We start from the raw sequence: 57,671 nt of genomic DNA on the forward strand, positions 1-57,671 counted from the left end.
TCCCTCACAGGCCTAGACGATTCGATCAAGGATCCTCCCGCCGAGGTTCAACAGTCGATTCGGACCCGTGTTTATGCCCGCGTCGCCCGTCGATTAACGACAATGGGACAAACGGAACTCGCAAAAACGTGGGCCGGAAATGCGGAAGCGGAGGTTGCCAAGCTTGCGTCTGCCGCTCCTCGTTCCGCACCGGAAGTGAAGGAACTCTACGACTACAACACCCAACTTCCCTGGGCGAAGCCTTTGGAACTGGCCGCCACCGCAACCGCAGAAACGGCCGCTGCCCATCGACAGTTAGGGGAAGCGGACAAAGCGACTTCGCTTTTGCAAAAAACGGAGACGCTCATTGCTGCCATCACGCCGCCCGTCAATGCGATGAAAAACCTCGTTGAGAATGCTTCGCGAAATTCGGGGGCCATCCAGAACACGCTGGCGCAAGAACTGAACCTGACAACCAGCGACCAACGACGACTTGCGGAGAAACAGTATCTGCGAAATGCCTATGACCTGCGGACAGCTGCTGAAAAGTATGACGAGTTCCAACAGGCATTGCTGGCAAAAGCGAACGGTCAACCGGCACCGAGCGTCGCGGCATTTCATCAGCAAATCGAAGCGGCTCGAACAGAAGGTTCACCGGACAAGATGGCTCAGTTGATCAATTCACCTCCACGTGACATTGATTCCGTAGACGCAGCGGTTGCTGCGATGCAGGCTGTCGGGAAACTCATGGAAGAAGGCAAACTCACAGAAGCTTTGACCTTTACTCGGCAACTCGAGCAATTCGATCCCGCTGAGGATGTGGCAGAGGTCATCGGCGGTGCTGCGGTACTCGTCATGGATGCGGAGGTGGCTCTCAAGGAAATGGAAGAAAGCAAAATCGCTCCCACTCGCCGCGTGGCAGCTTATCGAGGTTTCGTGACCGCCCTCGACGTGAAGTTCCCGGAGATGCATGCGTCCGATGCGGAATCAAACGACGCAATCAAATCGGAGGAATGACCACGTCTGATCCGTTATGGAATTAAGGGAGTTTTGTGCAGTTGTCCCGGTATTTCTTGAACGAAAGCCGGGACTGCATACCCCGGCAACCGTCGCCGGAGTTCCGCGATCAACTCAAACCCCACGGCATCGGGGACCGCGAAATGAGCCGTGCCCGTCACATGGTCCGTCTGGTGCAAGTAATACGGAATGACGCCCAGATTCGTCAGACGTTCGGAAAGCTCCGTCAATGAATCGGCATCGTCGTTAACACCGCGTAACAACACCGATTGATTCAAAACCGTAATGCCAGAGCGAACAAGTCTTCGCAACGTCTCCGCGCAGTCGCCCTGAATTTCTTGGGGATGGTTCGCATGGACGACAAGAATCGGCGTCAGTCGCAAATTTTTGAGCCAGGCGACCAGGTTATTCGTGACGCGACTCGGCAGAACGATTGGTAATCGCGTGTGAATTCGCAGTCGTTGCAGGTGCGAGATCATGTTGAGACGGTCGCCAAGTTCCATCAGTTTACGGTCAGAGAGCATTAGTGGATCGCCACCGCTTAGCAAAATCTCTCGCAAGCTCGTATCTGCCTCAATTGCCGCAATCGCAGGGTTCCAGGCCGTAAGTCCTTGCGGTTCCTCATTATAAGGGTAGTGTCGACGAAAACAGTAGCGGCAATGGACTGCACAATGCCCGGTGACAATCATTAACGCCCGACCGGCATATTTCTGTAACAAACCGTCGGCGATATGGGACCCGGCTTCCTCCAGTGGGTCCTGGACATAGCCATCGGTTGCAACAAACTCGAGGTCCAAGGGAAGAACCTGTCGCAGGAGCGGATCGGTCGGGTTTCCCAGTGACATCCGTCGAAGGAAACTTTCCGGCACCCGTAGCGGGAATAACTTGGCCGCTCGTTGAGCAGGTTCGAGCAACTCCGGTGGCAGTTGTAGACGTTTGATCAAATCGGCAGGGTCCCGCACAGCTTGGGCCAATTCCTGCTGCCAGCCGATCGGGGTTGTGGGTGTTGTGGAAATCATCGGACGACAATCATTCGGAAAGCATTCCTCTCGGGCAGAGGATTTGCTATTCTTCACGGCGATATTGTTCGCCGCAAGTGGATTACATTCGCGGAAACGACCCAACGGAGCGTTGATGCAACCTCCGGGACGATAGAAACACAAGTCTACGCGGCTTGGCCATTTTTGGCCTCCGCATCATTACAACCAGACCGTCGACGCACAAGACGCGTCACGGCATATCGCATGGACCGGTCGAGACACCACAATGCCACAAATCAATACCGGGGACTTTCGTAAAGGAATCAAGGTCATCGTCGATGGCGATCCCTACGAGATGTTAGAGTGTAACTTCGTCAAGCCGGGCAAAGGCCAAGCGCTCTACAAGACGCGATTGCGAAACTTGCTCAAAGGCACGATCCTCGACCGCACTTACAAAAGTGGTGACAGCCTTGAAGGGGCCGACGTCCGCAAAAACGATGCACAATACTTGTATCGCGATGCCAACGGTTACATTTTTATGGATCAAGATTCCTTCGAGCAATACACGTTGCCCGAGGAGAACGTCGCCGAGAAAGTTCAATTTCTCAAAGAAGGTGACATCTGCGGTTTGATGTACTGGAACGACGTGCCAATCGACATGACACCGCCGCAACACGTGATTTTGGAAGTCACCTATACGGAACCGGCTGCACGTGGGAACACTGCGACGAACGTGTCCAAACCGGCGACCGTCGAGACCGGTGCCGAAGTGCAAGTTCCAGCGTTTATCGATACCGGAGAGAAAATCAAAATCGATGCCTCAACGGGCACATATATCGAACGCGTGCGGGAGTAACCCCCGAACGCACACGTCGAATTCGTCTAGGAGGGAACCCGATGACGATTTGGAATTTCGTGTTATATGGAGTTGCCACCGGATTGGCCTTGCGTTCCTTGCTGTCGCTGATGGCACATCATCGGCAGCATTATAAGTATCAATTGATTCTCCAAGCCCGTGAGGAACTGGCCCAGCAGCGGTCAGCTCCCATGGACGAAAATCAATCGGCTGCCTGATCGATTTTCGATTTCGGCTTGTTTCAAAACCGAGCGATGTGCCGCGTTCGCAAACTGAATTTGTGGCGAAGCGATGTCTGAAGAAACTACCCCGCAGCACAATTCCAAGTTGTTCATCGAGACCGTTGGTTGTCAGATGAATATGCTCGACAGCGAACTGGTTGTCGGTGCGTTGCGTCAGCGGGGGTATGAACTGACCAACGATATTCGCTCCGCCGATACGGTTCTATTCAACACGTGCAGCGTTCGAGAACACGCCGAGCACAAAATTTATAGTGCCCTCGGGCGACTCAAGTTCAGTAAACGTCGCCGGCCCGATTTGGTCATTGGTGTCATGGGCTGCATGGCTCAGAAGGATCAAGAACTGATCTTTCAAAAAGCTCCGCATGTAGACATCGTCGTTGGCACTGGCCAGCTTGCCGAAATCCCCAGTCTGATCGAGGCCGCTCGTGCCGATCGCGATCAAACCCTCGCTGTCAGTCTTGGTCGTCGGGAAGGAAACCGCGAAACGGTCGCTAGCAGTTTTGAAAGTTACGATCCGCTCCGCGAACCGGAGATGCGACCCAGTCCGTACCAAGCGTTCGTGCGGATTATGATCGGCTGCGATAAGTTCTGTACCTATTGCGTTGTGCCGATGACGCGTGGCCCGGAGCAATCCCGTTCGCCTCGTGAAATTGCTCGTGAAGTCGAGATCTTAGCCGAGCAAGGTGTGAAAGAGGTCACGCTGTTGGGCCAAACGGTCAACAGTTACAAGCACACTGAGGATGGCAAACTGAATCGACTATCGGACCTCCTCGAACGCATCCATGACACATCGGGGATCGAGCGGATCAAGTTCGTCACCAACTACCCGAAGGACATGACGACGGATTTGTTGGAAGCCATCCGGGACTTGCCGAAGTGCAGCCACTATTTGCACGTTCCATTGCAGTCGGGATGTGATGACGTCCTGAAAACGATGAAACGCGGTTACACCGTCGCCGACTACAGCGAAATGATGGACCGTATTCATGAGATCGTTCCCGGCTGTTCGGTGTCGAGCGATTTCATCGTCGGACACCCTGGTGAGTCCGAAGAATCCTTCGAGAAAAGTCTGGATTCGATCCGCAAATGGCGGTTCAAGAACAGCTTCATTTTCAAGTACAGCCCGCGTCCGGGAACCAAGGCTCACACGCTGTATGAGGACGATATTCCCGAGGATGTCAAACGTCGCCGTAATAACGTGATGCTCGACTTGCAAAACGCAATCAGCGAGGAAGACAACGCCGAGTTTATTGGTCGCGAAGTGGAAATCCTGGTCGAAGGACTCAGCAAGGCGGCGGTGAAAGCTGGTGACGAAAACTCATCCGACCCGCGTGCGCAACTCGTCGGCCGCACGCGTTGCGATCGGATCGTTGTCTTCGAAGGCAACCGCCGACTGGCGGGCAGCATGGCTCGCGTCGGCATCGACGACTGCACCGCAACGACGCTCATCGGCCACGTGGTGACACGCGAATATCAACACAACCCCATCCAGGGTCTACCGATCTTGCAATGATCGACCCGCCAGGAGACCGCAGCGAATGCTTCGCATCTCAACCGTGGCTTTGGTACATCTGTGCTTGGTGACCGCTTCTGAAGCGGAGTCGGCGGATGCGAAATTCGCATCTCTCCCGTCGATGGGAACCGTCGTCGAAAAACCTGCGGATGATGAAAAAACGGTGCCCGAGCGGTATCAGATCCGAAAGAACGAGTTTGAGTACGAGACGAAATTCGCACGCGAAAGTGGGCCGGTGCGAATTTCGAAGGTACGGTTTCCGTCGCCGATCAAAACGGATGTGGAAGTCAACAACACCGTACATGGCGACTATTTTCAGCCCGCAGGTGAAGGGCCGTTTCCGGGTGTGGTAATGCTCCACATTCTCGGCGGCGATTTTCCGCTCTCGCAAAGTATCTCGAACGGACTTGCTCGTCGCGGGATTGCGGTGCTCTTTATCCGCATGCCGTATTACGGGGAACGTCGTGATCCCAAAGTCGGTCGTCGCATGATTTCGCCGGACATCGATCAAACCGTCGAAGCGATGCGGCAAGCGATTTTCGATATCCGACGTGCGGGTGCCTGGTTGCGAAGCCGACCGGAAGTGGATGCGGATCGACTTGGCATCACCGGAATTAGTTTAGGCGGGATCATGACAAGTCTCGCCGCCGAAGCGGAACCGCGGTTTCGGAACGTCGCGATTTACCTCGCCGGTGGCGGATTACCAGCCGCCATTTGGGACCACCCCGATCCCAAACTTCGACAACTGCGAGAGAACTGGGAAGCCAAAGGGTTGGACCGCGAGGCGTTCCTAAAACAAGCCGCCCCCACCGACCCATTGACGTATGCCGATCGACTGCAAGACCGACGTGTGCTGATGGTTGCCGCCAAGCACGACGAAGTCATCCCGCCCGAATGTGCCGTCCTATTGCACAAAGCAATCGGCAAACAAGCGGAACTCGTATGGCTAGAATCCGGCCATATTTCGGCAGCGTTGTTCCTCTACAGTGAATTGGAACGCCTCGTCAATTTCTTCAGCAGCGACACGACACGCGAAACGACAACACCGAGCGAATAACTATGAGCAATGTCCGAGATTTTGGTGCGGCTGGAGATGGACAAGCCGACGATACCGAGGCCATTCAGCACGCCCTACAAGCCGGCGACGGCGTGCTTGAGTTTCCCCCCGGCATCTATGTCATCAGCCGTACGATTGAAGTCGCCTTGTCGAAGCAAGGGGCCCTCGGGATTGTCGGAGTCGGCGGTACTGCGAAGGTGCGGATGACGGGTGCCGGTCCCGCATTTCGGATTGTGGGCACTCACGGCGGCACGGGGGATCCGAAAAGCGTCAAGCCGGAAATTACACTGTCGCAAAGAACGCCGACTGTCAGCGGGCTCGAAATCGAAGGTGCCCACGAGGAAGCCGATGGCATCGAACTCATCGGCACATTTCAACCGGTCATCGACGGCGTTTTGATTCAAGGCGTGCGGCATGGAATTCGTTTGTATCGCCGAAATCGCAACGTGCGAATCTCGGGGTGCAACATCTATCACAATACCGGCGTGGGGATTTACCTCGACCAGTTGAACCTTCATCAGATCAACATCGTCGGCAACCACATCAGCTACAATCGGCTGGGCGGGATTCGCATCGAAAATTCCGAGATCCGTAACCTGCAAATTACGGGCAACGACATCGAATACAACAACCACCGCGTATTCGAGTCGACACCGGAACCGACGGCGGAGATTTTCGTCGATACCACCGCGGAGGGAGCCAGTGTCGCGGAAGTGACGATCTGTTCGAACACGATCCAGGCCACTGACTCACCCGGCGGTTGCAACATTCGGATTCTGGGCAATCCTGCTCAGAAACACCGACCCGGAATTTGGGCGATTAGCGGGAACATTATTGGCAGCCAAGAAAACAACGTGCATATCACCGGCGGACACGGTATCTCGTTGAGTGGCAACGTGATCTATTCTGCTACGAATCGGAATCTTCTGGTCGAGCAATCAAAACAGATTCAATCGACCGGTAACACGTTTCGTCGTCATACTCCGGCTTATGGAATGGGCGTGCGGTTTGTGGATTCGACCGATTGCGTGCTCAGTGGCTGTAATTTCCGGGACGAGAGCGAAGCTGGTCAGGTCAGTGGTGCATCGCCGTTGGAACTGGTTCGTTGTCAGCGAGTCGATGTCGTCGGCTGCCAAATTCTGGACGGCGTGCCAGTGGGGATCGACGCGGAAGGCTGTCAGCAAGTCAGCATTCTCAGTAGTACCATCTCCGACACCCGTTCAGAAAGTATCGCGGCACATGCGGTGCGGTTTCGTGGCGAAGGCCGTGGCAACCGCATTTCAGGGTGCCGAGTTCATGCTCAGAACGAGGATGCAATCGTCTCGGAGGAACAGGCAGGCTTGACGACCGGCGATAATTGGAATGACGAGTAGTTTTTCCGCCTTGTTCCGAGTTCCCGATGGACACGTTCCTGACGCAACACCGTCGCCAGAATGCCAGTGGTTTCGCCATTCGGTTCTTTCGTGCGATTTTGGTTGTCTATACAACCGTTTTCGCACTGTTTTGGGGACTGACGAAACTCTTTCCGCTCGATTCCGGCCCCGTCTTAGGGCCTGGTCAACGACTCCATTTGCCGATCGCATTCTGGATTAGCACGATTCTATTGTTTTGGACGAGCGTGCTGTTGCTCCAGGCACAGGGGTTAGTGCGGGTCGAAAAACAACGGCCGTTTCGGCGGCGAATGGTCCTCGCGGTGGTCGTGGGGGCGTTGTTTGTCAGTGTGCAAAGCTATGCCCTATGGTGGTTGCTTGAGCAACAAGAACGCACGGCGACGGCCGCTTCCACCGGCTCGGCAGCGTTCACGTTTGTGTTGGCTTTCCTCCATGCAATGCACGTCTCGATCGCCCTGCTGTTCCTGATCCTCGTCACGCTCAAAAGCTTTGCAGACCGTTATGACCATGAATACTATTGGGGCGTGACGGTTTGCGGAGCATTCTGGCACGTACTCGGCTTCGTCTGGATGGCCATTCTGATGGTGTTCCTCATCGCTCTGTGATCAGTCTGGAACTGTGTCACCGTTCGGCGCGAACCAGCCCCGGAGTGACGTCAAGATCCAGCGGTGCCACGCGACCGGCTTCAAAAAGTTCCCAGGCGATTGCTCCCATCGCAGCGTTGTCGGTGCAGAGATTTAGCGGAGCGAAGTAGACGTCACAGTCGAGCCGTTTCCCTAATTGCATGGATTTTTCACGCAACTCTCGATTAGCCGCGACACCACCGCCGATGCACAGGTTGCGATGACCGGTTTGATGCAACGCCAGTTCACACTTCGCAACCAAGACATCCACGACAGCCGCCTGAAACGAGGCCGCCATGTCGGCAACTCGGTTCGGCGTCAACGGAGGCGGGGCCGGTTGTCGGGACCCGGGCACGCCGGTCACTTGGTAGCGCACGGCTGTTTTGATGCCGCTGAAACTGAATTCCAGCCGATCATTGTGAATAAACGTGCGAGGAAAATCGAACGCGGTCGCGTCTCCTGTGGCGGCTGCAGTCTCGATAGACGGACCACCGGGATAAGACAGTCCAAGTTGGATCGCCACTTTGTCGAACGCCTCGCCGGCTGCATCATCAATCGTCGAGCCGAGTAGATGGAATTCGAGAGCCGACCGACAATCGTAAAGGTTCGTGTGTCCGCCGCTCACGACAAGGCCGACCGCCGGAAACACTTCGCGTTCCGCTGCCATTCTGCAAGCATACAAATGGGCTTCGATATGGTTGACTGCAATCAGCGGGATACGCAGAACTGTCGCGAGTGTCTTTGCAGCCGTCAATCCGACCAACAGCGATCCGACCAGTCCTGGTTCTGTCGTGACCGCGATGGCATCTAGGTCGGTTAACTGAATCCCAGCCGTTTTGAGGGCTTCATCGATGACCGGCAAGATTCGCTGAACGTGGGCACGTGAGGCGATTTCCGGAACCACTCCGCCGTAACGCTCGTGCAGTTCCGCCTGAGAGGCAACGATACTGGAAAGCACTTGGCGATCCCGCGAGATGACCGCTGCCGCTGTTTCATCACAGGATGTCTCTAATGCGAGCAAATATTCCATTCCGAAACCGCACCCCTTATTCGTCTTCAGTCGTCATCGGCAGCAATGCATATTGCCCGCCCATTTTAGACAGTCCGAACTGTAGCATCGAGAGTCGGTGGGCGTTATGTTCGTGACAGGACAAAATCTGTCCTCAATTGTCGCTCGAAATGCCACACTGAACTCTCGAGGAGATCAACATCATGCTGCGTTTGAGGAGTATTGTCGGTGTCGTTATGGGAATGGGATTACTCAGTATGACTGCATCCGCGAACGAATTTCCTACGTTGGGAGACAACGAGCGGATTGTGTTCCTCGGCGACTCCATCACCCAGGCCGGTGCCGGTCCGAATGGGTATGTGACGTTGGTACGGAAAGCCATCGAAGAACGCCGCCCAAATGCCAAGATCGAAGTCCTTGGCGCCGGAATTAGCGGGAATCGTGTTCCAGACCTGCAAAAACGCCTGAAGCGTGACGTGCTCGACCGAAAACCGACTGTGGTAGTCATTTACATTGGTATCAACGACGTCTGGCATTCGATCCGCGATCGCGGGACGAGCAAGGACGATTTTCGGGCTGGTCTGGAAGACATCATCACGCAGATTCAAGATGCCGGCGCAAAGGTGATTCTCAGTTCACCAAGTGTGATTGGCGAACGCGTGAAAGCGGATAATCCGCTCAAGCTTGATGGCATGCTCGATGAGTATCGCAAGATCGGTCAAGAAGTTGCAAAGCAGAAGGACGTCGCATATCTGGACTTGCGTGGGGCTTTCCACGAGAAACTCAAGGAAATCAACGCGGAGGATGCGGAGAAAAACGTGCTGACGACCGATGGTGTGCACCTGAATGCCGCCGGTAACCAGTTCGTCGCCGAGGTGATGTTGGATGCGTTGGGGATGAATTCCTCGGCGAAGTCGGGCAAGTTACTTCGGCATTTCGTCTTGTTCCAGTTCAAAGACGAGTCCAGCGAAGAAGATATTCAAGAAGTTGTCGATGCGTTCGCTGCCTTGCCGAAGAAGATTACCACCATCAAAGACTTCGAGATGGGCACCGATATCAGCCCCGAAGGCAAAGCCGCCGGCTTCACGCATGGGTTCTTGGTCACATTTGGCAGCGAAGCCGATCGCGACGCATATTTGCCGCATCCGGCTCACCAGGAATTCGTCAAAGTCTTGCGTCCGCATCTCAAAGAGGTGCTTGTTTTTGATTATTGGGCTGAAAAGTAGGCATTTTCGCAATCAGTCCGGTTTGCGTGATGTCTATGTATCCGTTATAGTTCGGTATTCCGGGCACGGTTTGCGCTGTGCCCCTTTCTTGAAATTCATGAATTGAACATCGTTGAAAGGAGCCTGTGAGTGGTTAAGTTGCGTCTGCGTGAGAATGAGTCGGTTCAAGACGCCGTGAAGCGATTCCGAAAACTGGTCGAGCACGCCGGTGTCAAGAAGGAAATGCGTCGGCGCGAGTACTACGAAAAGCCGAGCGATCAGAAACGCCGCGCTCGCCGTCGAGCCGAACGCCGCGCTCGCATCAACCGCTTGCAAGGGATTTCCTAATCGGAAATTTCGACGATTGATCGAAAATCAAAGCCCGAAGATGCATGACATCTTCGGGCTTTTCTAGTGTTTGCAGCGTTTGTTTGACTGGCTGTGTCTTCGTGGAAGTCAGCAGGCCAATTCGTATCCACGACCGACCGAGAACACCGTAGGGCGAACTTGTGTCGCGGTCGCTCCTGCAAAGCAGGATTTCACAGGAGCGGAAACGGTGAAACGTGGGCGATGTTAGTCGTCATCGCTATCATCGTCATCGTCGTCGTCATCATCGAGCGAATCATCGCTGTCGTCGTCGTCATCGAATGAGTCATCGTCGTCGTCCAACTCATTTTGAGTGGTGTCTTCGTCGACGTTCGTTTCTTCGTCTTCGATCTCCGCAGCCTCTTCTTTCGCAGCAGCGATGGCAGCGTCGGTCAACGCTTCTTTCACCGGCTGCAAGAAGTAAAGTTTCTTGGTGGCTTTCGCCCGCAATTGCTCTAACTTCTCTTCAGCGGCTTCCTTCTGATCGTAAGGGAACCGAGCTTCTTCCTTCATGCTGCCGTTAAACACGCACCACACCACACGTCGACGCGCGGGAGTTTTATCTTTTGTTCGACGAGTCGTCGTGGACTTCGCTCGCTTGGTTTTCGCCTTGGTCTTCCGCGTCGCGCGTTTCCGCTCTGGCGCATCCCCTTCGATTCGTTCGGCCGCTTCGGCAATCCGGCGTTGTTCGAGACGTCTCTTACTCATGAAATTGCGGGTCCTGGGTAATCGGCACCGTTGTTATGGTCGTCTGACGATTCTTCGAACTGACGACATCGAATGGAATCCGACGACAAAGCTCACAACGGGAATTTGCGTCAAGCCGCATAACATAGCAATTCCAATTCCGGTTGGCTAGCATCCCCGCGGATTTCTAGTCAGCGGGACATCAACTCTGGACGATTTCACGAACGTGGCGTACCCTTTTGTTGCTCGCGAAGCCGATGTCGCCATGTGAAATCCAATAGGAGTTGATATGAAGATTGCAGGAGTGCAGACCGATGTCTTGTTCGGGGATGTGGCAGGCAATTTGGAACGCGTGGCTGCGAAAACCCGGCAAGCGAGAAAGCATGGCGCGGAACTGGTCATTTTTCCGGAATGCTCTCTGACCGGATATTGCTACGAGACATTGGAAGAAGCACTCGAAGTTGCTCAGCCAGTTCCTGGGCCGGCCACGGAAACGCTGCAATCGCTTTGTCGTGAACTTGGGTGTTCGCTGGTGGTCGGTTTGATCGAACGCGGTGAACAGCAAGTGTGGAACACCGCTGTTTTGATCGGCTCCGATGGCTCGATCGTGTCATACCGCAAAACGCACCTACCGTTCATCGGTGTGGACAAAGTCGCTAGTTATGGCGACGAACTTGTGAAGATTGGGGCTGTCGGAGACTTTCAAGTCGGCCTGAATATCTGTTACGACGCCACTTTGCCGGAACCGCCACGATGTCTGGCGTTGGCCGGGGCGGATCTCATCGCGTTGCCGACGAATTGGCCGAAGGGGGCGGAGTGTCTACCGGCTCACGTGGCGAACATTCGTGCGATGGAGAACGGCGTGTACTTTGCCGCGGTCAACCGCGTCGGTGTGGAACGCGGCTGCCCGTTTATCGGTGGCAGCCGGATATGCAATCCATTCGGGAAAACACTGGCAGCTGCAGATGAACGCGAAGAAACGATCCTGTATGCCGATCTCGATTTGGAGTTAGCGCGACGGAAGACAGCGTCTCGCGAACCGGGTGTGATATCCCTACATCGTCAAGCCGACCGTCGGCCGAAATTGTACGATGCACTGACGAAACCACATGGGATGATCCCACCGGGACGCGTTGTCAGCGATTGATGACGACCATCAGTTTGATGGCAAGTCGTTAAGGAACTGATGGACGGCGTTGGCATAGATTCGACCGGCCGAAAACAGAATGTCGTTGTGTCCGACGCCTTTTAGAGTCAGAAAACGTTTCTTCATGCCCGCATTCGATTCGCTCGGGGCGGCTGCGAAAAGTTTCTGGCCGAGGCGATAGGAGACGATCCGATCTGCAGTGCCGTGAATCATGAGAATCGGGCAAGTCACCTGCGGGATGTATTCGGTTGACGGAAAGCGATCACGCAACAGCGCTCGCACCGGCAGCCAGGGAAACCGTTCCGCTCCCGCATCAGCAATCGAGGAAAATGGACTTCGCAGGATGAGCCCGCTTGGTTGCTCTCCATCTTGACAACACTCCGCCGCCAGTCGCACGGCTACCCCGCTGCCCAACGACTCTCCGAATAACACAATCTGTTGCGGTCGAATTCCCCGCTTCTGGGTCAAAAACTTCCAGGCAGCTTGGGCGTCGTGTGCCAGCCCCGTGGAAGACGGCGCCCCTGGATTGTCACCATATCCACGGTAGTCAATCAGACAGACATCCACCCCTAACTTCCGAAATATTCGCACGTCATTCTGACGATGTCGCCGGTCACCTGCATTGCCATGGAAAAACAGCACAACGCGTCGGTCGCTCTGATTTTCTGCGTCGCCGGCTTCCTCGTCGGCAGCTTTTTCTTCGGCTTTGAAGTACCATCCGCGAAGGGTTAACCCGTCACTCGTTTCGAATTTGATGTCTTCGGCAACGTCCGCGGGGAACTGAGCATCATTCGTTGTGATACGGGCGACGCGAGTCGGATGGTACAACATTTGTCGTTGGATCAGGAATACGATCAGGCAAATCCCGAGGTACACCGTGGCGACTCGGGTCAGCAAGAAGTACATCAATCTTCTCCAGAAGGGTTTTCGAACCGGTTCCGATTCGGGATCATCGACTGTCTGTGAACTTGATTCATCCGCCATGCTGAGCGTTTCCTGATGCAGATATTGCCAGTTCTCGATTTACTTGATGGGCAGGTTGTGCGTGGCGTGGCCGGTCATCGGGAAAACTATCGCCCCGTTCAAAGTCGATTAGCGGACTCGGCCTCTCCGTTAAACGTAGCGATGGCGTTTCGTCAACAGCTTCAACTCAATCAATTGTACGTTGCCGACCTGGATGCTATCGAGGGACGGCGGTCTCAAATTGCGATCTGGTGTGATCTTGTCGAGAACGGCTTCGATGTAGAAATCGATATGGGCGTTCGCTCGACGGGGGAACTTCAAGCCGCCTTCGATTCCGGGGTGCATTCGGCGATTATTGCCAGTGAATCGCTGCCGTCCTTGGAGCTGCTCACAAAGTTTCAGGAAGTTGCGAAGCCAGAACGCCTCGTTTTCAGTCTCGATCTGCTCTCCGGCAAGCCTCGAGTACAGATTGACGAGTGGGCAAGTCTCTCAGCTCTAGAAATCGTTAAGCAGGTCGCAATGCTTGGGATTCACCGATTCATTGTTCTGGACGTTCGAAGTGTGGGGATGGAGAATGGAACCGGCACGGAGGAACTGTGTCATGAAATTCGCAACCTATTTCCACATATCGAGTTAACAACCGGCGGGGGAATCCGGTCCGTCGCTGATATTCACCGGCAAAAGGAGTTCGGCTCGAATCGCGTCCTTGTGGCATCGGCACTCCATAGCGGGACGCTCACCGAGCGCGATATTCGTTGCTTCTCGCTTGGAAATAGGGGAAATCCGGGGGCTTGCTGATCGGATGGGTAAGATATACGACTCTGTGGTGTTCGAGAAACAACAATCTCGTTCGAAGACGCGTGAGTTCGTCTTGTCATTGGTCGTTCTGCACGGCAGCATAGAATGGAAGAAATGATTGAACAACGCACCGCAATTGACCGAACATCATCATGCTTCATATTGCCTCTGACATACTTCCACCAACGCGATTGAGCTACACAGCTTTTCGAATCGCGTTTTGTGAAACTTGGGAACGGCTTACGTTAGCCGAGCAACTTTCCGATGAACCGCCAAATTACGAATCGTTTGGTTTCCTGACGGAAGTTCCGTTTCTGAAAGCGGTTCCAGCTTGGGTTCAGCTCGACTTATTGGCTGAAACGTGGCAACGACACCTCATGGACGGACCGATTCGAGCATCGCTCGTCGACGAAAGCATCTTATACGCGGCTTGTGAAACGACCGCTCGGCTCGTCGACGAACAGCCAGAGGTCGCAACCGACTTTCTCAATCAAGGTCCTGAAAAGATTGACTTGCCGATCGATCATGATCTGGCGACGGAGTTGCGATCCTTGCACCTGAGTTTGCCGAATCACGGTGAATTCCTGATGATCAGCCACTTCGAAGATATGCACCCCGATCAGGCAAAGCAGTTGAAAAAGGACTTCGGGTTAGACGAACAACGGCTCGAAGAACTGTTCGATGTGCTGGGTTTGTGGCACAGCTCGCCGACCTTCATCGATAATCTTGAAGGGCTGCTAACGCCGAAGGAAATTCAGCGGATCCGTTCGCACCGTCGGTTTCAGTGATCTTTTTCGTGTCATTCGGATTCTTCGTGGCTTCGCCGAAACGGTTGAAGCCACAATCTCCAACTGATCTCTTCGTCGCCGAAATAGTCGCGTACCCAGGGACGGGTCAGGAAGAAGATGATTCCTGCTGCGATGAGTGCATCAATTGTGAGTTTCAATGGCGAACCGAGGCTAACAGGACTGACCAGCGAAACGACAGCCATAAGAATCGGTGCAACGTAGGTCAACAAGGCGATTCGTCGAGCCCACCACTGATGCGTGAAAAGTCCGTAGCAAACGGCGGCTTCGAAGACGATTAGCGGCACCGTCAACGCCGAAAGTAGGCTGGCGAACCACCCGACGCCGCTTGAGATCGTAGTCGGCAGCGAAGACGGACTGGCAGTCGTTGGTAAACCGGCTTCGTTGAGCGCGTTGCCAAACAATCCACCCAACATGCCTGTGACCGATCCCAATTGGGAACCCAAATCCGCTGCGGAACTGGTTTGACTCGATTGCAGCAATGTCACTGCAGCCGTGACTCCCGCATGAAGTCCGATCAATAAAATCGGCAGCGGCAGTCCTGTTCTCCTGTCGGGAGCGGGAACTTCGATTTCGTTGTCACCGGCTGTTTTCGTCGGTTGGGCTCGCGATGAATCGTGGACAGAGCTTTTCCGATCTGTGCTGCGAGACCGTGTCGTGTCTTCTTCCGGCACCGAACTTCGCGAGTTTGGACGTCCCGACGGCTGAAAAAGTCCGCGAACTTTCTTGGCGGGAACCCAATCGTCGGTTCCCTTTCGCCAAACCAAATCCTCCGGGGTAATTACGCCCGCTGTTGCGAGTTCTTGCAGTTGCTCGCGGGAGACAGGCCCTTCGGGTTCGTCATCGAGCAAATAATGCCAGATTTCGGCCACATCATTCCCCACGCACGCTGACGAAAATTGGATGACGAACGGAATCGCTTCGGAGCACGGCAAATTCTCTCTGTTTGAAGGCGGGAACGCAAGTTGCGAAACATGGTGGACGTTTAGTCAAGTGAAGAAGTGCTGTAAATCCGTTGGTTTTCGCCAGAGTTCTTGGGCTTAACCGTCAGAATGGGTATTTTTGTTAACGATAGCAGCCCAAGAATCGATTTCGGGAGCGTCAAATCTTTTTCTCGTGTATCCGTGACCTACAGTAAAACTAGGTCTTCGTTGCCATTCTGGGTCCAACGAATAAAAAGGTTTCACATGCGATCCGATCAATTCGACTTCTCTAAAAACAGCTTTCCCGACAGTTTTGGCGGAGTCATTATGGATGCTGACCGGATGTCGGATGCGCACGTTGCGTCTCAACGGGATCATCTAGAGAACAATACCGGCTGGTCGATGCAAGGCCGACTACATGCCAAAGGGCCGTTGTCGGAAATTACGATCACGGGAAGCCCATTCCGTATTGGTCGCCGTCCAGAAAACCAGCTTTATTTGCCGGATCGCACTGTGTCGGGCAACCATGCTGTGTTAAGCACGATTCTTGACGATTTGTTTGTCCAAGACCTGGGAAGTACGAACGGAACTTTCCTCAATGGGAAGCGTTTAGGAGAAGGGCTCCATCAGCTCAGCGATGGGGACAACTTGCAATTCGGGATGGTGCAGTTCCGCATTCGACATGTGAATACGCGTTCCAACGGGACGACGATTGAAGTCGACGCAAACGATCAGGCATTGACTTTCTTGCGTTTTGGCCAAGTTCTTACTCAGCGGATGGTGGTCCCCTACTTTCAGCCACTCGTGAACCTTGAAGACGAAAGCCTGCTTGGTTACGAGGCGTTGTTGCGATGTCGCGTCGAGGGGCTCGAATCGCCAGATCGATTATTTAAGGCGGCCGCGGATGCCGATGAGGAAGAGTCTCTGAGTGTTTTGGCACGCGAACAGAGTTTGCAAGTCGCCAGTCGGTTACACTCGCCAAGCCTGATTTTTCTAAACACACATCCTGTGGAACTGACCAGTCCGAACTTGTTTCCATCTCTATATGCTCTTCGCAATCAGTTTCCAGAAGCGAACATCTGCCTAGAGATTCATGAAGCGGCGGTTCCCGCGTTGGGGTTCCTTCGTCAATTGGCACAAGTGCTCAACGAACTGAACATGCAGCTTGCTTACGACGACTTTGGGGCCGGGCAAGCCCGGTTGGTGGAACTGAGCGAGTTGCCCCCGGATTATCTGAAGTTCGACATTCAGTTTGTTCGCAGCTTGCCAAACGCAGCTCGTGAACATCGTCGGTTGGTGGCATCACTCGTGCGAATGGCCCAGGAGTTGGGAGTCGTCACGATTGCAGAAGGCATCGAGACCGCTGCCGAGCTGGAAGCTTGTCGGGAAGTCAACTTCGAAGTGGCCCAAGGATATTATTTTGCACGACCGGCTCCGATTGAGCATTGGATGTCGAGTCAGGCTGCAATCGCAAGTACGATCTATCGTCGCTAACCTCTGCCGACCTAAGAGCTTCGTAGAACGTCAGAGATTTTCGGCTGCGGTCGATGGTCAAAACGTATTTGAACCGTCGCGTGGAATTTCTCCGAGTTTGCGGGCGGCTGTTCCCTCGATTCTGCTGCCGAGTCACCCTATGATGTCGGCATGTTGGCCATTGACGTTCGCAATCTGACAAAGACATACACCGTTTACCAAAAACGCGAGGGGTTGCTCGCGTCGGTCAAGGGCTTGTTCCGTCGTGAATTCAAGCAGGTTCACGCCGTCGAGAAAGTCAGTTTTGAGATCGAGCGGGGCGAAATGCTCGCGTTTCTCGGTCCGAACGGTGCCGGAAAAACAACCACGCTGAAACTTCTGGCCGGACTGATCCACCCGACGTCCGGGACCGCGACGGTTCTCGATCATGTGCCTTGGCATCGGGAAAACGCTTACCGTCGTCGTTTCTCGCTCGTGATGGGGCAGAAAAATCAACTCTGGTGGGACTTGCCCGCCCAGGAATCGTTCCGGTTGCATCAGGAAATCTACCGGATTCCCCCGGACGACTTCCGACGACGTGTCGACGAGTTGACGAGCCTCCTGGAAGTCAAACGCCTAGTCGGGCAACCGGTTCGTGAGCTGTCGTTAGGCGAGCGAATGCGGATGGAATTAATAGCCGCCCTGCTCCACTCGCCGGATGTGCTGCTCCTCGACGAACCGACAATCGGGCTCGATGTTGTATCGCAACGCCGCGTCCAGGAGTTTCTCCGCAAGTACCAAACCGAGCGGCAACTCACGGTCGTATTGACGAGTCACTATATGAAGGATGTCGAAGCACTCTGCGAACGTGCGTTGATCATCAATCATGGCGAGATCAAACACGACGGGCCGATCGCGGAAATTGTCGACCGATTCAGTCAGCACAAAATCGTGGATATCCAATTCGGCGGCAGTGATTGGCCGAACAACTTGGAGCGTTTTGGAACTGTCGTGAATGCAACTCGTCCACGATTGAAGATTGCCGTGCCACGACAGAAGATCCCGCAGATTCTGTCTGAACTGCTGGAAAACTACCAAGTCGAAGATGTTGGCGTTCAAGATCGTCCGCTTGAAGAAGTCATCGCTGAAGTCTTCGAAAGCGAGCCAAACTCAGCCCGTGGAGTTGACGCTGCAACCCCGGACATTGACCGCTAGCCGCCCTACTTTTGGGATCTCACGATCAAACCGTGTGACGAACCATGCTCGCAAGTCTCCGTATCAATTGGTTTATTCTGCGAACTTGCGTTGAAGAACGGCTTGTCTATCGCGGCGATTTCGTCTTCGCCACCTTGGTCCGATTTCTGCCAATTGTGACGCAGGTGTTTCTCTGGGGAGCGATCTATCAGAGTGCAGCCTCTGCGACGCTTAACGGGTACAGCTACGGCGACATGGTGGCCTACTATCTCATGGCGATGGTTGGCCGAGCGTTCTCCAGTATGCCAGGGCTTTCAACGGGGATTGCCCAATCCGTGCGTGATGGTAGCGTCAAAAAGTATCTGACGCAGCCGATCGATATGCTTGGTTATCTATTCTGGCATCGGATCGCCCACAAACTCGTTTACTTCACAATGGCGACAGGGCCATTTATCTTCGTCTTTTGGCTCTGCCGCGATTACCTACCAGGTTGGCCCGATGGTTGGACGATTGCCGGGTGGGGGCTTTCCCTGGTGATGGCGTTCCTAGTGGGGTTCCTATTGGAATCGCTAATCGGCTTGGTTGCATTTTGGTGGCTGGAAGTGAGTTCGTTGGTCTTCATCTACATGATGATCAACTACTTCCTCTCCGGACATATGATCCCACTCGATTGGCTAGGCGGGTTCGGGGAATGGATTATCTATCTTCCGTTCAAGTACTTAGCCTATGTACCGGCTACAATCTTGCTCGGAAAATACACGCATGTCGAGCTTGCGCAGGAACTGGCGATCGAATTCGGATGGGTGATTGTCTTATTGATCGCCAATAGAATCGCGTTCAATCGCGGTGTGCGTCGCTACGGGGCATTCGGGGGCTAATGGCCCGCTCGATTGAGTTCAACACGCGCATTGCGTGTGATGAGGCGACTACCTCTAAAAACAAAGCAACCCCGTTGGTAGGGTTAACCAACGGGGTATAGATGTGTGCAAGGGGGGAAGAATTCGTCTCGATAATACCCATATGCCGCACACGAATGAATTACGCATATCTTAGAGGAGTTCGAAGAGAATACAAGTCGGAAACCACTGATATTGACATTTATCGAAATTTTAATCCAATTGCGAGAGATCGGGATCAGGCTCATCTTGCCTAGATTGCCAATTTTTCTGGAATCGCCGGTCACTCATACGCGACCAGACAACAAATGCGACGATCAGTGTGAGGATTCCTCCGCCAACGATCAGAATCCATTCGTCAGCCAAGTCGGTGCTTGGTATCTGTACTTCTTCGATCTGTCGGCCAAGGAACAGTGGAGCGACACGCAAGACGTCGGCTTGGTCACGGTAACCGTACATTTTGAAAAAGTATCCGGTGAATCGGACGGGGCGATTGAGATCGTCACTGATGGGGATTCGGGCGGGGTTTTCTAGGAAGTTGACAATGACGGGGTTCGACTGGCCGTCTTCCGGGAAAATCCTCGCTTCGTAAACGCTATCGATCTCGAAGCCGTTGACGTCGGCATTCGGCCACTTTGCCAGTGACCGTAGTGTTCCGGTGAGTGTCACCGGTTTTCCACGATAGAGGTCGGGATTCTTGAACAAGTCCACAAACAAGATGTCCGATCGTTGTCGATTATGAGGATTTGCTTTCTCGGCACGCTCAGATTGGATGGCTTGTTGCATGTCTCGCCAAACATCCTCGGCAAGTCGCTGTTGAGCTTTGTAGTCGATCATGCGGGCATGCGCGAGCGTTTTCATCATTGGAAACCGTTCGGCTGGCTTGATGCCGACAGTTCTGTCTTTCACGTCTGCTAAGAGGTCCGTTTCCAATGACGGCTGATGCCAATTCAACCAGGGGGCAACCAACACTGGTTCCGAAGTGTCGGCGGTGTCACCGGAAAAAGTCACCGGAATGATGAATCCGGTCGCTGAGACACGGACTTTCGCTTGGCTGTCTGTTGGTAAACCGTCTGGCATGTTCTCAACGAGGATACGCAACAGCTTGCCATTGGACTCGACATACGCCATTTCACCAAACCGCAGAGGTGCATCGTCGTCGGGGTCCGGAAGCGAGACCTCTCTCAGAAATTCGAGCACTCCGTAGACGGTCAGCGGGCGAAATTCGTACTCGGAAAGATTTTCAGAGATGTCCTCCGCCAGTCGGAAGGGCTGTTTTTTTCCGCGAGTTTGACTGGTGAGTCGTACGCGGGCCCGTTGATGTGCTGCTGCAGCCTCTTCGAGCAGATCAACCGGCATGTTCGCGATATGGTCAACGATTGGGGTGAAGGTCTCGGTCAGAAATGTGTCCGCCTTCGTTTCGTCCTTGGGAACAACAATCGGCGTATTGGCGATCTCTGGTAATTGGTCTTCTAGGCGACTTGCTTCCCGGATTTCGAGATTGGTGTATTCCTCGGACATTGCTGTGCTACTGACAAGACAACTCATCAGGCCCATTGCCAAGGTTCGCGTCAGTCGAATTGATCTCACAGACAATGTCGGCGTTGGCATGGAAGTCCTCTTGTTGCGACGTGGGTCCCGATCTCATGACTTTGGGAAAAATCTCATAGTTGCACAACTAGCCCATCGATCTCCCCGATCGCCCGGTGAATCGCGAGGACTTGAGTTGCAGTCTCGACGACCGGTTCCACGGTAATTGCGACATGCCGACCGCCGGACGTCTGACGAAGCGAATGCGGAGGGTCTTCGGTGCCGTCGAGTTCCCGACGCACAGCGGACACGACCTGAGCGGCAAAGCCGGCGCTTGAACGTCCGATGGCCTTGAAGGTAAAGGTGCATGGGAACTGATGCTGCTCTTGCAGAAGTTCGATCATTGACTGGTCAAACACACATCTCTCCTGAATTTCCTGGAAAACCGTATATCCGGGGGAATCGTTACTGTCCGATACCGTACCCCTAGTTTGATTTAGGGACACTTGGCGGTGTCATCGCTATTTTTGGAACGGATATAGCGGGCATGGCTCAAATTGCGAAGTTTTCGCTGTATTTTTTGATCAATTCGTTTCGCAAAACCCGAACGAGTTCATAGTTGAACTACACTTGATTAAACTGAGTACAACGGGCACAACTCCGGGTTCACTTTCGTCTGCATTGAATTCTACCGGAATTCACAGGGGATATGAAATGCGGACGGTAAAGAGTGGCCACGAGAGATTGTTCTCGACGGGTACAAATAGTATGACTGATTCCCAAGGAAATCTTCTAGTTGTCGGTCGCTCCCCGGTAGGGAGTGCGATCGTGAATTCCTTGGAATCGGAGGCATGCAAAGTTACGTTCGCTCCCGCTGGGGGCGCGATCGGGCAATTGATTTCGAAGAGTCATGCGGCGACGGTTATTCTCGACCACACCGAACTCTGCGATGACTGCCTCCGCATGCTGAGAACGATCCGACAGACGCATTCTGTCGTCGATCTACCCGTTATGGTGTTGACCGATCAAAATGATCCTGAGGTTCAAGTCGATTTCTTCGATGCTCAAGCGAATGATGTCGTTGTCACCCCTGTCGACCTGAAACTGTGTATCGCCCGTGTGAAACACCTCCTGAGTTGTGGGCAGACGGCAACAAATCTCCGCAAAAGCGAAGCCCGCTATGCCTTGGCGAACTCGGCTTCAAATGATGGTGTTTGGGATTGGGACTTGCTCGGCGGAACGGTCTATTACTCTCCCCATTGGAAGTCCATGCTCGGATTGCTTGGAGAGAAGATCGGCGAGACTCCGAAAGAATGGTTTGATCGCATTCACCCTGAAGACTTGAACTACGTTCGCGATGTGCTTGCGAAACTTCATTCGGGAGAACGTACGCGGTTCGAATGCGAACATCGAATGTTGCACGAGAATCAAACATACCGCTGGGTTCTGACTCGCGGTGTCGCCGTGCACGACAAAGCCGGACGAGTGATTCGGATTGCGGGGTCGCAGTCGGACATTACCCGCGGACAGGCGGCTGATCCTCTAACCGGTCTGCCGAATCGAGTGCTGTTCACGGACCGGTTAAACGCAGCGCTAAAATCGGCTCAGAAAGATTCCCAGCGTCAGTTTGCCGTCATGTTCTTGGATCTCGATCGTTTCAAGTTCGTGAACGACAGTCTTGGACATCACGCCGGCGATGCCTTGCTCGTGGAGGTAGCAACCCGTTTGCAAGCCGCATTACGCGATCTCACCCACTGTGATGGAGACATTCCGGGCGTGCGGGCCATGCTGGCACGGTTCGGTGGCGACGAGTTCGTCATCCTCCTGAACGATCTTCCTGCCTCAGGCGTGCCGCCCCAAGTGGCCGAGAAGGTGCTCGATATTCTTTCAACTCCCGTGTTATTGGAAGGACACGAGGTCGAAGTATCGGCCAGCATCGGAATTGCATTTGGAAACGGTAAGACGAAGTGTCTCGAGACGCTGATTCGGGATGCGGATACGGCGATGTACCACGCAAAGACGATGGGGAAAGGTCGTAGCTGCGTTTACCATCCCAATATGCGAAAGCACACGTTCGAACGCTTCGCATTGGAAGTCGATCTCCGAAAAGTGGTCGAACGCGGGGAGTATCAACTTCAGTATCAGCCCATTGTCGACATGCAATCCGGGCAGATTCTGGGATTTGAGGCGTTGGCACGTTGGTCTCATCCCGAACGCGGGATGATCTCGCCGAACGACTTCATTCCAGTGGCAGAGGAAACTGGCTCTATTGTCAAATTGGGACTGTGGACACTGAATGAGTCGTGCCGTCAGTTGGCCGAGTGGCGACAGGAATACCCGGAACTCAAAGATTTATTCATGTCGGTGAATGTTTCCAGCCTTCAATTTGCCGACCCGTCGTTAGTGCGGATCGTGCTGGATTGCCTGGAAAATAACGGTCTTGCTTGTAGCGATTTGAAGATCGAGATCACGGAATCGACAATTATGTTGAATCCGGAAGTGGCCGCTCAAACGCTGATGATTCTGCACTCGGCCGGGGTCTGTGTGTGCATCGATGACTTTGGCACGGGGCACTCGTCGTTGAGCTATCTCCAACGGTTTCCCATTAGCACAGTCAAGATCGATCGATCGTTCATCCGCCGAATGATCCAATCGAAGCAGGCGATCGAAATCGTAAAATCGATCATCGAATTAGCTCACAATCTCGAGATGGACGTGACGGCAGAAGGAATCGAGTTCGGCGAGCAGCACGAGATTTTACAAAAACTGGGCTGTGAGTTGGGACAAGGTTTCTACTACTCACGACCACGCCCGGTCGAGTCGATTGGTGAGCTACTCGAGAAGAAAACGCTTGTCCGAGAGCGGGACCAGGTTCCGATGAACTTGCCGATCTCCGAGATTATGGAACTCCGTAGTTCGCTGCGGAAGGTCGATGACAAAGTCTGCGATTATTCATAGCCGGTTCTCGACCTGTAATCGTACGGTTTGCCGATTACTCTTCGTTGGCTAACGCTGCGAAAATCTCGGTCCGCATTGTCGCGAACTGCCCGTTCGTCAGGACACTTTCGAAACCCGCCTCACGTGCGGCCTGCATGTTCGCTCGATGAACGTGTGGACCGACAGCGATGACCTTGGTCGATGTGTCAGCAAAATCGAATGGTGTGAGCGATGGATGGCTAAGATCCAGTATCACGCGTAACCAGGATTCTGCATGGGCTCGCTCAGCGGCTTTTGCGGCGTCGGCTTCAACGACCAATTCCATGTCGTGTCGCTTCGCATCTCCCATGATGGGTGATGAAAACATCAAATCGCGGCTGACCAACAGTATTCGCGGAGATGGCATAAGCAATTCGGGGACAGTTACTGGTGGTTCTGTGACTTGTTCGGGCTCGACTTCGAGCAGCTAATCAGTCGCTGGGGATTTGAAGGCGTATCCCGGCATGAAAAATTCGGCGGAGCAGCTTGGTTCACGTCGACATCGCCGATCAAGCCATCTTCGACACGCAGCGGATCGGCGGACGCATCAGTCGATGCTCTTGAGGAAGTCCCCAAGGCTTTCATCGCTGTCTTCAGTTTCGTCGTCCATGCCGTTGAGGAAGTTAGTGATATCGTCTTCGGTGACATCACCTTCTTCGTTATCGTGTTCCTGCTCGGAGTCATCTTCGACAGAAAGCCGATCCTCTTCTTCGTCGTCGGCAAACTGAGTGAATTCCTCGTCTTCATCAGCCAGAAATTCGTCGTCTGGGACTTCTGCGATGGTCGCCGGTTCCTCTGAGTCCGCGAGGAATTCGTCAGAATCTGTGCCGGGCTCGGTTCTTGGTTCCTCGTCGAGTTCGAGCGACTCCTCGTCGAAGTCGTCATCGATGGGGATGCCGGCATCGGAATCCGTTTCCGCAAGCGTTGGAGGTTCTTGCAACTCCTCGCTGTCCCAATCTTCTTCGACTTGGATCACGGGAGCTTCCGCGACGGTCTCGTCGGGAATCTGTGCGACCGTCTTCGAATCGGCTCCTTTTTTGGGCTCCGCGATAGTTTGGTCGTTTTCTTGTGCCGAATCGGAAGGCGGCGTGAACTGCACGAGAAAATCGACACCGCCGACCGTCAATTCACTATCGGGCGCCACGGTGTAGTCGGTATCCGCGTCGAGTCGGTAGCCGTTTACGAATGTGCCGTTCGCACTTCCTAAATCTCGGACGGATACCACACCGTCTTTGATTAGAATGCGACAGTGCTTTCGACTGATTTCTTTGGAAGCAACCCGCAGATTGCACTCGGCACTCCGACCGACTAGCGTTTCCGGTTTGAGTACAATGACCTTGTGATTGGCCTGTCTGCGCGAGACAACAAGTCGAACCTGCATAGCTAAACTTTATCCATGAACGGACGAAGTGCCGTCCGCCCGCGGGATATTTACGTTGATCTCAGCCCGTGGCTAACGGCGAATTCCGATAATCTTATTTAAGTATAAACTGGAAAAGTGACTGATTCCCAGCGATTGCACCAATAAAAGCCAGATTTTCGGATCGGACTGCCCGCGATTTCGCCTGACGTGCAGGTGATTCTAGTGTCGTGTCACGATCGAAATTCAACGGAATTCGGTTTGCGATTCAGCCCGACACTACCCCTTGGAACGAATTTGCTTCACGCCTTTGCCTTCGTTTTTCTCGATGAATTCAATGATTTTCGCGGCCACATTCACGCCGGTGGCTTGTTCGATGCCTTCGATGCCAGGCGATGAATTGGCTTCCATCACGACCGGTCCGTGATTGGACCGAAGAATATCGACCCCGGCGACATTGAGTGACAACGCTTTCGCCGTCCGGACAGCGGTGCTGCGTTCTTCCGGCGTCAATCGGATTTTCTCCGCAGTTCCGCCGCGATGGATGTTCGAACGAAACTCGCCCGGCTTCGCTTGGCGTTTCATCGAAGCCACAACCCGATCACCGACGACAAAACAGCGGATATCGGAACCGCCGGCTTCCTTGATGTATTCTTGCACGAGGATGTTCGCATCCAGGCCGCGAAACGCCTCGATCACCGCTTCCGCCGCTTTCCGGGTTTCCGCCAGAATCACGCCGATCCCTTGGGTTCCCTCCAGCAATTTGATCACGACCGGCGCTCCACCGACGATGTTCAACAGCCCGTCAATGTCCTTCGTGGCATGGGCAAACCCCGTCACTGGCAAGCCAATCCCCTTCCGGGCGAGCAACTGCATACAGCGGAGTTTGTCTCGTGATCGGCTAATTGCGAGGGAATCGTTCGTGGTGAAGACGTTCATCATTTCGAACTGCCGTACAACAGCGGTCCCGTAGAACGTCCATGTCGCAGCGATTCTCGGAATGACCGCGTCAAAGTCGTCGAGTGGTTCGCCCTGGTACATCACCTTCGGTCGATTCGCGGTGATATCCATGTAACAACGGAGATAATCGACGATCTTCACCGAGTGTCCACGTTCCTCGGCGGCTTCACGGAGTCGGCGAGTGGAATACAATGATGCTTTGCGGGACAGAATGGCAATTTTCATAATGACTTCTTGTCTTTAGACTTGATTGATCTTTTCTTTGTCCGTCGTTTTTTGAGTGCCTCCGGCAGTCCTCCCAGATGTGACCGCCCCGGATCGATGAGAAATCGATCGCGGACCGATTCTCGCCCCAGCAACATACGAAACCCCATTGTATCGCGATTGGCTAGTGTCAATTCAATTGGCCAAACATGGCCGAGTAATCGAACGTGGGTGACAATCACCGGCCGGACCGACTGATGACCGTTGGAACTCCGCACTTTTCGATATTCGAGTAACTTCGCTTCTGTGCGTACAGTTTCCTTCGTGCTGCGTTGGACCGGGTGGAGTTCGAACCGCAGGTACTTCTCTCCGTCACGTTCGAACGGTTCAATTTCGTAGGCGTGGATTGAGGATGTGCGAGCTCCGGTATCGATTTTCGCCTTGATGAAGTCCACGCCAAGGTCCGGCAACGCGAGCCATTCTCGCCAACCGATATGTGGGAACTCGCGAAACTTCCCGCGTAGTCTCGGTTTGTCTGGGTGTGGCGTCATGAATTCGCTCGATTCGGTTTTCGGGACCCTCTCGGATGGAATTGGACGAGGCGTTATCAGAACGTATGAAGAGCCCCTGTGCAACGCAGTTTGTATGGCATTTGCTTGGAGTCGCTGGAGATCCAGGTTCGTTCGGTCCGAGATACCAACGCGAATCCGCAATGACCGTCGACAAGGAAAACCTTACCATGGTCTCGGCGAGATTCCCGCAAATTATTTTTGCAGCCGCAGTCCGGGTGGCAACGACTCTCCGAAAACCTGGCCTGCTTCGGTGCGATCGAACTCCCCGCACTCCCGAACGAGTTGAGCCCAGTGCGGCGGCGCGTCTTCCGTTTCCAACCAGACAGCGGCCCGTTCTCGAAGCGATGCCGGAAGGTCACGGAACCGATCGTCCGTGCGACGAGCCAACAGCATCACCGTCAGATTTCCGACGGATCCCAAGGAACCGCGTGAAAGTAAGGTCTCCAACCACTTAGTCACGATCTCCGGCGGCAATACGGAGTTTAATGGGCCGTACATGGGCACTCGCTGACCGACACGTCCGAGTGCCCACAACAACGCATCCCGCACGGCTTGCATTTTCGGGCGGTCGTACAAGTCGAGCAGGATTTGGCCGAGTTCAATCCGCACGGGAACTTTCAATAACTCGAATGATCCAAGCATCCGCCAGATTTCCGCTTGCTCGTGCGAATTGTCCGTGAGACCGGCTCCGCCTTTGCCACGTCCGCTTGTCATTTGCTTGTGGAGCGGGCGAATCGAACTCAGCAGCGGCGTGGCCAGAGCTGTTTGTTGACCGGCCGACAATCCGCCACCGACCCGTCGCCAAAGCACCCACCACTCGGCACGGCACTGAGGATCGGCATGCACGAGTTTTCCTTGCAGCGTTTTCCAGGTCTCTGCGACTCGCCAATCATCGAGTGCAAACCCATAACCCGGTCGCAAACAGAAACCGACTGCGTTGAGCCAACGAGCCTCATGTTGCGGACCGCGTCGACGACCGGTTTCGTGGTCCATGAAGGAGTCCCACATCGAACGCAGAAGTGACGTCGGAAACTCCGATCGACTCAACGACAAACCGCGGGCGATGTCTTTCATCATCCGCGAGGGCTTGACTGTCGGATGATCACCGAATGTGTGTTGAATGATTTCGTCAGCTTGTCGTCGATCCTCATCGGAAAGAATCCCTTCCGCCTCGGCAGCCGACTCATGAGCGGCGATGTCCGTCTGCGTGGCCGTTCGTACGTCGAATTGCAGTTGCCAGCTCCGTGAGCCATTCGTCTGTCGACACCACATTTCCATCGTGCCGACCTCCGTGAGTTTGCCCACGAGTTCGACGGGAATCGGTTCGCCCGATGCGTGCCCACGCGACTTCAAAACGGTGCGAATTGGTGGCAAGGCTCGCATTTGTTCTGGATCGATTGGCACGATTTCGCCGGGTTTGTCCGTGAGTCGTGTGCTGGACACGAACAGCGGAAACTCGATCGGTTCGGATAACCGCAACAGGAATGACGGTTCCGCGATTTCTACGTCTTCCCCGGCTTCGATTCCTGCGGGCAGCAAACACATGGCCCGCGACGTGCCGGTCTCGTCTTCGATGCCGACATAGTAAGTGCGTGCCAATCCCGCCGCGATCCGCACGCCCTGCCCACGTCGCACCATGCCGTAGTAAGCGGCTCCGTGGGCGACGGCCAAATCGAGCCGCTCGTTCTGCAGGACGATCGGCGACCATGCTGGATCGTCGCTGCGGAACCAACTCGTCACCTGATCAATCAATCGTTGCCGCAACACGGTCGATGCAAAGAATCCGCCGTTAAACAGGATGATGTCCGGACGTGCGGAATCGTGATTCGAGGACGAATCGTCATCGTCAATCGACACGCCGCGATGAGCCGTCAGAAACGCCGCCAAGTAACGCGTGATCGCAGCGTCTTGGGCGTAGGGCAAACCGAACTCCTGAAAACCCGACTGACGGGACTCCGGTTTCGCTTCCAAATCGACGACCGGCAGAAACCCAGTTTGCAAGATCTCCAATGCTTCCGCCCGGGTGATCTCCGTTTGCAACCCGCCACCAATCAACCGCGATCCACTTCCCGGCAGCGTAACGGTGACACGTTCCGGCCCGTTGGTTTGGAGCAGGTCTTCTTTGACTTGCCGACATTGGCGGACAAGAACCGACCATTGTCGCGGCTCCAGTTTGCCCTCCGGCACGAGTTTCTGTTCCAAATGGTGAGCCAAAGCCAAATCAAGGTTATCGCCGCCAAGAATGAGATGTTCGCCGACGGCGATCCGATGAAACGCAACCTGGGCACCCTCGTTATCATTGGCCGAGGCTCGACGGACTTGGATCAACGTAAAATCGCTGGTACCACCACCGATGTCGCAAACGAGAATGCGTTGCCCCGGTGTAACGAGTTGGTCCCAATCGGTGCGGTGTTTATTGATCCACGAATAGAACGCCGCCTGCGGTTCCTCGATGAGTACCAAACGAGGCAAACCCGCTTGCCGACCAGCCTGCACAGTCAATTCCCTCGCGACTTCATCGAACGACGCCGGCAAGGTGAGCACGATCTCTTGTTCCGCGAGCGGATCGTCTGGAAACCGGGCATCCCACGCGGCACGGATGTGCTGTAGATATCGCGCACTCACCGTAACGGGGGAAAGCTTCTCGACATCGCTGGCTCCATGCCAAGGCAGTAAGTCAGCCGTGCGGTCGACACCTGAGTGACACAGCCAACTCTTCGCCGAAGCAATTGCCCGCCCGGGCACCATCCGTCCTTGCTCACGAGCAAACACGCCGACGAACGAACGCGAAGCGGATTCACCACTCCAGGGCAACTGCAACGCTTCCGGCGAAAACTCTTCGGCAGTCGCCTCATAATGAAAGCTGGGCAGGGTGCCGAGGGATTCGACTTCACCTGCCGCGACGAGTTGCGGAATTTCAAAGGTGCGAATGGCCCATTCGGGCTCATGGGCATCGACATAGGCCACGGCGGAATTCGTTGTGCCCAGGTCGATTCCCACAACAAAACGTGGACCGGTTGGCGGGTCGGCAGATAGACTCATAGAGTTCGTGACAGTTTCTTTTCAATCATTTTCGATACAGTGTCCGGCAATTATAGTGCGTGTGAAGTCGGGATCGTAGCGACAAAAGAACGAGCGATTTTGATGCGTTCGATTGCATCAACGAATCATGTTGTGATAATGAAGTCGCCTCGTGAATACGAACTTTCAATCGGAATTGATGATGTCTTTGCAAATGATGCTGTGTTGGCCGCTGGCTGTGGCGGCGGTTTTCTTCTCGTGTGAAACTCGCTGCGAAGCCGACGAAAGTCAGTCGCAAGCCCAGGCCAAATCGCTCGGACGTGTCGACGGGTTTGCCGACTGGGTGACGAGTGTTAAGTTCACGCCCGATGGCAAAACGGTGGCGGCGGGAAGTTACGACGAGGTCCAACTGATCGATGTCGAATCCCAAGAATCCGTGGCGAAACTAAAAGTCTCCGGCCAAGCGCAAGCATTGGCATTTTCACCCGATGGAAAAACACTTGCCGTCGGTGCGTTCCGCGGGATTGAGTTGTGGGATGTCGCCCAACGGAAACGGTTGGATTCGCTAATCGGCCATAGCGGATACGTGATGACCGTCGCATTTTCGAAAGACGGCTCACAGTTAGTCAGTGGCGCGGAAGATGGCACCGTTCGCGTGTGGGACGTGGACTCTCGCAAGTCGATTCGCACGATCGAAGGATTCGATCACCCAGTGATGGGCGTAGCGATCTCACCGAATGGTACCCAACTGGCGACCGCTTCAGGCGACGAAACCCGCGTGACACAACCCGGACCCGTTCGCGTCTGGGAATTGGAAACCGGGAAAGAAGTCGAGCTGAACCTTCCACCGCACGAAAAATACGGGACCAGTGTGACGTTTTCGCCGGACGGTCGCTGGTTAGTTTCGACCGGAGCCGACGAAAAGTGCAACGTCTACAACCTGGCAACTGGCAAGGCTCTTGGTTTCTTCGCCGGACATGGTCGCCCCGTGAATGCAGCGGTGTTTGCAGGGCACTCGGAAACGGTGGTCAGTGTTGCTGGTGGTCGCGCGAAGGGCGGCGACTTAGTCATGATCTGGAACCGCGAAGACGGTGAGGAACTAGCCAAAATTGAGGCCCACAAGGCGAAAATCACCAGCTGCGATTTGTCGTCGGATGGCAAGACCCTTGTCACCGGCAGTTACGATCAAACCATTGCGTTTTGGGACCTGGATCCTGTGTTACCGGAAATTGACGAGACACAACTGGCCGGTGCCGAGAAACCGTGGAAACTCGCCGGCCGAGAGGATTTGAAAGCGGGCATCATCGGGCTGGACACGTCGCACGTCCTTGCGTTCACAAAACTGTTGAACGCCGACAATCGCGAACCACCATTTGCAGGCATTCGTGTGGTGGCAGCGTACCCGAAAGGCAGCCCTGACATCGAGTCTTCCACCCAACGCGTGCCGATGTACACACGGACGGTCAAGGAGCAAGGCGTCGAGATTGTCGATTCCATCGAGGATTTGGTCAAAAAAGTCGACGTCGTTTTCTTGGAAACGAACGATGGTCGCCCGCATCTCGAACAGGTACTGCCGGTATTGAAAGCGGGTATTCCGGTGTTCGTCGATAAACCCGTCGCCGGTTCGCTGGCGGATGCCATCGCGATTTACAAAGCCGCTGAGCATTACGATGTGCCCGTGTTCTCCTCGTCATCGTTGCGTTATTCCACCGGGGCTCAGGAAGTATTGGCGGGCAAGATCGGCAAAGTCAAAGAAGCGACGACCTATAGCCCCTGCACATTGGAACCGACACATCCCGACTTGTTCTGGTATGGGATTCACGGCGTCGAATTGTTGTTCACGGTGATGGGGCCGGAAATCGAATCTGTGCGTCGCGTCGAAAGTAGTCGGCAACGGGATGTCGTCGAGGGCAAATGGAGCAACGGTCGCGAGGGCGTCTTCGAAGGGTATCGTGTCGGCAAAAAAGGTTACGGCGGAACGGCGATTGGTGAAAAGGGGTCTTCCGAACTCGGGCCATACAACGGTTATCAACCGTTACTCGAAGACATCGTCCGCTTTTTCCGTACGGGAAAACCGTCGGTGAGTCCTAAGGAAACTCTGGCAATCTACGCATTCATGGAAGCCGCCGACGAAAGCAAACGCCAAGGCGGCGTCGCGGTCCGCGTCGGCAGCGTCATGGAACTTGCGGAAAAAGAAGCAGACGCGAAACTCAAGAAACTGCTTGACTAAGTAATAGGTCAGTCCCAGTACGAATTCGCATTTGTCCGTGTTCACGGATGTCACTGCTGGCTCGTCCAGCAGTGTTTTTTTTGGCTACTCCCGGACCACTAGTCACTCGCACTGCTAGGCAAGCTAGCAGTAGCACACAACTTCTTTCGTTGTGATCGTTTGCGTTCCTTGCAATCTCACAGATGCGCAGTCGTAACAGCTTGACCTACGGATCTTTTGCATTGACGATGTTCTCCGGTTGTTTGCCGGAGAGCACGTCTACAATCTGTCTGGCGGCTCGCTCGCGGAGTTCCTGGAGACTCTCTTCGGAGAGAAACGCCGCGTGGGGAGTGGCGATGACACGTTCGTCGTGAAATATCGGATGCTGCAAGTCCGGTGGTTCCGGCGTGAAGACATCGAGTGCCGCCCCGGCGAGTTGCTCGGCTTCAAGTGCATCCGCTAACGCGTCCTGATCGACCAATCCGCCACGCGAAGTGTTGATGAGATACGCCGAGGGTTTCATTTGCGCGAATGTGTCGGCGTTCAATAATTTCTCGGTGGCGGGTTTGTGCGGAGCGTGCAGCGAGATGTAATCGCTACGCTGCAACAGTTCTTCGAATGAAACCATTTCGCATCCGGTTTCATGATCATTTCCCGACGGCGTGAACGCGATCACTTGCAAACCCAACGCGAGGGCTTTTTCACGCAGCGATCTTGCGGTCTTGCCGAAACCGACCAGCCCCAATATTTGCCCCCGCAATCGTTTCAACGGCGGACCGGCTTGCAACCGGTATTCGCCGTTATGGATTCGCTGATCGTAAAATGCAATTTTTCGCGCACACGCCAACAGCATTGCGAGTGCATGGTCGCTGACTTCATCGACGCAGTAATCCGGCACATTCGTGACAAGAATGTTTCGCTCGCTCGCGGCGGTAATGTCGATGTTATCAAGACCGATGCCAAAGCGGCTGATGACTTGGCATTTCGTTGTCGCTTCGATGATATCGCGACCGACCGGTGCCCAACATGTGCCGATGGCATCCGCCGATGTCGCCAGTCGCAGTAAGTCCGGTGGCCCGGTTGGTTCGATTAATTCCGCGTCGATTTCATGAAGGATCTCCCGTTCCACGTCGGCATCGGGCCAGGCACGGTCCGTTAAAATCACATGGAATTTGCCCATCTTCGACGTCCCCGAACAAGATACCTGCAAAATCGTTGCTATTTCATTGTTCGCGGAGTGATGTTCTGATGCAATAGCGTGAGTATTGTTTCAATAACGGAATTCCAGCCGCGAGTGAGATTCCCAATCCATGAGTTCGAAACCGTTTTTGATCTTCCTACCTGGACTGGATGGAACAGGTCGTCTGCTGTTTCGGCAGACACGACTTCATGATGAATATCGCGTGGCTTGCGAAAACTATCCGCAGGACAGATCGCACACGTATGTTGAACTTGCCGACCACGCCGCGGAACGAATTCGAAACGAGAACGACGGACGATCGTGTATTGTGCTGGCGGAGTCGTTTGGTGGGGCGGTCGCGCTCACCTTGGCCGAGCGTCACCCGGAACTCATTCAACGAATGGTGTTGTCCAACACCTTTGCATACTTCGCTCGGCGTTGGTTGATCAGCCCCGCATCGATGTTGAGTTTCCTTGCACCGAACTCGCCGTCACCTGCCTGGACGCGTCGGCTGCGGGGTTGGATGTTGTTCGATGACGCCTTGCCAAACGACGTACAGAACGGTGTCTGGGAGCGGACTGCCGATGTCCCGGCGAAATCGATGGCGCGACGCGTTCGCATGTTGGCCAAAGTCGACTTACGAGACAATCTTACCGAGTTACGAGTTCCGACCGCCGTGATCGTTTCACCCAACGATCGCCTCGTGCCTCCGCGATGCGGGCGGCTGATCGCCGAACGGATGCCGAACGCCGAAATCATCGAACGCCCCGTCGGTCACGCCGCCCTGCTCCATCCAGAAATTTGTATCCACGAAATACTTGTCGACGAAACACTCTGGGAACGGCTTTCTCAAAATTCCGAATCCGGCCAGGCGACTTCAGTTGTCTGAGTTCGACTTCACAGTGGGAATCTTGACTTCTTCCAGCACGGACAATTGTTCGGGATCTTCTTCGAGAAGCCGGATCACTTTTCGGACGGCCGGTTCCTGGGCGCGGATGTGGTTCGACAAGGCGGCCCGTGCGGTCGACCATTTCTTTGCAAGCATGGCTTCCAGAATTTCGCGATGCTGGCCGGCCATCTCCGCGATGACATCTCCACCTAACGCAGCGAAGTCAAACAAGGCCCGATAGTAGCCGCCGTAGTGGGCGAAGAAATCTCGGATGTACCGATTCCGAGCCTTCTTGACGATGTAATGGTGAATGTGATTGTCGAGTCGTCGCGCGACCCCATCGTCATCCGGTTGATTCCCCGCCAACATACGTTCCAAGTCGGCATTCTCGAATCTCGGGCGAGCCAAGTCGAAGGCTTTGAGTTCCAACATCTCTCGGACATCGATGTACGACGCCAAGTCTTCTTCGTGAAACGGACGAATCCGCCAACCGCGTCTTGGCACGTGCTCAAGCACACCCGCGCCAGAGAGTCGACTGAAGATCCGGCGGAGCAACGTGCGACCAATCCCAAATTGATTGGCGAATGCTTCCTCACGCAGAAAGATCGGTTCGCCCTGCAAACTTTGGAGCAACACGTGTTGCATCAGGACATCGTCCCAGTTTGTCGGGGCGTCCGGTCGAATCGGAAGAACTCGCCCGTCGCTTTGCCCGACATGTTGCGGGTTCACGATCAATCGCCGATTGGTTCCCTTGATCAAGATTCCCTGATCGAGCAGTTCATCCACCGCTTCTCGAACGGGAGTGAGACTGACTTCGTACTGATCCGCAATGGCTGCCAGGGTGAATTTCTCTGGCATATCCCGCCCGGCCCGAATCCGAGCCTCGAGGTCTTGGCGGATGTAAGTCGCTATCGTCATTGTTGCTCTGCTCGCAGGTTTCGCTTTGAATACCACAGATTGTGGATAGAATCGCCATGGACCGCAACCGTACAGTTCACCATTTGCCAGGAGAACGGTGTAAGAGTTTGGTTGTGAGGCCCGTGGAGCATCTTGCGAACGCTACTTCTTGACGGTCTAACACACTTTCACCGCAGACACAAATATGTTGCAATGTTTCGTCTGTGCTCAAGCCCTCCGGCAGGCATCGATTTCCGCTGCGAATCCGAAACGTATCGTGTGAGCGCAGCGGGATCGACGGAGACCATGACCTCTGTTCGTCGGACTTCTCGACGATGAAATTAGCAAGATGACACACACGCAATACAGCGGACTCAGTTTTGTGGAAGTGATCGACACCCACACTGCGGGCGAACCGACGCGTGTCGTCGTTGGTGGTGGTCCGGATTTGGGGAGCGGATCACTCGCGGAAAGACGAGAGCGTTTCCGCGACGAGTTCGACGAATTTCGTTCCGCCATCGTCAACGAGCCGAGAGGGTCCGATGTTTGGGTTGGCGCACTCCTGTGCGAACCGGTCGACTCGACGTGTGCGGCAGGCGTTATTTTCTTCAATAACGTCGGTGTGCTCAACATGTGTGGGCATGGCACGATCGGTTTGCTGGTCGCCTTGGGACATCTCGGCAAAATTACGGCCGGCATCCACAGCATTGAAACCCCGGTTGGTGTGGTCTCCTGTCGTTATGACGGACGCAACCGTGTGTCCGTCGAAAATGTCCCGGCTTACCGACATGCAAAGCAGGTACCGATTACGATTCCCGATGTCGGAACAGTTCACGGAGATATCGCATGGGGCGGAAATTGGTTTTTCCTGTGCGAGGATCATGGCGAATGTCTCTACGCCGAAAACATTCCGCGTCTGTTGGCACTTACAGAACAAATTCGCGAGAGTTTAGCCCGCGAGGGGATTACCGGTGCTGACGATGGTGAGATTGACCATGTGGAACTTTTCGGTCCACCGCAAAGCGATACCGGCAACAGTCGCAATTTCGTGCTTTGTCCGGGTGGTGCGTACGATCGATCGCCATGCGGCACCGGGACAAGTGCGAAAGTGGCATGTTTGGCCGCCGATGGGAAACTTCGGCCGGAAGAAGTCTGGCGACAGGAAAGTATCATCGGCAGCATGTTTGAAGCGAAGTACCATCTGCTCGACGAACACCGTGTGAGCCCCACAATTAGCGGAGAGGCATTTGTAAATGCCCAGGCGAAACTCGTCCTCGATCCGCAAGACCCATACTGCTTCGGTATCCGGACAGCATCAATGATGCGTTGATTCAAGGTCGCGATTGTCGGACGAAGTTCGGTCGTCAGAATTCTATTGTTACGAGGTCGTTGTTGTGACTGATCCAATTTTGTTGGAACTGTTGGAGTCGTTTCGTGGTGGTGGGCTGTCGACCGACGACTTAGTTCAGCGACTGAACCCATCGATGTTGCCGTCGACTCAGTCAACAGAGAACGCGTGTGTCGACTTAGACCGCAGTCGGCGATGCGGCTTCCCGGAAGTGATCTATTGCGAAGGCAAAACGGTCGATGCTGTGTTGGATGTCGTGCGAGTCCTGAAGGAACATGGGCAACCGGTTTTGGGGACGCGAGTCTCTGCCGATCAAGCGGCAGCGGTGCACGAAGCGTTCCCAGACATTGTCTACAATAGCACCGCCCGAACGATTCGGTCGCTCCGACACACGCATGATACAGCAGTCGGTCGTGTCCCGGTCATCACCGCTGGCACCACTGATCGCCCGGTGGCCGAGGAGGCTTTGGAGACTTTGCGGTGGATGCAGGTCAGTACGGAGTTGCTGGTTGATGTCGGTGTCGCAGGTCCACAGCGGTTGATCGGCGTGTTACCTCAACTCAGAAATGCGGACGCCGTGGTTGTTGCTGCCGGGATGGAAGGTGCGTTGCCCTCCGTGGTCGGCGGCCATTTGGATTGCCCCGTCGTCGCCGTGCCGACAAGCGTCGGTTATGGTGCAGGTGCCGGCGGCTACGCAGCACTGCTGGGAATGCTTAACAGTTGTGCTGCGAACGTGACGGTCGTCAACATCGACGCCGGTTTCAAAGCCGGATACATCGCCGGTTTGATCGCAAAACGTCGCACCCCGACCAATCAAACCGCTGACTAAAACCACTGGGCTTTATCGACGACATTCATCAATGGTTCTCCTGCAGCGAACCGTCGTAAGTTCTCGAGCAAAGTTTCGAGATGTCGTTTCGGCACATGCACCGAAGCGGCGGCAACGTGCGGTGTGATGATCACATTGGGCATTCGCCACAACGGATGTTCGCTCGGCAACGGCTCGACCTCACACACATCGAGCGCCGCCCCGCCGATCTGTTTTGTCTCCAATGCCGTGGTGAGATCATCGAGATCGACGATAACTCCACGACCGATGTTAACCAGCACGGCTGTCGACTTCATTTTGGCGAATTGCGGTTCTCGGAAGAGTTTTTCCGTGCTGGGCGTATGAGGTGCGGCGATGACGACAAAGTCGCTCTGCTTAAGCAAGTCATCTAACCGTTCCGGAGGCCAAATCTCTGGGAGCACGTGTTCAACCGATTTCTGAACCGGGTCGACTCCCAGGATTTTCATGCCGAAAGCACTTGCTCGACGTGCAATTTCCGCACCGATGGCACCCACGCCGACGATCCCGATCGTACAATCACTGAGATGCATGTGACTTTGATCAATCGCTGTCACATGGCCGGGACCAGCGGCGAAGCCTGCGCGAGTTTCTTCACCACCGACGGGCTGCCACTGTCCGGTCTGTTGTTGTCGGATGTATGTATGCAAGTTTCGGGCGAAGCATAGGATGTAACCGAAAACGTGATCTGCGATCACGTCACTGAACAGCCCTCGCATGTTGCTCAGTTGGCAGGGGTGTGCGACCAACTCGGGAAATACAAAGTGCTCCAAACTCGCGGTCGGGGATTGCACCCACTTCAATTGTTTCGCTTGACTGAGCAGTAAGGGGGTCATTTTGCCGAAGAAGGCGTCGGCATCGGCAATTTCCTCGGCTGCGTCGGTCTCGGTTGAAGCATTGACGACCACTCCGTTTGTGAACGCCTGTCGAATTCGCTCGAGACGCGCGGCGTCGACCTCCGGCCAAATCACTAATTTCATGACGCTTTTGATCCGAGAAAAAATTCAGAATTCGAATTGAGTGTCAAGCGTATTTCAACGTTTCAAATTCGTTTCTTCAAGCTCGAAAAAACACCCCTGCCGCCGCTTGTGTCATGGGATGTGCATCATCAGAATACGCCGATCTTGAGTCGGTTTGATTGTTCAAGCCGACTTCGAACGATTTATACGCGAATGAGGCGTGTTGATGAAGATTTTCACTCGTTCCGAATCCCAGGGCGTTGTGATTGACGGTAACATGCATGTCACCGTAATAGAAATTGCTGATACTTTCGTTCGAGTGGCTATCCACTCGCCCGAAGTGGCCGGTTCTTATCGAGAAGAAATTATCACACTGGCTGATGATCAAGCAGAACCGCAAGCCGATTGTCTGCCAGTCGCTGCGGAGTCCGTTGGCTGAAGGAAGAAATGACCACATATCGCCGAGTCGCCATTCAAACGATAGAGACATCCATTCGCGGGGAATTCGCCTCGTGAGCCGTGAAACGGAGTACTCATCCGCAAAACTGCGTGAATTGGGGATCGATCCCGAACGTCTGCCACGACACATTGCCGTCATTATGGACGGCAACGGTCGTTGGGCGATCTCGCGCGGACTTCCGCGAATCGAGGGACACCGCCGGGGTGTGGAAAGCGTGCGGACAATCGTCGAGGAGTGTGCGCGAATCGGTATCGAGCAGGTCACCCTGTATTGCCTGAGCAGCGAAAACTGGAAGCGACCCCAGGAAGAGTTGGATTTGCTGATGCAACTCTTGGAGCAGTATCTCGTCGAAGAACGAACCGAGATCATGCGACAGGAATTGCAGTTCGCTGTGATCGGACGCCGAGACGGATTAAGTGAGGGAGCGATCCGCGAGATCGACAAGACTCTTGAAGTCGCAAGTGCGAATACCGGAATGCGGCTGTGCTTAGCGATCAATTACGGTTCACGCGGCGAAATCGCGAACGCAGTTCGACGGATTGCTGAACAGGTTCAAAGCGGTGAACTGACGACGGATGCGATCGACGAGCAATGCATTTCTGACCATCTCGATACGGCCGGCATGAGTGATCCCGATTTGGTCATTCGAACCGCCGGGGAAATGCGAGTCAGCAATTTTCTCCTGTGGCAAATTAGTTACGCGGAGCTGTTCGTTACACAGAAACATTGGCCGGAATTCCGTTTGCCGGATCTTGTTGAGGCCTTGAAGTCGTTCGCAGCTCGCGATCGTCGGTTCGGCGGCTTGAAAGGCTAATACATACGATGCTTGGTTGGCGGATCGGAATTTCAGTTGTCCTCGTGCCGGCACTCGTTGGCGTATTCATGCTCGACCACCGCACAGGAGCAGCCGCCCCATATCTGCTCGGTTTGTGTCTGGCGGTCGGTTTGCGGGCGGTCTGGGAATTATGCGGGTTGCTCGATGTCCGGGCCTCGCGACCGTCATTTCTGATGACCGCGATCTGCACCGGATGTGTGATTGCATCCGGTTGGACGGGGCATCTTTTTGATCTGCCGTTGTTAGGCGATGTTCGGACTCTCGAAGTCGTTGCAATCGCGGTCTCGTTGTCTATGTTGGCGTTGTTCTTGCGATCGGCGGCGATCTTTCACGAACCGGGACACAGCATCGACACGCTAGGAGCCGAACTTCTCGCAACCATCTACATCGGAATGTTGTTGGCGGTGACGGCACAACTTCGCTGGGTCGCGGGGGCTCAGGCAGGGTATTTAGTGCTCGGGTCGCTTGTGATCGCGACAAAGTGCGGCGACATCGGAGCGTATTTTCTCGGGCGATTCTTCGGCAAACGGAAGTTAATCCCACGACTGAGCCCAGGCAAAACACGCATGGGGGCTGTCGGTGCGTTCTTGGCATCGGGATTGGGAGCCTGGGCCTGGTTGACCTGGGCAACTCCATGGTTCAACTCCGCCTGGACACCGCCGTCTTGGTATTGGTGCGTGCTTTACGGCGTGATTCTAGGACTGGTGGGCCTCATTGGCGACCTGTGTGAGTCACTCCTAAAACGCGATTGCGGAAAGAAGGACTCGTCGTCTTTGTTGCCGGGGTTTGGGGGCATCCTCGATCTCATCGACAGTGTGTTGTATGCTGGTCCCGTTGCCTACCTCTTGTGGAAAATCCTTCCATTGGCAACCTGGATGACCTCCGCCAATTAATTCACCACCAACAGTTCAACTTCATTGATTCACGAGCCCACTTATGTCGACACCGCGTTCGTTTCAGCAGGAACTCGTTTGTGTTTTCGGTCAGCCCGTCGCAGAAAACCCGACGCAAGCCATGATCGAAGCCGCCTTTGAACACCACGATTTGGCCTGGCGATACTTGACGATTGAAGTATCACCGGCGAACTTGGGCGATGCCGTGCGTGGATTGCGTGCGATGGGTTTCCGCGGTGGCAACCTAACCATTCCGCATAAGGTGGCCGTTATCGAACACCTGGACGGACTCAGTGACGCAGCCGAGCGGATCGGAGCGGTCAACTGTATGGTTTGGCAGGACGGTAAGTTGATCGGCGAAAACACCGATGGCAAAGGGTTCGTCGAATCACTTTCCGAGGTGACGAATCCCAACGGAAAACGCGTTGTCTTGTTCGGTGCCGGTGGTGCGGCCCGTGCGATTGCCGTCGAAACGGCACTTGCGGGCGCGACGCATTTCACGATCGTCAACCGATCGGTCGAGCGTGGTCAGCAGCTGACAAGTCTCGTGAACGAACGCACGGAAGCTCAAGCGGAATTCGTCCATTGGACCGACGAATTCGCGATTCCGGAAGGCACTGATGTCGTCATCAATTCGACTTCGATCGGTCTGTTTCCGAATGTCGAAGAACGCGTCGCGGTTCAGGCGGATACGCTGAAATCGAATATGGTGGTTGCCGACGTCATCCCCAATCCGCCGAAGACACGCTTCCGCGCTGAAGCGACCGAACGGGGATGCACCACACTCGACGGCCTCGGCATGTTGGTGAACCAAGGCGTGATCGGCTTCCGCCTGTGGTCGGGTGTCGATCCCGACCCGGCGGTGATGCGGAAAGCGTTGGAAGACGTCTTTGGCGAGTCCTAGTCCGGCAACTCAGCAAACGCGGTTGCGTCCTTCGTTTTTTGCTGTGTACAGCCATGCATCCACGCTAGCTATCAGAGTTTCCGTCGTGACATCCGACGTGTGCGGGGCCAGTGCGGAATCCATTGTTGGATGTGGTGTTTCGAGCACCAGTTGGTCGTCATCAGTGACGTACGCGGTCGTCACCCCCACGCTAATGGTGATCGAAAAGTCTCGACAGACGCCGCCGAATGTGTCTAACTCGGCGACTGTGCGGCAAATCTCGGCAATTTCCTTGGCTTCTCGGTAATTTGTATCGCTGAGAAGCACGATGAATTCGTCGCCGCCAAAACGGGACATGATGTGATCGGTCGAGAGGATCGTGAGAAGTCGTCGTGTGAGGTCGACCAATGCCCGGTCCGCTGCCATATGACCGTATTCATCGTTGATCGTCTTAAACTTGTCGACGTCGAACATCATCAACGAGATCGGTTGACCGGATCGCTTGGAACGAGCCAGGTCCCGTCGTAAGGCTTCCTCGAAATATCGCCTTGTAAATGCCCCGGTGAGACCGTCACGGGTCATCATCGCGTATGCGGTCTCGTGATACTCCGCCTCGATGTGGTCGGCACCGAGGAACTTGAAAATTTGATTACCAATTCGAATTCGATCGCCGGCCTTCAAACGAACTTCTTCGTTGGCCTGGTCGTTGACGAATGTCCCGTTAGTGCTTTGTAGATCGCGAATGAAATACGACCCATCGCGGAAATGAATCGCACAGTGTTTCCGCGAAACCGAGTCGCCTTCCAACGTTAGGCCACATTGTCGTCCGCGTCCGATGATGAACGGATTCTCCGAAATTCTCAGTAACCCGGCATCCAGTTCCAGCGGATATATCTGTACCAGACACGCCTGCCCTTCCCGGACTTGCGAGCCATCGTTTACGTTCTCGATTTTTCTCAATGTTGATGTTTCGTGTGTGGTCATTTGTCGATCCAAGATCGCCCGTGCGGAAATACGAGTTTCGTCGATGGCAAGTTTGGGATCTGTGACGCACCAAGTCGCAACGGATTGCAAAAAGGGCCGGTGGAATCGTCCCGAGGACGCGTCTAAGAACGATTGTGACGGTTACACGGGGGACAACGAGAAGCTGGCTGGACTCAAAGCGTTCAGAATCGCAGTTGCCGAGCTTGTGGGGAAGTCGCTAACGTATCCGTCTGTCTCACGTCCTTAAGCCTCGCAGTGTCGATGATGTCTGATCCCCCACTCGCGAAAACTCTTATCGGCCTGAAGGAGTGCGTTTTATTACGTTTATCTGCGGCCGGGAAATCCGTGTCGCCTGATCAACTGACCGACGCGCTCGGCCCGTTGTACATCAGTCCGCTTGAGCTCGAAGTGGATCAGTGGAACCATGCGTTGGAGACAGTTGTCGGAGAGCTGAAACGGGAACACTTGGTTTCCTTTGCGTCCAGCCAGGTCACCAGACAAGGCCACGAGTTGCTCCGCGATTTTCTGGGACTCCACTCGCCGCCGGACAGCGAGCGATGGGCGACTTTGCGAAACCGGTATCTGATTGCCAAGGCTCTCGGGGTTTGTCTTGAGAACGACTCCGATTGGCAACGACTCGGCACCGCTGACGGACTGCGTGTCGCGGTCATGGTGCAAGGCTATGAGTTACCGGTGAGTCCTGTAGTCAGCGTATCGGAATGTCTCGACGAACTGGCTCGTCGACAGCTATCTAGGACGACAACAACGAGCGATGACGACGTTTTTGCAAGAGATCAAGTGCTCTCGACCCGTTTGATGCCTGGGCTCTCGGGAAAACCAGAACGCGTATTACCCATGTTGCTGACCGAGGCGGTGGACGATTCGCCTGAGTCGATACGAACTGCGGTACTACAGAATTGGGTTCGTCGGCTGAACGGAGTCGAAGCGCGCAAACCGTCTGAATCGGGGTTCGATCTGAAAACCTTTTCCCAACGGGTTCAACATGCCGGCGAGTTAGTCGAGCTACCCCGTTATGGAGAATCGAAGGTGTTCATCCAGCACGTTTGGGACGTGTTCCGCAAGCAGTCGGACGAGACCCAGTGGTCACTCGCGGACTTCAAACAACGACTCGTCGAAGCGAACCGGGAAAACTTGGTCACGCTCAGTCGCGCCGACCTGGTGGGTGTGATGGATCTGCAGTTGATTCAGGCCTCAGAAATTCGGCTTCCGCACGCCACATTTCACTTCGTTCGTCTGCAGTCCTCATCGTAACCACCGATAACCGCCTCACACGAAAACCGGTCTATGGAGTGTCGGCGAACCGCTCGAGGTATGTGTAGTTTCGGAGACTCGATTCATAAGACTTCAAGAACTGCCCCGCTTCTTGGTGGGACAAACGCTTCTCGCGAACCGCTTCCTCGACGGACTTCTGAAGCTGGCCCAACAGTTCTTCGCTGTCGAATTCCACATAGGCCAAAACTTCGTCGACACGTTCTCCACGCACCACGGTTTTAATCACGACTTCACCGGCATCGTCGAGATCAATATGAACCACGTGCGGGTTGCCGAAGAGGTTGTGCAAGTCGCCCAGGACCTCCTGGTAAGCGCCGACCAAAAACGCCCCGAGATGATACGGTTGCTCATCAAGGGCATGCAGCGGCAACGCACGTCGCACATCGCGACGATCGATGAAACGATCGACCTTGCCGTCGGAATCGCAGGTGATGTCTCCCAATACCGCCCGACGTGACGGTTTCTCGTTGAGACGTTGCAACGGCATTACTGGGAACAGTTGTTGAATCGCCCAACTGTCCGGCATCGACTGAAAGACCGAGAAGTTGCAGAAGTACGTATCTGATAGCATCGCCTCTAATTTCTGCAACTCTTCCGGGACGAATTCCATTTCCCGCGAGATTTTATGGATACGTCGGCAAATCCCCCAGAACAAGTCGTCCGCGAAACTGCAATCTTCCAATGACAGCACGCCCGAGAGAAAACGGCTCATGACCATGTCGCGAAGTTGGATCGCGTCGTGATAGCTTTCATGAGCATTGCGGACGGTGAGTTTCTTGCGGATATAGAATAAATCGCGGAGAGGTTGTGGCGTATCGTCGGGGATGTCTTTCGGGAACGACACTTCTCCTCGCGTAACAGCTCCCATGACGCTGAATAGCAGGACACTGTGATAGGCGGAAATCGCGCGACCGCTCTCCGAGACAATATTCGGATGGGCAACACCGGCGTCATCGCAGACGGATTTGATCTGGTAGATCACATCGTTCGCGTATTCTTGCAGCGTGTAATTCATGCTGGAATCGAAGTCGGTCCGTGAACCATCGTAATCGACTCCGAGCCCACCTCCGACGTCTAACGTCTTCAAACCGGCACCCTGTCGCACCAAGTCTGCGTAAATCCTCGCAGCTTCCACCAGTGCCGATTTGACGAAGCGAATATTCGTAATCTGGCTACCGAGGTGGAAGTGCAGCAGATTCAGACAATCCTCCATGCCCGCCGCTTTCAGTTTGCCGAGTCCGTGAAGAATTTCACTCGCCGTGAGACCGAACTTCGAACGGTACCCACCCGAACCCTGCCACCGTCCAGAACCACGCGACGACAACTTGACCCGCATGCCGATCTGCGGTCGCATTTCCAAGCGTCCGGCAACGGACATGATCAGATCGAGTTCTTTGGGTTTCTCGACGACGATCGTGATGTTGCGGCCGATTTTCTGAGCCGACAATGCAGTCTCGATAAACTCTACATCCTTGAAGCCATTACAGACGATCGGCGTCTCGTTGTTGGTGACGGCAATCACCGCAAGCAATTCGGGTTTGCTACCTGCTTCCAGACCGAACCCAAGGTGACCGCCGTATTCCAGAACTTCCTCGACGACTTGCCGATGCTGATTGACCTTGATCGGGTACACACAGTTATAAGCGCCGGCGTACCGATACTCTTTAATCGCATGCTGGAACGCATCGTGAATTTGTCGCAGGCGGTCTTTGAGGATCCCGCTGAAACGCACAATCATTGGCAACTCCAGGCCACGGAGTTGCAGTTGTTCGATCAACTCGGGAAAGTCGATCGAGCGGCTCTCGTCACGGTCTGGATGGACTTGCAGACGACCGCTCTCAGAGATGGAGAAGTAGCCCTGGCCCCATCGCGAGACTTCGTAGAGTTCTGTTGCGTCTTCAATATCAAAGGCGTTTTCCGAAACGGCCATGCGCTTAAATCCACCAGGGGCTGCAAAACGATCGATTGGGGACCAAAGTCCACTCCGCGACTGGAATAACCGATCGGTTCGGCGACGTCCAGTGAAAGTCAAATTTGAAGACGTTCAAACCACAATTTTCTCGATTTCGTGGAAAACCTAATTCGCAGGATACCTTTTTCGAAACCGCCCGATACAATCAGAACCGGAAGGTTGGGGGTGGTTTTGTCCCCTCCTTCCGCGACACCCTCTCTGTTTGCAAGCTTATCTTCCCTTGGTCATTCGCTCTGAGCTTCATGCCCTCGGCCCCAAGACTGACAAGCCGGTCAAAACCTGCCAACAACGAAAGATGTAACTGGCAGACCCGCCGAGATGGTTCGCAATGGTGAATCGCGTTTTCCAAGTGCTGGAATACTGGGTTTCGCCAACCCATTTTACGAGTATGACGCCGAAATGTATCGGCACAAAATGGCTTTTCGAAGCTTGGATTTGCTTGCGGTGAAGGATTGTCTCCGGATCTGGCAGGCGCGGATTTGTCGGGATTGGAACAACACAGTCGTTGTGCCATTCTCGACAAACACAGAAGGCCGAATCGACGGTCTAGGAATGACTCATGAGTAAGAATCTGTACGTTGGCAACCTCTCCTTTAACACAACGGCCGACGGGCTTCGGCAAGCGTTTGAGCAGTTCGGTGCGGTGACGAACGCTCAAATTATTACAGACCGAGAAACCGGCCGGAGCCGTGGCTTCGGTTTCGTGGAAATGGCAGAGGGTGGTGACGAAGCCATCGAAGAAATGAACGGTACCGAACTGGATGGTCGCACGTTGACCGTCAACGAAGCGCGTCCGCGTGAAGATCGTCGTGGCGGCGGCGGTGGTGGCGGTGGACGACGTGGTGGGGGCGGCGGCGGATACGGCGGCAACCGCTACTAAGAAGTTGGATTTTTGACTCTCCATGCTCATCGATTGAGTGTGGAGAGTCGCTAGCAATTGCACTGATGGCATTCTAGAAATCTCGAGTTGTGTACAGTACTATGGGCCGCCTGTGATGTGGGCCGTGTGCAAATCGAGATTTTCAGCCGGGAGAAGCAGTGCGCGTTTATCGAGAGCAAGTCACGCAGGCCCTAGACAAACTCTCTGAAGGTTTGGGACCGTACATTGAGTCCAAGCTCACTCCGATCTACAAAGATCGCTGGGTGAAGGTTGCCCGCGAGAGCTTCCGCTCAGGACGCGGCAAGACCGGTGAGACCAGCAACACGATCGACTGGGATGCACACGCCACTTTGACAGTGATGTGGGACCAGTGGAATAGTGTGTTCCGACACGATCTCGGCCAGACGGATCGAAGTTTGGTCAGCGAGTTGCGGGAGTTCCGCAATCTTTGGGCACACCAAGCGGATTTTGATTTCGAAGATACCTATCGCGTTCTCGATAGTGTTGAGCGGCTGCTAAAAGCTGTCGGCGCTTCCGAAAGCGAAGATGTGGCCGACATCAAACAGCGAGTTTTTCGGTCTGAGTTTGATCAGCAAGTCCGCGCGGTCTACCAGCGATCCGAAGCCCGACGCCGAAATCTGCTCGATATTGGTATCTATTCCGCCTGCTGTGCGGCGATTCTGTATGCCATCTTTGAAGGTTACGGATCGAAAGCATGGTTCATGATGATTTGCGTCGTGACCGTCTTCAGTGTCATCATCTGGCAGCGTCTTTCCACGCCACCGATCTTGTTTGGTGCGCACGAGTGTCTCGATTGTGGTCGAATCATCTATACCGACCAGTGCCCCTATTGTGCTCGCACCGCACCCCGACCGCGTTCCATTCCCCGGAATGAACCGGAGACGCCAGAGGAAGGCCAAGCATGAGCCGTTCGCCACGGTGGGAAATCGTCGATTTCGAAGACATCCCGGGCACGCCTTGTCCCTGCGGAGTCGCCAGACGGGCTTTTGCCGACAACGAGTACGCCCCGGGAACGGTCCATCTCACGGAAATCTCCGAAGACGCCGAACGACATTTTCATCGTAATCAAACCGAAACGTACTTCATTTTAGAATGCGAACCGGACGCGTGTATCGAGCTCGATAATGAACGGATTCCGATTCGCCCGCGGATGGCGATACTGATTCCCCCTGGCGTGCGACATCGAGCGATCGGACGGATGACGATCTTGAACATCGTCGTTCCCAAGTTCGACCCCAACGACGAGCACATCGACGGTCAACCTGTTCATTGAATTGCAGGTCTCGCCGTCCATCAGAAACTATCAATCATTAGGAAATCGCCATGCCACGATCGTTCATGATTCTGATGACATTGTTCTTGCCAGCCGGCTTGCAAGCGGAAGAGGAGACGAGCAAACCGCTGCCGAAAGTTGTGCTCGTGGGCGATTCGATCCGCCTCAGTTACACACCGGCGGTTCGTCGATTGCTCGACGGACAGGCAACTGTTGTGAGTCCGAAACCGAACGGTCAAGATAGCGCGAATGTTCTCCGAAATGTGGATCGTTGGATCGTGGCGGAACAACCGGATGTCGTTCATTTCAATTGTGGTATTCACGACACCAAAAAGTTCAAAATCGACGGACACTTTCAGGTCTCGCCGGAACAGTATCGTTCGAACTTAAAAGCGATTGTCGAACGTATCCGATCAAAAACCGACGCAATAGTTCTGTTTGCCACGTCGACACCGATCTTGGACGCTCGAGCTGCGGCGGCTCGGACCGGTCGCGATTATGAACTCCTCGATGCAAGTATCGAGCAGTACAACGAGATTGCACGAAGCTTGATGAAGGAACTCGATGTTCCAGTGAACGACATCAATTCTGCACTCAACGACTCCGACACGGAACTCGAGTCATTGATCGTGACCGATGGCGTGCATCTGTCGGATGCGGGCAAAGAACTCGTCGGTAAACGAGTTGCGAATTTTATCGCTCGGTTCCTACCCGGCGATGCCGCCACGCAATCGGTTTGGCACGTTGACGAGTGGAAACAAGTTCCCGAAATGAAATGGCTGGATGAATCGTCGCCGATTCGCTCGCTGACCTATCGGAACGAAACCTTCAAGCAAAAACCAACAGACGTTTTCGCTTTCTATGCCACTCCCGGCACAATCGCTGGTGATCCGTCCCTCGATCGGAACTTGCCGGCGGTGGTGCTGATTCATGGCGGAGGGGGAACGGCGTTTGCGGAATGGGTTTGGTTGTGGGCCAAGCGAGGTTATGCAGCGATTGCTATGGATCTTTCCGGGCGACGTCCCGAGGCCCCTCGGTTTGATGAAACGACGGGCGAGTTCATTCCTAACCACCGTGCAAAACGGACACGTCTTGAGTTCGGCGGGCCGGAAGCAGATCACGTCTCCAAGTTCGAAAACGCCGGTGAAGATCTATCCGATGATTGGCAGCCCCATGCGGTTGCTGCGGTCATGCGTGCCCATTCACTTGTACAGAACTTTCCCGAGGTCGATGCCGACCGGACCGCCGTCACCGGTATCAGTTGGGGGGGATATATGACGTGTCTGGTCGCCTCACTTGATGATCGTTTCAAGGCTGCCGTTCCGGTGTATGGGTGCGGCTTTCTTTATGAAGGCGAGTCCGTCCAAAAACCGCAGATTGACCGTCTCGACGAGTCCAAAAAATCCTTCTGGATCACGCATTACGATCCGTCGGCTGTACTGCCGATGTGCGAAGTTCCGATTCTGTTCGTCAATGGCACGAACGATATCCATTACCCGCTCAATAGTTATCAGCGAAGTTTTGATCTCGTTCCGGGACCCAAGCAAATTCGGATCGAAGCCGGCATGAGACACAGTCACATTCATGGCTGGGCTCCGGAGGAGATCGGACTGTTCATCGACCAGCATCTCACGGACGGCAAACCGCTTCCGAAACTCACGGACTTGCAAGTCACTGGCCAAATGGCGTCGGCGAAAGTCAATGCCGACTTACCCATCACGCAGGCGGAGATTGTTTTCACAAGCGAACATGGGCTGCTCAAAGATCGTACTTGGCAGCATGAAAAGGCGACGCTCGAAGATGGCGTCGTGAAAGCGTCGATTCCCGAAGACGCAACCGTCTGGATTCTTACCGTCACCGATGACCGTGGCGCAATGATAAGTAGTACAGTTCAGTTCGCAAAAAAGGCCGATTGAGCATGTCGTAGCGGTTATGGTCGCTTGTTAACGGCCAATGTTTGCCACGAAATTTGGTTTTGGTTGAGTGGAAGCGCTGACAAGAGTAGCATGGCAACTTCGATGAATTTCTGGTTTAGTCGATGCTCGTTCCAAGCTCAACGGGCTGCCGTGCAAGGTGAACTATGGCTGACAGCGAAGTACAAAAGAAATATCCCGCCGTTCTTCTCTTTGGTCCCCCTGGTGTTGGGAAGGGAACGCAAGGAAAGATTCTCGGGGTCATTCCCGGGTTCTTTCATCTTTCCAGCGGCGATGTTTTCCGCTCGCTCGATATTAACTCTCCTGAAGCCCAAGCTGCCTTGCCCTTCATCTCACGTGGCGAACTCGCTCCCGATGAACTGACGATGAAGATTTGGCTCAACGGGTTGAACGGCCAGATCGCCACCAGTTTGTACAAACCTTATGAAGACCTCCTGATTCTCGATGGTATTCCCCGTAGCGTGCCGCAGGTGGCACTTCTGAGTGAATATTGCGACGTCCATTCCATCGTCGAATTGGTCTGCAAAGACGAAGAGAAGATGATTCACCGGATCAAACGTCGTGCCCTCCGCGAACACCGGTTGGACGATGCCAACGAAGATGTCATCCGCAGACGTTTCGAGGTCTACCACCGAGACAGCCATCCGGTCATTAAGGAATACCCGCCGGAAATGGTCACGCAGGTCGACGCGATGCAGTCGCCAGCCGAAGTTCTGCGAAGCGTGCTCAAAGTGATCATCCCGGTGCAGAACGAACACTTCCTGAGTTCCCGCCGAACTTAGGACCGGACCTCTTTGCATGCGGTCGCCGTGACTGTCTCCTCACAGAGGGAGACAAGTTCCCGAGAGCGATCCCAACGCCACACATCCTCGTATTCGCAGTCAGCCGCCCGGTTCTTCGGGCGGCTTTTTTTCGATCCCTGGTACTTGACAGCCGATCTTGCGGGCATTAGTTTAGCGATCGCTAAACATTTTAGCGGTTGCTAAACTTTTTCCTCGTCGTCGATCTGAAAGGTCAGTATGACTCGTCAACGCATCCGTCACCGCGACGCATGGGGGTTCACACTCATCGAACTCTTGGTTGTGATCGCGATCATCGCAATCCTAATTGCCCTGCTGTTGCCGGCGGTTCAACAGGCGCGAGAAGCAGCCAGACGAACACAATGTCGGAACCAGCTGAAACAACTGGGCATTGCCCTGCACAATTACCACGACGCCCACAATTCTTTCCCGGCGGGGTACGTGAGCTTTGCCACCTCGAATGGGTCGGCTCCGGCGTCGGCCAATCTCGACCCGAACACTTGGGACGCGGCTCCCGGCTGGGGATGGACAGCGATGCTGCTGCCCTACTTCGAACAGCAAAATCTGGCAGACCAACTTGCACCGGAATTCCCGATCTGGCATCCCGCCTATGCCGGACTGGTGCAAACGAAATTGACGATGTTGTTATGTCCGTCTGCATCGGGCGGCGACGAGCCATTTGCCGTCCAAGATGCCAGTGGGCAGGCACTAACCATTAATGGGAATCCCATCCGACTCGGGCGTTCCCATTACGTCGCCAGTCATGGCCAGGAATCGTGTTGGGGCGAATGTGGATCGAGTTTAACGGGTGAGGTCTTTACCAATATCTACACCAGCGAGACAGTCACGGTGACCATCAACGGAGATGTCTCGCGGGTCGCGGATGGACCGTTCTACCGCAATTCCCGTACGCGTTTTCAAGATGTGACCGATGGGACTTCCAACTCGATTTTCCTTGGCGAGCACTCGTCCCTGCTCAGTGACAAATCCTGGGCAGGTGTTGTGCCGGGCGGATTCACGCACCCACGCTTCACATCGCCCGAGAATGGTCCCGATGCGGCTGCAACGCTCACCCTCGTGCACGCAGGTCCGTCGGGTGGTGAACTCGACATCACCGGGTTTCCGATCATCCATCCCGTCAATTTCCCCACGTATCACGTCGGTCAAATGTACTCGGAACATCCTGGCGGCGGACACGTGACTTTCGGCGATGGATCGGTGCGATTTGTCTCCGAGAACATCAGTCTGCTGACATTCGCGGAACTCTCCAGCATTGCTGAAGGGGAAGTCATTGGCGAGTACTAACGCAGTTTCCGTTTTCGATAACGGCTTCTGTCTCGTGGAATCGCATCGACCATCAAATTTTCACATGTCAGCGGACGCGAATAACCGTGATACCGACTTGGCGAAACGGAAACGCAATCGGGCGCCGAAACTGTGTCTGACTTCATCATGCGACTTTCTGACCAATCAGCAGAGGATTTCTCAATGAAAGATGGCCTACGTAACCTGGTGATCGTGGTGGGGGTCTCCTTCCTCATCTCGTTAAGTGGCTGTGGTTACGGAGAAGTGAGTTCGGAAACCTACGAGTATGCAATGGCGTTATACTCAGTATGCAACTCACGCGACACGCAGCGACTTCACGCCTTCCAAACGCAATTCGAAGAAGCAAAGACGAAGGGAAAAGTGGCCGCGAACGAGGGGCGAATCCTCGGACGAATCATCGATGTGGCAAACGCTGGGGAATGGGAATCGGCAACCGCGGACGTCCGAGCCCTTTTGGAAGCCCAGGTCGATCGGTAAACGGTGAACAGTTCGGACAGAAAATCGTCTGATGATTTTTGAAATCCAGCCTGTTGCTTGTGGTCATCGTCAGCGGTACAATTGGTGAAAATTTCACTCAAACTCGCAATCCATGAGGAAATCCCATGGCAGAGCAACAAGTTACTCAGACCGAAACTCCCAACAACACCACGCCGGTAACCGTACCGGTCGAAACCGTACCATTGAACACGGTGTTGGCCTCCATCATGCGGGACAGCAAGAAGGCTGCGACCGACTACCTCAATCAAGTCCACGTTCGACATGGTGGCGAGTGAGAAATTGACTTCGCCGGGCACTGACTGGGTGGCCGGCGGTTCTTGCAATTTGTACTGTTCCCGAGGCGATCTCCGCTGAGACTGTCATGCTGGACCGATTGGCCGGGTTAGAGACGGAATATGCAATCCGTTTCGATCCAGATGACCCTTCTCGAGAACGTCCGGTTGACTACCGTCTCTACGAGTCTCTCATCGCTGCACTGCGAGAGCAAATTTTGACGGTCAGTGCAGGCGAGTTGAAAGAAGGCGTTTTTCTGGGGACTGGTGGTGCTGTCTGGTTTGAGCGAGTTCGCTTCACCGGTGGCTTCGGTTTAGTTGAGGGTAGCACGCCCGAATGTCGTGGCCCGCGACAACTCCTGCAGTATCAACGCGGTCAAGATGAACTGCTCGCCACTGCATGTAGAGACGCCAAAGTCCCAGGATCGTTGACGCTGATCAAAAACGACCGTGATAGTCACGGAAACGTTTACGGGGCGCAAGAGAATTACGAGATCTCGATTGGCTCCGCTGCAACCTTGTTTGCTTGGCGGATCGGGTTGATCTTCTTGCTGCCGTTCCTCGTTCTGGCGTGGGTGGGCTATGGCTTGATATGGGTCGGGATCTTTCTGTATGTCATCCTGGCGGGGCTCGCCTATTTTTTCTTGCAGTTCTTTTTGCCCTCACATTGGCGTGAGCCTGTATTACGGGTCATGCTTGGCGAAGAGTTTACGAAGCAAGATCCATCAGCGTATGCCTGTCCGGTGCCGACTTGGCTTGAGATCTTGGTGCCGAACATCATTCGTGTCGTCACCGGGCCCTTCGCAGTTGGGCTCTACCTGTTGGTAAACTGGACGGCGGGTCGATCGATTCGGCGACGTTTACTTCCGTTCTTGGTGTCGCGACCAGTCATTAGTGGTGCGGGTTTGGCGAGTGACGGCGAGTTTCGACTCTCGGACAAATCCGATGCGATGAATTGCCAACTCGGTTACAACGGGATGATTCTTGATCGCCCCGTCTTCAGCATTGGCCATCTCTTCAAACCAGTCGTGTTCAGCAATTGGTCTTCGTTCCGAGAGTATTTGAGACTGTTTCACCCGAAACAACGGCTACAGATCTGCATCGGCGACTCCAACATGGCGGAGGAGGCCGAGTATCTTCGAATCGCGACCACGATGCTCGTGCTTGATGCTATCGAGGCAGATTTAGTGCCACCTGATTTGCGATTCCGTCGACCGATTCGTGTGCTGCGTGATCTCAATGGTGACCTGAGTTTTCAGCGGACATACCGCTTGGCGGACGGACGAAAACTCACGTCGGTCGAGATTCAACGCGAATATCTGCGGCTCTGTCAAACGTATTTGAACTCCCATCCGACGCCAACCGCAGAAGCACTTGATGTGATCAATCGGTGGGAAGAAACACTGAACTTGTTGCAGACCGATCGAGACAAACTCGTGGGGCGTTTAGATTGGGTCACGAAGTCGTTTCTGCTGAAGCAGGCAGAAACTGACGCAGCCACGGACGTCTTGAAGAAAATCGACATCCGTTATCACGAACTATCGCCCGACGGTTATTACCAACAGTTGACCTCAACCGGGCTCACCCGATCGATTCTGACTCCGGAAGAAATCGAAACCGCCAAACACCTTCCGCCGCCCAACACTCCTGCGACGATTCGAAGCCGATACATCAGGGAGTTTTCCGGCGAGAATGTAGCGTTCCAAGTGAATTGGAACACAGTGACGATCGGTCGCGGAGCCAAAGCTCGGGTTATCGATTTGACGAGTTTAGAACCGGTATCTTCTTGAGATCGGTTTCAGTCGATGTCAGAAACGGCGTGTCAAACCAGTCTGTCGGGGGTGTGCAAACGAGATTGCGTCCAGCGTCTTTGGCGTTGTAGAGGCCTGCATCGGCAGCTGCTAACAGACTTTCTTCGCATTGACCGTCGTTGGGGAAAGTGGCGAGACCAATGCTAGTCGTGACGCGGATGGGAATTCGCCGATACCAGATCGTTTCCACGGAAATTGCTTCACGAATCTGTTCCGCGATCCGTCGAGCTCCCTGGATGCCCACACCATCTAGCAGGACGGCTAGTTCCTCTCCGCCGTAGCGGGCGATAAAGGCACTTTCGCCGGCTCTCATTTTCGCGGTCTGCTCAGTCAAAATCCGTGCGACAACCCGCAAGACTTCGTCGCCGGCTTGATGTCCCCATGTGTCGTTCACGGACTTAAAGTGATCTAAGTCGCATAGCAACAACGAAAACTCGGACCGGTCTTCTCGGGACGATTCAAGTTGCTGACGAAGAGCTTGATCAAAGAACCGGCGATTGGCGAGATCCGTCAGACTATCACGGTTCGCTTGACGAGCCATATCGGCGATCGTCTGAATACGCACGAGCGTTTCACTCAGGTGATTCGCCGACCAGGAGATCAGGTCGCGTTCGTGTCGGGTGAAGGTCCTGTGTGGTTTTCCCTGATGAGAAAGACAGAACGCACCCACCCAACGATTTTTTTGGATCAGCGGAGCCAGCACGGCGTGGTTGATCGTCAGATCCTGTTCAGCCTCGTCACGATCCACTGTGATAACTTCACGACAACCTTTATGCAGGCCGATCAGTTCACTTTCAATTTGCTGGTATTGGCTGCGGACCTCGAGTGGAACTTCTCCCCAAACTCGGACCATCGGTTTTTGCTCCGCGACAGCTTCGGACGAAAGTTCCGAGTGGCCGACGAACACGGTTCCCGCGTCGGCTTTGACGATCTGTCGAAGTTCGGCCATAAACGCTTCCACCATCTCCAATGGGGAATCGTACTGCCGATCCGTAATATTGCGAAGTTCGAGCATCTCTCGCGTTAAGCGGAAGAGATCTTCCTTCTGCTCTAAAGCGTAGAAGCGTTCGACATTCCCGGCGATATGAGCGGCCAACCGACTGGCCAGTTCCCGTTGTTGTTCTCGTGATGCGTCGGCCGGGTACAAGTTCGTGCTCAGAAGGATGCCGGTTAATTCCGCATTCTGTCCAAGTCCGATGAGGTACACGCTTTCGGTCTTTTCGCGATCTCGAATCGCGAGACGCTCATAGAGTTGCGTCGATTGCAACTCGTCAGAACCAAGCTGCATCACGCAACCGGGATAAAGCCGTTCGACAAGGTCACTGTCGATTGTCAACGTCTCAATGGATTCTGAAGAAAGGTGATATCCGCGACAAACATAGCAACCATCTTCGTCGACACGCAGCAAGACAGCGTACTGTCGCACGTCTTCGCCGGCGAAACTCCTCAAAATCAGGTCCAACGCGCTGCGGATATTCGTCTGCGATACGAATTCACTGAGGAGTTTGTTCTCCATTTGTGTGAGTGCATGCTCGAACTGAATGTCGCGTTGTTCGTTTCTGAGAAGGTGCAGTTCGTTGTTGCTGGTCCGGTACTCGCGGCTGGCTTGTGCGACGTAATGAAGATGGAGGATATACTGAATCAGACAGATTAAGGCCAACACGACAACGAAGCCACCGTCTAACATCCGGTCGAGAACGCTAGACAGATTCAACGAAATCGCATGGCAAATTAACATGATTTCCCCTAATTCACTGCCGGAAGATCAGGCTCCTTTGCGCAGAGCATGATAGGCACAGCGAACACTAGCATGTAATTCAGCGTGAAAATGTGTTCCACACGATATGTTGCGGTTCCTCGCCAAATTTCTTGCCGATACAATCAGCGAGATCCGCATTGGTGACACATGCCAATCGGGGAAATCCCCACACTTGGCTTGAACGTGAAATCTTCGCGATCCAAATGCACTTTCGTCGAATCAAACTGGCTGACGTTTTCTGTTAACTTCGAGTGATCGTTGCATGGTGAAGTTTCACTGTCGCTGAACCTTCGGCCGGCCGAAGGGAAGACCGTGCGCATTGAAAAAGGCCTGCGGGAACAGTTTCGCTCCCTCAGGCCTTTGCTGCTTTTCAATTGGTTCTGTCGTTTAACTCGCCCGACGTTTCTTCTGGGCAATCGCCGGTTCAAATTGCGGGTCACGCGACCGAACATCGAGCAACGCCCGCATTGCAATCGCCGCCATCGCCTCTTGAAACTTCAGAAGTGTGCGAGTTTGTGGAGTCGTCTTACGCCACTGAGCTAATTGCACAGTGGTGCGATCGACAATCTCTTTTTCTGCGCGTATGGTCCGGCTCCAAATCCGATTCAAATGTCGCGTTCGGAGAATTCGTTCGTCATCTTCGGTATAACTGGCCTGCCGAAGCTCACAAACCGCGGCACAAAGTGAGTCCAGTTTCAATTGTTGCTTAGCGATAGAATCCGATTGATCGGTTTTGACCCAACAAGGGACCGCGACCGAGAACACAGGTTCTCCGAGCATCGTCCACATGGTCGTCAGGTCATTCGGTTCGTCCTGACGCACTCCTTGGAACACCGCAGCCGCAACCGTGTTGTACCGGTTGATGGTCGAGCGTGTGTCGACTACCGGCTTGAGTTGAGTCTTGGACGAGATCGGAAGACGCGGGTCCGAAAGATCTCGACTGCAAGTTTCGAGAAAAAATCGATAGTCAATCGTCCCATTTCTTTGTAGCTCTTGGCGCAGCAATCGCTCAGCACGCAGATATCGACCCCCGGAGTACACACGATCGAACCCGCCCAATTCGATGGCCTTCGGTTTCGAAGCCGTCATTGAAAAGTTCGAGCGAACGATGAATCCATGTGGTGCCGTTTCTGGATCATTGGCATCGAATTTCGCAAAACTCTTATGACCGGCCTCATACAAAACCGCGGCACCTGCAGCGTCGATCACCGCAAAATTGGCTCGAGTGCGGCGACCGGTAACGTTCGTACGATCGAGTAACGCCTCGAAATCTGCAGCCGTCCGACAGGTTTGCAGGGCCTGTTTCATAAACCGGCCATTGCCGAAACCGATGGAACTGCCACGAGGTAGGTCCCGGGAAAGGGAGTTCTCGATGCAGAAGCCAGCTTCGTTCATGCCCATCCAGATGCGATCCGCATCATGTTGGTCGATGACAGCAACACATCGCAGCAGACCGTCGTTGAAGTAACGCACGTCGTTCTCGCGACTACTCGTGTCGCGGTTTTTCCATAGCAGTGGTCTTTGATCAGGAGTAACCCGACCCGAAACGACTGCGATCGTACATCCTTCGCTCTGCTTGGAAAACATCGGTGACAAGCAGATAAGAATCAATAAGCAGAAAATGGCTTGAATGTTCCATCGATTCAACCGCGCCATATTGCCTCCCTTCATCGAATCATTCGAGTTATGAGACTTAAGACCGATCTAGGATAAGCATAGGC

53 protein-coding genes are annotated in these 57,671 nt (G+C 54.3%); 34 read left to right on the plus strand and 19 right to left on the minus strand.

All coding sequences use genetic code 11. The features are described 5' to 3' along the window. A partial coding sequence (locus AC5DDB_RS14840) for a hypothetical protein (protein WP_491740515.1) occupies positions 1-996 on the plus strand: 996 nt, incomplete at its 5' end. A gap of 14 nt (positions 997-1,010) precedes the next feature. On the opposite strand, the gene epmB is transcribed toward AC5DDB_RS14840, so the two are convergent. Then, positions 1,011-2,015 (minus strand): EF-P beta-lysylation protein EpmB, encoded by a 1,005-nt coding sequence (gene epmB, locus AC5DDB_RS14845; RefSeq protein ID WP_491740516.1) that lies wholly within the window; start codon positions 2,013-2,015, stop codon positions 1,011-1,013. A gap of 247 nt (positions 2,016-2,262) precedes the next feature. Here epmB and efp point away from each other — a divergent pair, with 247 nt between their 5' ends. The 6 genes from efp to AC5DDB_RS14875 all read left to right on the plus strand — a co-directional run bounded on the left by efp (position 2,263) and on the right by AC5DDB_RS14875 (position 7,640). Then, the gene (efp, locus tag AC5DDB_RS14850) at positions 2,263-2,832 is read left to right on the plus strand and encodes an elongation factor P (protein WP_491740517.1); all 570 of its coding nucleotides are present in this window, start codon (positions 2,263-2,265) and stop codon (positions 2,830-2,832) included. Positions 2,833-2,873: 41 nt separating this feature from the next. After that, positions 2,874-3,050, plus strand: a complete 177-nt coding sequence (locus tag AC5DDB_RS14855) for a hypothetical protein (RefSeq protein ID WP_491740518.1) — start codon at positions 2,874-2,876, stop codon at positions 3,048-3,050. Positions 3,051-3,123: 73 nt separating this feature from the next. After that, positions 3,124-4,587 carry a tRNA (N6-isopentenyl adenosine(37)-C2)-methylthiotransferase MiaB gene (miaB, locus tag AC5DDB_RS14860; protein ID WP_491740519.1) on the plus strand — a complete coding sequence of 488 codons (1,464 nt, stop codon included), beginning with the start codon at positions 3,124-3,126 and terminating at the stop codon, positions 4,585-4,587. 25 nt (positions 4,588-4,612) lie between these two features. Continuing rightward, complete coding sequence (locus AC5DDB_RS14865) at positions 4,613-5,644, plus strand: alpha/beta hydrolase family protein (RefSeq protein WP_491740520.1); 1,032 nt, start codon at positions 4,613-4,615, stop codon at positions 5,642-5,644. Between the two features lie 2 nt (positions 5,645-5,646). Next, positions 5,647-7,017, plus strand: a complete 1,371-nt coding sequence (locus AC5DDB_RS14870) for a right-handed parallel beta-helix repeat-containing protein (protein WP_491740521.1) — start codon at positions 5,647-5,649, stop codon at positions 7,015-7,017. Positions 7,018-7,043: 26 nt separating this feature from the next. Next, positions 7,044-7,640 carry a hypothetical protein gene (locus AC5DDB_RS14875; RefSeq protein ID WP_491740522.1) on the plus strand — a complete coding sequence of 199 codons (597 nt, stop codon included), beginning with the start codon at positions 7,044-7,046 and terminating at the stop codon, positions 7,638-7,640. 16 nt (positions 7,641-7,656) lie between these two features. Here AC5DDB_RS14875 and tsaD read toward each other — a convergent pair whose 3' ends face one another. Beyond that, positions 7,657-8,688, minus strand: a complete 1,032-nt coding sequence (gene tsaD / locus AC5DDB_RS14880) for a tRNA (adenosine(37)-N6)-threonylcarbamoyltransferase complex transferase subunit TsaD (protein ID WP_491740523.1) — start codon at positions 8,686-8,688, stop codon at positions 7,657-7,659. A gap of 182 nt (positions 8,689-8,870) precedes the next feature. On the opposite strand from tsaD, the gene AC5DDB_RS14885 reads away from it, so the two are divergent. After that, entirely contained in the window at positions 8,871-9,893 is a 1,023-nt protein-coding gene (locus tag AC5DDB_RS14885) for a DUF459 domain-containing protein (RefSeq protein ID WP_491740524.1), read from the plus strand. A 129-nt stretch (positions 9,894-10,022) separates the two neighbouring features. Further along, positions 10,023-10,220 carry a 30S ribosomal protein S21 gene (gene rpsU, locus AC5DDB_RS14890; protein ID WP_166826377.1) on the plus strand — a complete coding sequence of 66 codons (198 nt, stop codon included), beginning with the start codon at positions 10,023-10,025 and terminating at the stop codon, positions 10,218-10,220. Positions 10,221-10,445: 225 nt separating this feature from the next. Here rpsU and AC5DDB_RS14895 read toward each other — a convergent pair whose 3' ends face one another. Beyond that, on the minus strand, positions 10,446-10,946 hold the full coding sequence (locus AC5DDB_RS14895; RefSeq protein WP_491740525.1) for a hypothetical protein: 501 nt from the start codon (positions 10,944-10,946) through the stop codon (positions 10,446-10,448). A 268-nt stretch (positions 10,947-11,214) separates the two neighbouring features. Here AC5DDB_RS14895 and AC5DDB_RS14900 point away from each other — a divergent pair, with 268 nt between their 5' ends. Then, complete coding sequence (locus tag AC5DDB_RS14900; RefSeq protein ID WP_491740526.1) at positions 11,215-12,072, plus strand: carbon-nitrogen hydrolase family protein; 858 nt, start codon at positions 11,215-11,217, stop codon at positions 12,070-12,072. Positions 12,073-12,081: 9 nt separating this feature from the next. Here AC5DDB_RS14900 and AC5DDB_RS14905 read toward each other — a convergent pair whose 3' ends face one another. Beyond that, positions 12,082-13,056 carry an alpha/beta hydrolase gene (locus AC5DDB_RS14905; protein ID WP_491740527.1) on the minus strand — a complete coding sequence of 325 codons (975 nt, stop codon included), beginning with the start codon at positions 13,054-13,056 and terminating at the stop codon, positions 12,082-12,084. 15 nt (positions 13,057-13,071) lie between these two features. On the opposite strand from AC5DDB_RS14905, the gene AC5DDB_RS14910 reads away from it, so the two are divergent. Together AC5DDB_RS14910 and AC5DDB_RS14915 are read left to right on the plus strand one after the other, a co-directional pair. Beyond that, entirely contained in the window at positions 13,072-13,833 is a 762-nt protein-coding gene (locus AC5DDB_RS14910) for a HisA/HisF-related TIM barrel protein (RefSeq protein WP_491740528.1), read from the plus strand. A 152-nt stretch (positions 13,834-13,985) separates the two neighbouring features. Beyond that, complete coding sequence (locus AC5DDB_RS14915) at positions 13,986-14,621, plus strand: hypothetical protein (protein WP_491740529.1); 636 nt, start codon at positions 13,986-13,988, stop codon at positions 14,619-14,621. An 11-nt stretch (positions 14,622-14,632) separates the two neighbouring features. Here the strand turns inward: AC5DDB_RS14915 and AC5DDB_RS14920 are convergent, their stop codons facing one another. Then, positions 14,633-15,511: a DUF4339 domain-containing protein gene (locus tag AC5DDB_RS14920; protein ID WP_491740530.1), complete on the minus strand. Its 879-nt coding sequence runs from the start codon at positions 15,509-15,511 to the stop codon at positions 14,633-14,635. A 315-nt stretch (positions 15,512-15,826) separates the two neighbouring features. Here AC5DDB_RS14920 and AC5DDB_RS14925 point away from each other — a divergent pair, with 315 nt between their 5' ends. The 3 genes from AC5DDB_RS14925 to AC5DDB_RS14935 all read left to right on the plus strand — a co-directional run bounded on the left by AC5DDB_RS14925 (position 15,827) and on the right by AC5DDB_RS14935 (position 19,086). After that, positions 15,827-17,056 (plus strand): EAL domain-containing protein, encoded by a 1,230-nt coding sequence (locus AC5DDB_RS14925; protein ID WP_491740531.1) that lies wholly within the window; start codon positions 15,827-15,829, stop codon positions 17,054-17,056. 150 nt (positions 17,057-17,206) lie between these two features. After that, positions 17,207-18,229 carry an ABC transporter ATP-binding protein gene (locus AC5DDB_RS14930; RefSeq protein WP_491740532.1) on the plus strand — a complete coding sequence of 341 codons (1,023 nt, stop codon included), beginning with the start codon at positions 17,207-17,209 and terminating at the stop codon, positions 18,227-18,229. A 44-nt stretch (positions 18,230-18,273) separates the two neighbouring features. Beyond that, positions 18,274-19,086, plus strand: coding sequence for an ABC transporter permease (locus tag AC5DDB_RS14935; RefSeq protein WP_491740533.1), 813 nt, complete (start codon positions 18,274-18,276; stop codon positions 19,084-19,086). A gap of 231 nt (positions 19,087-19,317) precedes the next feature. Here AC5DDB_RS14935 and AC5DDB_RS14940 read toward each other — a convergent pair whose 3' ends face one another. Both AC5DDB_RS14940 and AC5DDB_RS14945 read right to left on the minus strand, forming a co-directional pair. Next, positions 19,318-20,715: a hypothetical protein gene (locus AC5DDB_RS14940; protein WP_491740534.1), complete on the minus strand. Its 1,398-nt coding sequence runs from the start codon at positions 20,713-20,715 to the stop codon at positions 19,318-19,320. A 53-nt stretch (positions 20,716-20,768) separates the two neighbouring features. Beyond that, the gene (locus AC5DDB_RS14945; protein ID WP_491740535.1) at positions 20,769-21,053 is read right to left on the minus strand and encodes a DUF493 domain-containing protein; all 285 of its coding nucleotides are present in this window, start codon (positions 21,051-21,053) and stop codon (positions 20,769-20,771) included. A gap of 409 nt (positions 21,054-21,462) precedes the next feature. Between AC5DDB_RS14945 and AC5DDB_RS14950 the strand changes: the two genes are divergently transcribed. Beyond that, positions 21,463-23,592 carry a putative bifunctional diguanylate cyclase/phosphodiesterase gene (locus AC5DDB_RS14950; protein ID WP_491740536.1) on the plus strand — a complete coding sequence of 710 codons (2,130 nt, stop codon included), beginning with the start codon at positions 21,463-21,465 and terminating at the stop codon, positions 23,590-23,592. A gap of 34 nt (positions 23,593-23,626) precedes the next feature. Here AC5DDB_RS14950 and AC5DDB_RS14955 read toward each other — a convergent pair whose 3' ends face one another. The 5 genes from AC5DDB_RS14955 to AC5DDB_RS14975 all read right to left on the minus strand — a co-directional run bounded on the left by AC5DDB_RS14955 (position 23,627) and on the right by AC5DDB_RS14975 (position 29,748). Continuing rightward, the gene (locus AC5DDB_RS14955; RefSeq protein ID WP_491740537.1) at positions 23,627-23,977 is read right to left on the minus strand and encodes a hypothetical protein; all 351 of its coding nucleotides are present in this window, start codon (positions 23,975-23,977) and stop codon (positions 23,627-23,629) included. A 180-nt stretch (positions 23,978-24,157) separates the two neighbouring features. Further along, on the minus strand, positions 24,158-24,991 hold the full coding sequence (locus tag AC5DDB_RS14960; RefSeq protein ID WP_491740538.1) for an FHA domain-containing protein: 834 nt from the start codon (positions 24,989-24,991) through the stop codon (positions 24,158-24,160). A gap of 258 nt (positions 24,992-25,249) precedes the next feature. After that, on the minus strand, positions 25,250-26,155 hold the full coding sequence (gene rimK, locus AC5DDB_RS14965; protein WP_491740539.1) for a 30S ribosomal protein S6--L-glutamate ligase: 906 nt from the start codon (positions 26,153-26,155) through the stop codon (positions 25,250-25,252). Continuing rightward, on the minus strand, positions 26,152-26,685 hold the full coding sequence (locus AC5DDB_RS14970) for an ATP-dependent zinc protease family protein (RefSeq protein WP_491740540.1): 534 nt from the start codon (positions 26,683-26,685) through the stop codon (positions 26,152-26,154). Before AC5DDB_RS14970 ends, rimK begins: the two co-directional genes overlap by 4 nt. Positions 26,686-26,898: 213 nt before the next feature. Next, on the minus strand, positions 26,899-29,748 hold the full coding sequence (locus AC5DDB_RS14975; protein ID WP_491740541.1) for an Hsp70 family protein: 2,850 nt from the start codon (positions 29,746-29,748) through the stop codon (positions 26,899-26,901). 151 nt (positions 29,749-29,899) lie between these two features. Between AC5DDB_RS14975 and AC5DDB_RS14980 the strand changes: the two genes are divergently transcribed. Next, entirely contained in the window at positions 29,900-31,957 is a 2,058-nt protein-coding gene (locus AC5DDB_RS14980) for a Gfo/Idh/MocA family oxidoreductase (protein ID WP_491740542.1), read from the plus strand. Between the two features lie 205 nt (positions 31,958-32,162). On the opposite strand, the gene AC5DDB_RS14985 is transcribed toward AC5DDB_RS14980, so the two are convergent. Next, positions 32,163-33,116, minus strand: a complete 954-nt coding sequence (locus tag AC5DDB_RS14985) for a C-terminal binding protein (RefSeq protein WP_491740543.1) — start codon at positions 33,114-33,116, stop codon at positions 32,163-32,165. Positions 33,117-33,246: 130 nt separating this feature from the next. Here AC5DDB_RS14985 and AC5DDB_RS14990 point away from each other — a divergent pair, with 130 nt between their 5' ends. Further along, positions 33,247-34,005: an alpha/beta fold hydrolase gene (locus AC5DDB_RS14990; RefSeq protein WP_491740544.1), complete on the plus strand. Its 759-nt coding sequence runs from the start codon at positions 33,247-33,249 to the stop codon at positions 34,003-34,005. On the opposite strand, the gene AC5DDB_RS14995 is transcribed toward AC5DDB_RS14990, so the two are convergent. Beyond that, entirely contained in the window at positions 33,994-34,923 is a 930-nt protein-coding gene (locus AC5DDB_RS14995) for a GntR family transcriptional regulator (protein WP_491740545.1), read from the minus strand. The genes AC5DDB_RS14990 and AC5DDB_RS14995 overlap by 12 nt on opposite strands. A gap of 328 nt (positions 34,924-35,251) precedes the next feature. Between AC5DDB_RS14995 and AC5DDB_RS15000 the strand changes: the two genes are divergently transcribed. Together AC5DDB_RS15000 and larB are read left to right on the plus strand one after the other, a co-directional pair. After that, positions 35,252-36,232, plus strand: a complete 981-nt coding sequence (locus AC5DDB_RS15000; protein WP_491740546.1) for a proline racemase family protein — start codon at positions 35,252-35,254, stop codon at positions 36,230-36,232. A gap of 64 nt (positions 36,233-36,296) precedes the next feature. Beyond that, complete coding sequence (gene larB, locus AC5DDB_RS15005; RefSeq protein ID WP_491740547.1) at positions 36,297-37,079, plus strand: nickel pincer cofactor biosynthesis protein LarB; 783 nt, start codon at positions 36,297-36,299, stop codon at positions 37,077-37,079. Here larB and AC5DDB_RS15010 read toward each other — a convergent pair. Next, positions 37,076-38,077 carry a D-2-hydroxyacid dehydrogenase gene (locus AC5DDB_RS15010; RefSeq protein ID WP_491740548.1) on the minus strand — a complete coding sequence of 334 codons (1,002 nt, stop codon included), beginning with the start codon at positions 38,075-38,077 and terminating at the stop codon, positions 37,076-37,078. The two genes, larB and AC5DDB_RS15010, sit on opposite strands and share 4 nt — an antisense overlap. 205 nt (positions 38,078-38,282) lie before the next feature. Here AC5DDB_RS15010 and AC5DDB_RS15015 point away from each other — a divergent pair, with 205 nt between their 5' ends. From AC5DDB_RS15015 to aroE, 4 genes are all read left to right on the plus strand, one after another. Continuing rightward, positions 38,283-38,495: a carbon storage regulator gene (locus AC5DDB_RS15015; protein WP_491740549.1), complete on the plus strand. Its 213-nt coding sequence runs from the start codon at positions 38,283-38,285 to the stop codon at positions 38,493-38,495. Between the two features lie 73 nt (positions 38,496-38,568). Then, positions 38,569-39,330: an undecaprenyl pyrophosphate synthase gene (uppS, locus tag AC5DDB_RS15020; protein WP_491740550.1), complete on the plus strand. Its 762-nt coding sequence runs from the start codon at positions 38,569-38,571 to the stop codon at positions 39,328-39,330. Between the two features lie 8 nt (positions 39,331-39,338). Beyond that, positions 39,339-40,244, plus strand: coding sequence for a phosphatidate cytidylyltransferase (locus AC5DDB_RS15025; protein WP_491740551.1), 906 nt, complete (start codon positions 39,339-39,341; stop codon positions 40,242-40,244). Between the two features lie 43 nt (positions 40,245-40,287). Beyond that, positions 40,288-41,148: a shikimate dehydrogenase gene (aroE, locus tag AC5DDB_RS15030; protein WP_491740552.1), complete on the plus strand. Its 861-nt coding sequence runs from the start codon at positions 40,288-40,290 to the stop codon at positions 41,146-41,148. 9 nt (positions 41,149-41,157) lie between these two features. Here aroE and AC5DDB_RS15035 read toward each other — a convergent pair whose 3' ends face one another. After that, positions 41,158-42,111, minus strand: a complete 954-nt coding sequence (locus AC5DDB_RS15035; RefSeq protein WP_491740553.1) for a diguanylate cyclase domain-containing protein — start codon at positions 42,109-42,111, stop codon at positions 41,158-41,160. A 345-nt stretch (positions 42,112-42,456) separates the two neighbouring features. Here AC5DDB_RS15035 and AC5DDB_RS15040 point away from each other — a divergent pair, with 345 nt between their 5' ends. Further along, complete coding sequence (locus AC5DDB_RS15040) at positions 42,457-43,383, plus strand: hypothetical protein (protein WP_491740554.1); 927 nt, start codon at positions 42,457-42,459, stop codon at positions 43,381-43,383. A 31-nt stretch (positions 43,384-43,414) separates the two neighbouring features. On the opposite strand, the gene speA is transcribed toward AC5DDB_RS15040, so the two are convergent. Beyond that, on the minus strand, positions 43,415-45,334 hold the full coding sequence (gene speA / locus AC5DDB_RS15045; protein WP_491740555.1) for a biosynthetic arginine decarboxylase: 1,920 nt from the start codon (positions 45,332-45,334) through the stop codon (positions 43,415-43,417). A gap of 601 nt (positions 45,335-45,935) precedes the next feature. Between speA and rbp the strand changes: the two genes are divergently transcribed. The 9 genes from rbp to AC5DDB_RS15090 all read left to right on the plus strand — a co-directional run bounded on the left by rbp (position 45,936) and on the right by AC5DDB_RS15090 (position 54,170). Further along, positions 45,936-46,256 carry an RNA-binding regulator gene (rbp, locus tag AC5DDB_RS15050; RefSeq protein WP_491740556.1) on the plus strand — a complete coding sequence of 107 codons (321 nt, stop codon included), beginning with the start codon at positions 45,936-45,938 and terminating at the stop codon, positions 46,254-46,256. A 158-nt stretch (positions 46,257-46,414) separates the two neighbouring features. After that, positions 46,415-47,182 carry a Swt1 family HEPN domain-containing protein gene (locus AC5DDB_RS15055; protein ID WP_491740557.1) on the plus strand — a complete coding sequence of 256 codons (768 nt, stop codon included), beginning with the start codon at positions 46,415-46,417 and terminating at the stop codon, positions 47,180-47,182. Next, a complete protein-coding gene (locus AC5DDB_RS15060) occupies positions 47,179-47,550 on the plus strand; it encodes a cupin domain-containing protein (protein ID WP_491740558.1) in 372 nt (123 codons plus the stop codon). Before AC5DDB_RS15055 ends, AC5DDB_RS15060 begins: the two co-directional genes overlap by 4 nt. 50 nt (positions 47,551-47,600) lie before the next feature. Further along, a complete protein-coding gene (locus AC5DDB_RS15065) occupies positions 47,601-49,466 on the plus strand; it encodes an alpha/beta fold hydrolase (RefSeq protein WP_491740559.1) in 1,866 nt (621 codons plus the stop codon). Positions 49,467-49,630: 164 nt separating this feature from the next. Beyond that, the gene (locus AC5DDB_RS15070; RefSeq protein WP_491740560.1) at positions 49,631-50,266 is read left to right on the plus strand and encodes an adenylate kinase family protein; all 636 of its coding nucleotides are present in this window, start codon (positions 49,631-49,633) and stop codon (positions 50,264-50,266) included. Between the two features lie 237 nt (positions 50,267-50,503). After that, positions 50,504-51,589 (plus strand): DUF1559 domain-containing protein, encoded by a 1,086-nt coding sequence (locus AC5DDB_RS15075; protein ID WP_491740561.1) that lies wholly within the window; start codon positions 50,504-50,506, stop codon positions 51,587-51,589. 183 nt (positions 51,590-51,772) lie between these two features. Further along, on the plus strand, positions 51,773-52,087 hold the full coding sequence (locus AC5DDB_RS15080; RefSeq protein WP_491740562.1) for a hypothetical protein: 315 nt from the start codon (positions 51,773-51,775) through the stop codon (positions 52,085-52,087). 125 nt (positions 52,088-52,212) lie between these two features. Further along, positions 52,213-52,383, plus strand: coding sequence for a hypothetical protein (locus AC5DDB_RS15085; RefSeq protein ID WP_491740563.1), 171 nt, complete (start codon positions 52,213-52,215; stop codon positions 52,381-52,383). Between the two features lie 86 nt (positions 52,384-52,469). Beyond that, the gene (locus tag AC5DDB_RS15090; RefSeq protein WP_491740564.1) at positions 52,470-54,170 is read left to right on the plus strand and encodes a proteasome accessory factor PafA2 family protein; all 1,701 of its coding nucleotides are present in this window, start codon (positions 52,470-52,472) and stop codon (positions 54,168-54,170) included. Here AC5DDB_RS15090 and AC5DDB_RS15095 read toward each other — a convergent pair. Together AC5DDB_RS15095 and AC5DDB_RS15100 are read right to left on the minus strand one after the other, a co-directional pair. Further along, on the minus strand, positions 54,133-55,929 hold the full coding sequence (locus tag AC5DDB_RS15095; protein ID WP_491740565.1) for a GGDEF domain-containing protein: 1,797 nt from the start codon (positions 55,927-55,929) through the stop codon (positions 54,133-54,135). The two genes, AC5DDB_RS15090 and AC5DDB_RS15095, sit on opposite strands and share 38 nt — an antisense overlap. 408 nt (positions 55,930-56,337) lie before the next feature. Beyond that, the gene (locus AC5DDB_RS15100) at positions 56,338-57,606 is read right to left on the minus strand and encodes a C45 family peptidase (RefSeq protein WP_491740566.1); all 1,269 of its coding nucleotides are present in this window, start codon (positions 57,604-57,606) and stop codon (positions 56,338-56,340) included. Positions 57,607-57,671: the final 65 nt, after the last annotated feature.

The organism is Thalassoroseus sp., from assembly GCF_984380535.1.

Coding starts and splice junctions, on each gene's coding strand:
- epmB (WP_491740516.1), bottom strand. CDS start 2,015: ATGATTTCCACAACACCCACAACCCCGATCGGCTGGCAGCAGGAATTG.
- efp (WP_491740517.1), top strand. CDS start 2,263: ATGCCACAAATCAATACCGGGGACTTTCGTAAAGGAATCAAGGTCATC.
- AC5DDB_RS14855 (WP_491740518.1), top strand. CDS start 2,874: ATGACGATTTGGAATTTCGTGTTATATGGAGTTGCCACCGGATTGGCC.
- miaB (WP_491740519.1), top strand. CDS start 3,124: ATGTCTGAAGAAACTACCCCGCAGCACAATTCCAAGTTGTTCATCGAG.
- AC5DDB_RS14865 (WP_491740520.1), top strand. CDS start 4,613: ATGCTTCGCATCTCAACCGTGGCTTTGGTACATCTGTGCTTGGTGACC.
- AC5DDB_RS14870 (WP_491740521.1), top strand. CDS start 5,647: ATGAGCAATGTCCGAGATTTTGGTGCGGCTGGAGATGGACAAGCCGAC.
- AC5DDB_RS14875 (WP_491740522.1), top strand. CDS start 7,044: ATGGACACGTTCCTGACGCAACACCGTCGCCAGAATGCCAGTGGTTTC.
- tsaD (WP_491740523.1), bottom strand. CDS start 8,688: ATGGAATATTTGCTCGCATTAGAGACATCCTGTGATGAAACAGCGGCA.
- AC5DDB_RS14885 (WP_491740524.1), top strand. CDS start 8,871: ATGCTGCGTTTGAGGAGTATTGTCGGTGTCGTTATGGGAATGGGATTA.
- AC5DDB_RS14895 (WP_491740525.1), bottom strand. CDS start 10,946: ATGAGTAAGAGACGTCTCGAACAACGCCGGATTGCCGAAGCGGCCGAA.
- AC5DDB_RS14900 (WP_491740526.1), top strand. CDS start 11,215: ATGAAGATTGCAGGAGTGCAGACCGATGTCTTGTTCGGGGATGTGGCA.
- AC5DDB_RS14905 (WP_491740527.1), bottom strand. CDS start 13,056: ATGGCGGATGAATCAAGTTCACAGACAGTCGATGATCCCGAATCGGAA.
- AC5DDB_RS14910 (WP_491740528.1), top strand. CDS start 13,072: ATGCAGATATTGCCAGTTCTCGATTTACTTGATGGGCAGGTTGTGCGT.
- AC5DDB_RS14915 (WP_491740529.1), top strand. CDS start 13,986: ATGCTTCATATTGCCTCTGACATACTTCCACCAACGCGATTGAGCTAC.
- AC5DDB_RS14925 (WP_491740531.1), top strand. CDS start 15,827: ATGCGATCCGATCAATTCGACTTCTCTAAAAACAGCTTTCCCGACAGT.
- AC5DDB_RS14930 (WP_491740532.1), top strand. CDS start 17,207: ATGTTGGCCATTGACGTTCGCAATCTGACAAAGACATACACCGTTTAC.
- AC5DDB_RS14935 (WP_491740533.1), top strand. CDS start 18,274: ATGCTCGCAAGTCTCCGTATCAATTGGTTTATTCTGCGAACTTGCGTT.
- AC5DDB_RS14940 (WP_491740534.1), bottom strand. CDS start 20,715: ATGCCAACGCCGACATTGTCTGTGAGATCAATTCGACTGACGCGAACC.
- AC5DDB_RS14955 (WP_491740537.1), bottom strand. CDS start 23,977: ATGCCATCTCCGCGAATACTGTTGGTCAGCCGCGATTTGATGTTTTCA.
- AC5DDB_RS14960 (WP_491740538.1), bottom strand. CDS start 24,991: ATGCAGGTTCGACTTGTTGTCTCGCGCAGACAGGCCAATCACAAGGTC.
- rimK (WP_491740539.1), bottom strand. CDS start 26,155: ATGAAAATTGCCATTCTGTCCCGCAAAGCATCATTGTATTCCACTCGC.
- AC5DDB_RS14970 (WP_491740540.1), bottom strand. CDS start 26,685: ATGACGCCACACCCAGACAAACCGAGACTACGCGGGAAGTTTCGCGAG.
- AC5DDB_RS14975 (WP_491740541.1), bottom strand. CDS start 29,748: ATGAGTCTATCTGCCGACCCGCCAACCGGTCCACGTTTTGTTGTGGGA.
- AC5DDB_RS14985 (WP_491740543.1), bottom strand. CDS start 33,116: ATGGGCAAATTCCATGTGATTTTAACGGACCGTGCCTGGCCCGATGCC.
- AC5DDB_RS14990 (WP_491740544.1), top strand. CDS start 33,247: ATGAGTTCGAAACCGTTTTTGATCTTCCTACCTGGACTGGATGGAACA.
- AC5DDB_RS14995 (WP_491740545.1), bottom strand. CDS start 34,923: ATGACGATAGCGACTTACATCCGCCAAGACCTCGAGGCTCGGATTCGG.
- AC5DDB_RS15000 (WP_491740546.1), top strand. CDS start 35,252: ATGACACACACGCAATACAGCGGACTCAGTTTTGTGGAAGTGATCGAC.
- AC5DDB_RS15010 (WP_491740548.1), bottom strand. CDS start 38,077: ATGAAATTAGTGATTTGGCCGGAGGTCGACGCCGCGCGTCTCGAGCGA.
- AC5DDB_RS15015 (WP_491740549.1), top strand. CDS start 38,283: ATGAAGATTTTCACTCGTTCCGAATCCCAGGGCGTTGTGATTGACGGT.
- AC5DDB_RS15025 (WP_491740551.1), top strand. CDS start 39,339: ATGCTTGGTTGGCGGATCGGAATTTCAGTTGTCCTCGTGCCGGCACTC.
- aroE (WP_491740552.1), top strand. CDS start 40,288: ATGTCGACACCGCGTTCGTTTCAGCAGGAACTCGTTTGTGTTTTCGGT.
- AC5DDB_RS15035 (WP_491740553.1), bottom strand. CDS start 42,111: ATGACCACACACGAAACATCAACATTGAGAAAAATCGAGAACGTAAAC.
- speA (WP_491740555.1), bottom strand. CDS start 45,334: ATGGCCGTTTCGGAAAACGCCTTTGATATTGAAGACGCAACAGAACTC.
- rbp (WP_491740556.1), top strand. CDS start 45,936: ATGAGTAAGAATCTGTACGTTGGCAACCTCTCCTTTAACACAACGGCC.
- AC5DDB_RS15060 (WP_491740558.1), top strand. CDS start 47,179: ATGAGCCGTTCGCCACGGTGGGAAATCGTCGATTTCGAAGACATCCCG.
- AC5DDB_RS15065 (WP_491740559.1), top strand. CDS start 47,601: ATGCCACGATCGTTCATGATTCTGATGACATTGTTCTTGCCAGCCGGC.
- AC5DDB_RS15070 (WP_491740560.1), top strand. CDS start 49,631: ATGGCTGACAGCGAAGTACAAAAGAAATATCCCGCCGTTCTTCTCTTT.
- AC5DDB_RS15075 (WP_491740561.1), top strand. CDS start 50,504: ATGACTCGTCAACGCATCCGTCACCGCGACGCATGGGGGTTCACACTC.
- AC5DDB_RS15080 (WP_491740562.1), top strand. CDS start 51,773: ATGAAAGATGGCCTACGTAACCTGGTGATCGTGGTGGGGGTCTCCTTC.
- AC5DDB_RS15085 (WP_491740563.1), top strand. CDS start 52,213: ATGGCAGAGCAACAAGTTACTCAGACCGAAACTCCCAACAACACCACG.
- AC5DDB_RS15090 (WP_491740564.1), top strand. CDS start 52,470: ATGCTGGACCGATTGGCCGGGTTAGAGACGGAATATGCAATCCGTTTC.
- AC5DDB_RS15095 (WP_491740565.1), bottom strand. CDS start 55,929: ATGTTAATTTGCCATGCGATTTCGTTGAATCTGTCTAGCGTTCTCGAC.
- AC5DDB_RS15100 (WP_491740566.1), bottom strand. CDS start 57,606: ATGGCGCGGTTGAATCGATGGAACATTCAAGCCATTTTCTGCTTATTG.